This window comes from Pseudomonas sp. AU11447, assembly GCF_001672555.2.
Lineage (GTDB): Bacteria > Pseudomonadota > Gammaproteobacteria > Pseudomonadales > Pseudomonadaceae > Pseudomonas > Pseudomonas nitroreducens.
Map to the genome: position 1 here is coordinate 1 of NZ_LZDG02000042.1, position 57,671 is coordinate 57,671.

General features: G+C 59.4%; 47 protein-coding genes, 2 tRNA genes and 1 pseudogene (1 of these 50 running past the window's edge). 21 read left to right on the forward strand and 29 right to left on the reverse strand.

From position 1 onward, the window contains the following. Positions 1 to 87: 87 nt before the first annotated feature. Positions 88 to 300, reverse strand: a pseudogene (locus A6723_RS12925) (hypothetical protein); the annotation flags it as partial. Between the two features lie 172 nt (positions 301 to 472). Then, on the reverse strand, positions 473 to 1,345 hold the full coding sequence (locus A6723_RS12930; RefSeq protein ID WP_054910784.1) for a WYL domain-containing protein: 873 nt from the start codon (positions 1,343 to 1,345) through the stop codon (positions 473 to 475). Between the two features lie 323 nt (positions 1,346 to 1,668). Here A6723_RS12930 and A6723_RS12935 point away from each other — a divergent pair, with 323 nt between their 5' ends. From A6723_RS12935 to A6723_RS12960, 7 genes are all read left to right on the forward strand, one after another. Continuing rightward, positions 1,669 to 2,730 carry an ADP-ribosylglycohydrolase family protein gene (locus A6723_RS12935; RefSeq protein WP_054910785.1) on the forward strand — a complete coding sequence of 354 codons (1,062 nt, stop codon included), beginning with the start codon at positions 1,669 to 1,671 and terminating at the stop codon, positions 2,728 to 2,730. A 349-nt stretch (positions 2,731 to 3,079) separates the two neighbouring features. Next, positions 3,080 to 3,208 (forward strand): hypothetical protein, encoded by a 129-nt coding sequence (locus tag A6723_RS32410; RefSeq protein ID WP_256235602.1) that lies wholly within the window; start codon positions 3,080 to 3,082, stop codon positions 3,206 to 3,208. 342 nt (positions 3,209 to 3,550) lie between these two features. Continuing rightward, the gene (locus A6723_RS12940; protein ID WP_054910786.1) at positions 3,551 to 4,168 is read left to right on the forward strand and encodes a hypothetical protein; all 618 of its coding nucleotides are present in this window, start codon (positions 3,551 to 3,553) and stop codon (positions 4,166 to 4,168) included. Positions 4,169 to 4,277: 109 nt separating this feature from the next. Then, on the forward strand, positions 4,278 to 4,955 hold the full coding sequence (locus A6723_RS31745; RefSeq protein WP_139092972.1) for a hypothetical protein: 678 nt from the start codon (positions 4,278 to 4,280) through the stop codon (positions 4,953 to 4,955). A gap of 111 nt (positions 4,956 to 5,066) precedes the next feature. Continuing rightward, positions 5,067 to 6,245 (forward strand): DUF6361 family protein, encoded by a 1,179-nt coding sequence (locus A6723_RS12950; protein ID WP_054910788.1) that lies wholly within the window; start codon positions 5,067 to 5,069, stop codon positions 6,243 to 6,245. Beyond that, the gene (locus A6723_RS12955) at positions 6,235 to 8,094 is read left to right on the forward strand and encodes a phospholipase D family protein (protein WP_054910789.1); all 1,860 of its coding nucleotides are present in this window, start codon (positions 6,235 to 6,237) and stop codon (positions 8,092 to 8,094) included. Before A6723_RS12950 ends, A6723_RS12955 begins: the two co-directional genes overlap by 11 nt. Continuing rightward, on the forward strand, positions 8,084 to 11,215 hold the full coding sequence (locus tag A6723_RS12960) for a helicase-related protein (RefSeq protein WP_054910790.1): 3,132 nt from the start codon (positions 8,084 to 8,086) through the stop codon (positions 11,213 to 11,215). The genes A6723_RS12955 and A6723_RS12960 overlap by 11 nt, the downstream gene beginning before the upstream one ends. Before the next feature lie 52 nt (positions 11,216 to 11,267). On the opposite strand, the gene A6723_RS12965 is transcribed toward A6723_RS12960, so the two are convergent. Next, complete coding sequence (locus tag A6723_RS12965; protein WP_064979696.1) at positions 11,268 to 11,978, reverse strand: hypothetical protein; 711 nt, start codon at positions 11,976 to 11,978, stop codon at positions 11,268 to 11,270. A gap of 416 nt (positions 11,979 to 12,394) precedes the next feature. On the opposite strand from A6723_RS12965, the gene A6723_RS12970 reads away from it, so the two are divergent. The 3 genes from A6723_RS12970 to A6723_RS12980 all read left to right on the forward strand — a co-directional run bounded on the left by A6723_RS12970 (position 12,395) and on the right by A6723_RS12980 (position 17,295). Further along, positions 12,395 to 13,036: a hypothetical protein gene (locus A6723_RS12970; protein WP_054911298.1), complete on the forward strand. Its 642-nt coding sequence runs from the start codon at positions 12,395 to 12,397 to the stop codon at positions 13,034 to 13,036. Beyond that, on the forward strand, positions 13,033 to 14,235 hold the full coding sequence (locus A6723_RS12975; RefSeq protein ID WP_054911299.1) for an ImmA/IrrE family metallo-endopeptidase: 1,203 nt from the start codon (positions 13,033 to 13,035) through the stop codon (positions 14,233 to 14,235). The genes A6723_RS12970 and A6723_RS12975 overlap by 4 nt, the downstream gene beginning before the upstream one ends. 306 nt (positions 14,236 to 14,541) lie before the next feature. Further along, positions 14,542 to 17,295, forward strand: a complete 2,754-nt coding sequence (locus A6723_RS12980; protein WP_256546899.1) for a UvrD-helicase domain-containing protein — start codon at positions 14,542 to 14,544, stop codon at positions 17,293 to 17,295. A gap of 66 nt (positions 17,296 to 17,361) precedes the next feature. Here A6723_RS12980 and A6723_RS31250 read toward each other — a convergent pair whose 3' ends face one another. From A6723_RS31250 to A6723_RS13065, 18 genes are all read right to left on the reverse strand, one after another. After that, complete coding sequence (locus A6723_RS31250) at positions 17,362 to 17,598, reverse strand: AlpA family transcriptional regulator (protein WP_082450940.1); 237 nt, start codon at positions 17,596 to 17,598, stop codon at positions 17,362 to 17,364. Positions 17,599 to 17,696: 98 nt separating this feature from the next. Beyond that, positions 17,697 to 19,520, reverse strand: a complete 1,824-nt coding sequence (locus A6723_RS12985) for an Hsp70 family protein (RefSeq protein WP_054911263.1) — start codon at positions 19,518 to 19,520, stop codon at positions 17,697 to 17,699. A gap of 2 nt (positions 19,521 to 19,522) precedes the next feature. Then, on the reverse strand, positions 19,523 to 20,773 hold the full coding sequence (locus A6723_RS12990) for a hypothetical protein (RefSeq protein ID WP_054911264.1): 1,251 nt from the start codon (positions 20,771 to 20,773) through the stop codon (positions 19,523 to 19,525). Further along, complete coding sequence (locus tag A6723_RS12995) at positions 20,770 to 21,873, reverse strand: hypothetical protein (RefSeq protein WP_054911265.1); 1,104 nt, start codon at positions 21,871 to 21,873, stop codon at positions 20,770 to 20,772. The genes A6723_RS12990 and A6723_RS12995 overlap by 4 nt, the downstream gene beginning before the upstream one ends. A 28-nt stretch (positions 21,874 to 21,901) precedes the next feature. Further along, positions 21,902 to 24,973 (reverse strand): type III restriction-modification system endonuclease, encoded by a 3,072-nt coding sequence (locus A6723_RS13000; RefSeq protein WP_054911266.1) that lies wholly within the window; start codon positions 24,971 to 24,973, stop codon positions 21,902 to 21,904. A gap of 10 nt (positions 24,974 to 24,983) precedes the next feature. Next, positions 24,984 to 26,855: a site-specific DNA-methyltransferase gene (locus tag A6723_RS13005; protein ID WP_054911267.1), complete on the reverse strand. Its 1,872-nt coding sequence runs from the start codon at positions 26,853 to 26,855 to the stop codon at positions 24,984 to 24,986. Positions 26,856 to 26,898: 43 nt separating this feature from the next. Then, positions 26,899 to 27,573: a DUF4391 domain-containing protein gene (locus A6723_RS13010; RefSeq protein WP_054911268.1), complete on the reverse strand. Its 675-nt coding sequence runs from the start codon at positions 27,571 to 27,573 to the stop codon at positions 26,899 to 26,901. Beyond that, positions 27,570 to 30,860: a helicase-related protein gene (locus A6723_RS13015; RefSeq protein ID WP_064979700.1), complete on the reverse strand. Its 3,291-nt coding sequence runs from the start codon at positions 30,858 to 30,860 to the stop codon at positions 27,570 to 27,572. Before A6723_RS13015 ends, A6723_RS13010 begins: the two co-directional genes overlap by 4 nt. Before the next feature lie 225 nt (positions 30,861 to 31,085). Beyond that, positions 31,086 to 31,162, reverse strand: a tRNA-Pro gene (locus tag A6723_RS13020). Positions 31,163 to 31,247: 85 nt separating this feature from the next. After that, the gene (locus A6723_RS13025) at positions 31,248 to 31,604 is read right to left on the reverse strand and encodes a MerR family transcriptional regulator (protein ID WP_015476661.1); all 357 of its coding nucleotides are present in this window, start codon (positions 31,602 to 31,604) and stop codon (positions 31,248 to 31,250) included. Further along, on the reverse strand, positions 31,585 to 31,887 hold the full coding sequence (gene ihfA, locus A6723_RS13030) for an integration host factor subunit alpha (RefSeq protein WP_003090661.1): 303 nt from the start codon (positions 31,885 to 31,887) through the stop codon (positions 31,585 to 31,587). The genes A6723_RS13025 and ihfA overlap by 20 nt, the downstream gene beginning before the upstream one ends. Positions 31,888 to 31,890: 3 nt before the next feature. Continuing rightward, positions 31,891 to 34,269 (reverse strand): phenylalanine--tRNA ligase subunit beta, encoded by a 2,379-nt coding sequence (gene pheT / locus A6723_RS13035; RefSeq protein WP_054911296.1) that lies wholly within the window; start codon positions 34,267 to 34,269, stop codon positions 31,891 to 31,893. Positions 34,270 to 34,303: 34 nt separating this feature from the next. Beyond that, a complete protein-coding gene (gene pheS, locus A6723_RS13040; RefSeq protein ID WP_024763164.1) occupies positions 34,304 to 35,320 on the reverse strand; it encodes a phenylalanine--tRNA ligase subunit alpha in 1,017 nt (338 codons plus the stop codon). Positions 35,321 to 35,417: 97 nt separating this feature from the next. Then, positions 35,418 to 35,774 carry a 50S ribosomal protein L20 gene (gene rplT / locus A6723_RS13045; RefSeq protein ID WP_003099086.1) on the reverse strand — a complete coding sequence of 119 codons (357 nt, stop codon included), beginning with the start codon at positions 35,772 to 35,774 and terminating at the stop codon, positions 35,418 to 35,420. 21 nt (positions 35,775 to 35,795) lie between these two features. After that, complete coding sequence (rpmI, locus tag A6723_RS13050) at positions 35,796 to 35,990, reverse strand: 50S ribosomal protein L35 (protein ID WP_017516491.1); 195 nt, start codon at positions 35,988 to 35,990, stop codon at positions 35,796 to 35,798. A 60-nt stretch (positions 35,991 to 36,050) separates the two neighbouring features. After that, a complete protein-coding gene (gene infC / locus A6723_RS13055; RefSeq protein ID WP_169887484.1) occupies positions 36,051 to 36,602 on the reverse strand; it encodes a translation initiation factor IF-3 in 552 nt (183 codons plus the stop codon). Continuing rightward, positions 36,602 to 38,524, reverse strand: coding sequence for a threonine--tRNA ligase (gene thrS, locus A6723_RS13060; protein WP_037015433.1), 1,923 nt, complete (start codon positions 38,522 to 38,524; stop codon positions 36,602 to 36,604). The genes infC and thrS overlap by 1 nt, the downstream gene beginning before the upstream one ends. Before the next feature lie 241 nt (positions 38,525 to 38,765). Continuing rightward, complete coding sequence (locus A6723_RS13065) at positions 38,766 to 39,599, reverse strand: alpha/beta fold hydrolase (protein ID WP_054911128.1); 834 nt, start codon at positions 39,597 to 39,599, stop codon at positions 38,766 to 38,768. Positions 39,600 to 39,855: 256 nt separating this feature from the next. On the opposite strand from A6723_RS13065, the gene A6723_RS13070 reads away from it, so the two are divergent. Both A6723_RS13070 and A6723_RS13075 read left to right on the forward strand, forming a co-directional pair. Continuing rightward, positions 39,856 to 40,209 (forward strand): histone-like nucleoid-structuring protein, MvaT/MvaU family, encoded by a 354-nt coding sequence (locus tag A6723_RS13070; RefSeq protein WP_024763161.1) that lies wholly within the window; start codon positions 39,856 to 39,858, stop codon positions 40,207 to 40,209. A 443-nt stretch (positions 40,210 to 40,652) separates the two neighbouring features. Next, positions 40,653 to 40,877, forward strand: coding sequence for a hypothetical protein (locus tag A6723_RS13075; RefSeq protein ID WP_017516486.1), 225 nt, complete (start codon positions 40,653 to 40,655; stop codon positions 40,875 to 40,877). A 68-nt stretch (positions 40,878 to 40,945) separates the two neighbouring features. Here the strand turns inward: A6723_RS13075 and A6723_RS13080 are convergent, their stop codons facing one another. Next, positions 40,946 to 41,467, reverse strand: coding sequence for a DUF4946 domain-containing protein (locus A6723_RS13080; protein ID WP_054911129.1), 522 nt, complete (start codon positions 41,465 to 41,467; stop codon positions 40,946 to 40,948). 137 nt (positions 41,468 to 41,604) lie between these two features. Next, positions 41,605 to 41,681: transfer RNA gene (locus tag A6723_RS13085), tRNA-Val, on the reverse strand. Positions 41,682 to 41,867: 186 nt separating this feature from the next. On the opposite strand from A6723_RS13085, the gene A6723_RS13090 reads away from it, so the two are divergent. Beyond that, positions 41,868 to 43,151 (forward strand): FAD-binding oxidoreductase, encoded by a 1,284-nt coding sequence (locus A6723_RS13090; protein WP_054911130.1) that lies wholly within the window; start codon positions 41,868 to 41,870, stop codon positions 43,149 to 43,151. 34 nt (positions 43,152 to 43,185) lie between these two features. On the opposite strand, the gene A6723_RS13095 is transcribed toward A6723_RS13090, so the two are convergent. The 5 genes from A6723_RS13095 to moaA all read right to left on the reverse strand — a co-directional run bounded on the left by A6723_RS13095 (position 43,186) and on the right by moaA (position 47,008). Next, positions 43,186 to 44,160, reverse strand: coding sequence for a formate/nitrite transporter family protein (locus A6723_RS13095; RefSeq protein WP_054911131.1), 975 nt, complete (start codon positions 44,158 to 44,160; stop codon positions 43,186 to 43,188). Positions 44,161 to 44,241: 81 nt separating this feature from the next. Next, positions 44,242 to 44,727 (reverse strand): hypothetical protein, encoded by a 486-nt coding sequence (locus A6723_RS13100; RefSeq protein WP_054911132.1) that lies wholly within the window; start codon positions 44,725 to 44,727, stop codon positions 44,242 to 44,244. Continuing rightward, complete coding sequence (locus A6723_RS13105; RefSeq protein WP_054911133.1) at positions 44,724 to 45,059, reverse strand: low molecular weight protein tyrosine phosphatase family protein; 336 nt, start codon at positions 45,057 to 45,059, stop codon at positions 44,724 to 44,726. The genes A6723_RS13100 and A6723_RS13105 overlap by 4 nt, the downstream gene beginning before the upstream one ends. A 59-nt stretch (positions 45,060 to 45,118) precedes the next feature. Then, entirely contained in the window at positions 45,119 to 45,949 is an 831-nt protein-coding gene (locus A6723_RS13110; protein WP_054911134.1) for an ABC transporter substrate-binding protein, read from the reverse strand. A 63-nt stretch (positions 45,950 to 46,012) separates the two neighbouring features. After that, positions 46,013 to 47,008 carry a GTP 3',8-cyclase MoaA gene (gene moaA / locus A6723_RS13115; protein WP_054911135.1) on the reverse strand — a complete coding sequence of 332 codons (996 nt, stop codon included), beginning with the start codon at positions 47,006 to 47,008 and terminating at the stop codon, positions 46,013 to 46,015. Between the two features lie 193 nt (positions 47,009 to 47,201). Between moaA and A6723_RS13120 the strand changes: the two genes are divergently transcribed. Beyond that, positions 47,202 to 47,855 (forward strand): TetR/AcrR family transcriptional regulator, encoded by a 654-nt coding sequence (locus tag A6723_RS13120; protein WP_054911136.1) that lies wholly within the window; start codon positions 47,202 to 47,204, stop codon positions 47,853 to 47,855. A 196-nt stretch (positions 47,856 to 48,051) separates the two neighbouring features. On the opposite strand, the gene A6723_RS13125 is transcribed toward A6723_RS13120, so the two are convergent. Next, complete coding sequence (locus A6723_RS13125) at positions 48,052 to 48,483, reverse strand: heme-binding protein (protein WP_024763153.1); 432 nt, start codon at positions 48,481 to 48,483, stop codon at positions 48,052 to 48,054. A 338-nt stretch (positions 48,484 to 48,821) separates the two neighbouring features. Between A6723_RS13125 and gcl the strand changes: the two genes are divergently transcribed. The 7 genes from gcl to dapF form a co-directional block, all read left to right on the forward strand. Next, positions 48,822 to 50,597 (forward strand): glyoxylate carboligase, encoded by a 1,776-nt coding sequence (gcl, locus tag A6723_RS13130; protein ID WP_054911137.1) that lies wholly within the window; start codon positions 48,822 to 48,824, stop codon positions 50,595 to 50,597. A gap of 130 nt (positions 50,598 to 50,727) precedes the next feature. Continuing rightward, positions 50,728 to 51,510: a hydroxypyruvate isomerase gene (gene hyi, locus A6723_RS13135; protein WP_054911138.1), complete on the forward strand. Its 783-nt coding sequence runs from the start codon at positions 50,728 to 50,730 to the stop codon at positions 51,508 to 51,510. Between the two features lie 164 nt (positions 51,511 to 51,674). Next, positions 51,675 to 52,565 (forward strand): 2-hydroxy-3-oxopropionate reductase, encoded by an 891-nt coding sequence (locus A6723_RS13140; RefSeq protein ID WP_024763150.1) that lies wholly within the window; start codon positions 51,675 to 51,677, stop codon positions 52,563 to 52,565. 271 nt (positions 52,566 to 52,836) lie between these two features. After that, the gene (locus tag A6723_RS13145) at positions 52,837 to 54,108 is read left to right on the forward strand and encodes a glycerate kinase (protein ID WP_054911139.1); all 1,272 of its coding nucleotides are present in this window, start codon (positions 52,837 to 52,839) and stop codon (positions 54,106 to 54,108) included. After that, positions 54,105 to 55,535: a pyruvate kinase gene (gene pyk / locus A6723_RS13150; RefSeq protein WP_054911140.1), complete on the forward strand. Its 1,431-nt coding sequence runs from the start codon at positions 54,105 to 54,107 to the stop codon at positions 55,533 to 55,535. The genes A6723_RS13145 and pyk overlap by 4 nt, the downstream gene beginning before the upstream one ends. A 513-nt stretch (positions 55,536 to 56,048) precedes the next feature. Continuing rightward, a complete protein-coding gene (locus A6723_RS13155) occupies positions 56,049 to 56,963 on the forward strand; it encodes an urea transporter (protein ID WP_054911141.1) in 915 nt (304 codons plus the stop codon). Between the two features lie 32 nt (positions 56,964 to 56,995). Next, positions 56,996 to 57,671 carry the 5' portion of a diaminopimelate epimerase gene (dapF, locus tag A6723_RS13160; protein WP_064979702.1) on the forward strand. It continues 161 nt past the right edge of the window, so the window shows 676 of its 837 coding nt (coding positions 1-676); it begins with the start codon at positions 56,996 to 56,998; its stop codon lies off the right edge, out of view.

Here is a 57,671-nt window from a genome sequence, read left to right on the forward strand (position 1 = left end):
GGCGTTGTGGCTGCATGAAAGACCCTCTTAAAAGGCTAGAAGTGGTGTCCACTTAAATAGGTGGACACCATCGCCTTTGGCGGTGGGGTCAGAAAGGTGTGTTTGCTGGCCGGTTACGTCGATCTCGCAGGCGTAGGCAGCGTTGAAGGCGATCCACAGGAAGATGAAGCGACCATCGAGGTCGTCCGCCTGCTCAGCGCGGTCGAGCCAACTCAAGGCCCGATGCACACGCAGGCGCAAGTTCAGGTGTTCGCCATCGCGCTCCCGGCGATGGCGTTCTTTCAAGGTCTGATACTGCATACAACGGCTCCCTGCCGTGATAGCACAACGATAGCGGCGCGGTTGGGGCGCTAGAACCATGGTGATGCGTTGCAACATCGCCTAACAGAGACGTGGGTACTGTAGATTGACGGCGCAGATCAACTCTCTGGGTTCGGCTAAACGATTCGCTCCATAGCACTGAATTGCCCCGTCACTGATAGATCCACTGCCGAAGCTCTTCCAGGTTCGCCACCACGATCTGCTGCGCAGCAGCCTTAGCCTGGATCTTGTTCGGATCAATCTGATAACGCTGCAGCACGTACTGCACCAGAGCACCGCGGCTGGGGATCAGCAGTTGCTCCTGCTGCATGCCATAGTCCTGTGCGACGATAGCTTTCTGATCTGACTTCAAGCGTGGGTCGGGCTCAATGATCACAGTCACTTCGGAGGACCAACCTAGGTCCTCTTCTCGTCCATTTTCAGAGACATCCAGTACGTCCGGTTCACCGCGGAAACGGCTAAGAACGAAGTCACGATAGTCTCGATTCTTCTCGCAGAAGGCACGGACATGCCAGCGCATGCCGGTGTAGATGAGGGTGTGCGGGGCAATGAGGCGTGTCTCTGGCACCGGATTGGCCAGAGAGACATATTCGCACTCCAGACGCAGCCCTTCACGGCAAGCTCTTACCAAAGGGCGCAACACCTCCGGACGTACAGAGCGATCAGGCACCTTCAGCACTTCGGTATGCGCATAAGCCAGCGCCAGGCCCTCGATGTGTGGCGCTCGCTCTTTGTTCTGGCTCAACAGGTGAAGGTAGGCGCTAGCGCTATTGTCGATGAACTTTGGCGAGAACTTTAGACTTGGGACATAGCCCTTCAGGTGCTTGTCATATGTCAAGTTTTTAGGCGCATGCTCGGCGATGTAGGTGTTGATGTCCTTCGACGCCTGCTGCCGACTGATACCGAAGCTCTGCATCAGATGTCCCGTAGTCAGTCGGCCTTCCCACCAGGCAACAGTTTCGATCAGGCGATAGCGCAGCGCCAGATCCCAGCGGACAGATTCGATCGACTGCTTCCGTTTCATTGAGCCTCCTTGTGTTTGAAAACTTTACCTGTACAGGTAAACACCATGGATATGTCGCTCAAAGCTACATAATCTGACGCCGTCATTCAACTGATTCAACAGGGATGCCCTGGCGGTACTGCTGATGTGGGGTTCGTGGAAACTCCCACGGCCAACGCAGCCACGCCAGGAACTTAACGCACAGTTCAAAGCAGTGCTCGCTGTACATAACGCAATAGTGATGCGTGATCGGAGTTAAGCGCAGCCGTGCGCGCCTACGACTAGCAGTTGCAGCGCCAGCTTGAACTTTGTCAGCGCGGCTAAAGAAATCTAAGGAGCGGAACATGAATCGTCTGGACAGGATCAAGGGCTGCCTGCTCGGTGGAGCAGTCGGAGATGCCTTGGGGGCTCCAGTGGAGTTTCTCGATTGGGCGACTATTGAGCGAAAGTTTGGCTCGTCAGGCATCCGGAATTTCGCTCAGGCCTATGGCGTCACAGGGGCGATTACCGACGACACGCAGATGATGCTGTTCACAGCGGAGGGACTGTTGCGCGCCAAAGTTAGGCAGGCATCGCGCGGTCTTTGCCATCCGCCGTCAGTGATCCATCACGCCCTGTTGCGCTGGTATCTCACGCAGGGCGGAGAGCCTGCAACCGAGGTGGCGAAAGACGGATGGCTGATTCAGCAGCAAGCGCTCTGGTCTCGTCGCGCCCCCGGTATGACATGTTTATCGGCACTGCGTGAATGCAAGTCTTTTGGCGAGCTAGCGCGTAACGACAGCAAGGGCTGCGGTGGAGTCATGAGGGTAGCGCCCCATGCATTCTTCCCTGAACCCTTCGAACTGGCGGCTGAGTCTGCTCGCCTCACTCACGGGCATCCAACCGGATATCTTGCGGCCGGGCTGTTTGCAGACATCCTCTCCCGCCTCCTACCGAAGTCCTGCTCGCTGGAGGAGGCCGTCCTGGGTAGCCTCCAACAATACGGAGACCGAGAGGGCATGAGCGAGACACGCGAGTTAATCGAACTCGTATTGGCATTTCATGAGAAGCGCGTTCGGCCCACCCCCAAAGTAATTGCACTATTGGGAGGTGGATGGACAGCCGAGGAAGCACTGGCTATCGGGCTATGGTGTGCATTGATGGCCGACAGCTTCGAGCAAGGCATCACCTGGGCCGTCAATCACAGTGGCGACAGCGTTAGTACCGGAATGATTGCCGGAAATCTGCTCGGTATCCAGCTCAGCTGCGCCAGCATTCCCGCGCGTTGGCTAGCATCGCTGGAGTTGCGCGAAGTGATCGAACAGGTAGCCGTCGATATTGATAGGGTGCCGCGTGTCTACGCTGGCGAGTGCGGTGAGGATCGCACTCATGACGAGCAGATCTGCCAGCGATATCCAGGATGGTGATTAGTGCACCCTGCTAGACAGCATGATTCATAAAGAAACTAGCGCCAGCGACACACGCTGTCGCGTAGCGCGCCTAAATTACTGAACAACCAGGCCTGAAGGTCCCCCTATGCCGATACCACCGCCACCGCTCACTTTTATCTGTCCGCATTGTTCGTGGCAGAAAACGACCGTGCCGAAGAGCGATGCACTTTTAATCGGTCACGACTGCTATACCTCCTGCCCGAAATGCGGATCGGCAGTAGTAGTTCGGCGCATGGCAACACCTATCGAAACGATGAAGGCCCGCCTCGAACACGCGCTTCGGCTTGATCGACACTGAGCACTTCTGAACCTGGAGCACAGGCACATGAAAAATCTTTTTGCGGTTATCGGCGTCATTGTTGTCGCCAAGAAGGGCTACGAGCTGTATCGCGAGTACAGCGAGATGAAGCGCGAGCGGGAAGCTCGGACAACGAATCAGGACGTTGATGGCTAGGAAGTCAAACAAGCCAGCCCATGGACCAAACTGGCCAGTTGCCACATACCCGCAGCTTCCGCCACTCTATGGGTATCTCTGGCTAGTCAAGGGCGACGGCATTGCCCGCTACATCTACGTGCAAACACGTGCAATCTGCTGATGCCAGCACTCGATGAGCAACATTCAACGTAGGCGATTGATGCCCGGCTGCTTCCTCCGCCCTCCCCGGCATCCACCGGGGCGGCGCATGAAGTCAGCACGTCGAATCCAACTGACAGTCGAGCGAGGGAACACGAACCCTGGCGCCAACTGACACTTGCAACAACATCACCATTGGCACGCAATCACAAGGAACGGACTATGAGCATGGATCGCGCGAACGAAATTCTCCGCAACTACAACCAATGCTACGAGCAGTTCGACACGCTTCGTGAGTCGTTGTCACGCCTCTTTGCCGGCACGCCGCTGGCGGAAGAAATGAGAACTATCTCGGCCTGTATAGAGCAGGCTTATGAATGCAATGTCGATGCGGGTTGGTTACCGGAAGAAGAAAACGTCTTCAACGAACTCGAACTGCTAGTTGCGAACATCAAGCACGATGGCCGTGGCCGTCACTACAAGGGACTGAACGATGTGCCTGAACACCTCAGGCAAGGGTTCGATCAGGATGAGCAGGACTTTCGCGATTACCTTGAGCAGCTACGGGAAAATTGTCGAGAAGCCTACAACCTAATCTCTGAGCAGCAGGAAATCCTAGCCGAGGCACTGGAGCAGGACCTGCTTGAAGAGACTTGGAACCAAATCGACGAAGAATTCATGACCAAAAACGCAAAGTCGATAGTCAACCAAGTATTTGAACATCTCCTTGCAGATTGGCGGCAATACGCAGCACTCGCGTCCGAGTTGGTGAAAATGGCCAATGAACTGGACAATCCCGACCCCGACCGCAGCCTGACGAAAGCTCTGCTATTCGACTGAGCCACTAACAGCGTCAAGGATTGCACGATCTAGTCCGTCGGTGCCCCTGCACTAAAAATGATAGGCCTTAACCTATCTCCGCTATGCGTTCTGAGGAAGTAGCCTTTCCATGAACATAATGAATGTCATGCCGCAATTGTCCCTGTCCGAATCCGGTCCAGTGAACGAACGCGGAGAAGCTGTCCATTTTCGTCAAGGCGACCTTGATGGTGCCTGTGGTCCTTACAGCCTACTAATGGCGCTAGTCACCAACGGTATCATCCGCCGCGAGGAGGCCTCCTATATGGGGCTGCGCGACGGACGCACTAGGCTAGGAAAGTTTCACAATCGCCTCACCGAATTCGGTGGACTGATCAGCAACGGCACCAATGAGTTCGAGTTGGACTGGCTTGGTGAGTGTTTTAGTCGCCAGATCGAAATCAAAGTCCTGGAAGGCAATACTCGCGCCATGGTGGAGCAACTGGTAGACGCGATTCGTCAGGGTCACTCGAGCATCGTCGGTGTCGACTGGCCTGGCGGTGAAGGACATTGGCTGTTAGTAGTTGGTTACCAAGGCAAGCTTGTCGACCAAGGCAGCGATGGATCAAAGATTGAATGTACCCACCTGCTCTGCTTGGACCCTTTATGCGAGGCGCCCAAGGTTTCCCTCTGGAACGCAGTGCTCGAAGTTCAGACCGCAGATGGCTTGGTACCCAACGCTGGCCGTTTCCCGTCGAACCACTGGAGTGGTTCCACTCCCAGCAAATGCAAGATCACCAACGCCCTAGCGATTGTGAAACGTAGATAGGGGGTCAGGAACGAAAGGCTTCCCAATTTCCACGTGGTGTGTTGGTGCGGTCTTCGGGGTAATTTTTTTGCCGCGCGTAAGAAATTTGCGCGTTGGCCATCGGGAGTGGTGATGTCGTCTTTGGCATGGATTGATTTTGATGAAGCGGAGCGTCAACGCGCGCAACGCATCATGGCTCTATTCCAGGAGCGCGAGAGCCGTGACGAACTGGGCTTGGGCGCGATCCGCGACTCCATCGCCGACCACCTGTTCCCGGGCACCAGCACAATCCAGACCCGGCTTCGCTACATGCTGTTCATTCCTTGGATCCTGAGCCGGCTTGAAAGACGCGACGGCTCGGCCAGCCAACTCAGTGCAGAAGGTCGAAGCATGGAGATCCGCCTCTCCCAAGCGCTGAAAGCCGGCGGCGAGACGAGTGGTATCATTGGTCGAGACGCCGGGGCGCGACTTCATCGACTTCCAAGTTCCGTCTATTGGGCAGGCCTAGGTGCCTGGGGCATCCGCCAGTTCCCCGGATCTCGCGCGACTTACTACGGGGCTCTGCCAACGGTCCGTCGCCGCCAACAGCTTTCTGACGTCGAGGCAGAAGGCCTCGAAGATATCCAGAGCGGTAACTGGCATCCAAGCCTGCCACCCGCCCCTGCCGATCTTCTCGAGACCGCCTCTTTTAGGCTCACTGGCGACGAAGCCCAGTTCATTCGCGACCGCTTAGTCGCCTCCGCGCGAACCTCACTCCTGACCTGGCTCTCCGGCCAGTCGCACAACGGTCAATGCGCCTACATCTGGCAGCACCCCGCGCTCGGCGACTTCCCGGCTGAGGCGCGATGTCTAGTTCAGCATGCGGAGATCTTTTCCGGTGTCATCCACGGTGCGGCGCTGCTCTACAACCTTCAGCTTGCGGAGCTGCGGGCCCGAGAAGACTGGATCGAACTCTATCGCGGCCGACTGGCCCAATGGGCAACTGAGTTGGACGACCAACGCCTCGCAGCCTGGTCGCTAGAAGACTTTTGGCGGGAGGTCTCGCACCACACCCACACCATCCGTCCAGCGCTTACTCGCTTCGTCCAGGACTGGGTGGCGTTAGCTAGAATGGGGGCCTCCAGTCTGCCGGATTCCCAGGCGGCCAGGGCACTGGTCCGCGAGAGGGAGCGGAAACTGAAGACTTCGCAGTCGCGCTTCGCCAATCACACCGCTCTGGACCGCTGGGGCGGGGCCTCTGGGGCATACCCGTTGTCGTTCCGATGGGGGCAGGCCCAGTCTCATTTGGAGGACCTGCTAAATGCCAAATAGAGCTAGCCTGGATCCCGAAGTACGCGTCCTTTACGGCGAAAGCCTATCGGCGCCGTCCGGCTATGTGTTTGACGCAGCGGTCGCCACTACCTACTCCCTCGACTTCGAGACGGCCCTGGCCGCGCCGGTGAGCCTAGCGCTATTCGCCGCCGAGAATCGCGATGAGATTCTCAGCCAGCCCTTGGCTCTCCTTGAGGGCGCTGAACGTATCACTGATCGGCTCGCCGTCTATTACGACGCAGGCCATATCCAAGCTCAGACCCAGCCGCAGTCCCGGCTCTGCAGTCTGTTGGAGAAGATGATCATTGCCGTAGCAGCTCCGCAGGGCGGCGCCTTCCACCCGAAAATCTGGGTTCTGCGCTTCAAACCACAGTCGGGTAGTGGGGCTGCAAAAATGCGGCTCTTGGTGCTGTCGCGGAATCTGACTCAAGACCGCTCTTGGGACATTTCCCTTTGTCTGGATGGCGACGTTACCCGTCGAGTGGTGCCGGACAATAAGCCAATCGTCGACCTTCTCAAGCGCCTGCCACGGATCACCGTGCAGCCAGTATCCGAGGACGTCAGGGCACTGACCCTCGATGTCGCCGGCGATCTCAATCGAGCTGCATGGGTGCTGCCCGAGCATTTTGATACCCTGAGCCTGGCAGTCAACGGCATAGAGTCAGAGGCTTGGTCACCGTCAGCTTGCACTCGAATGGGCGTCATTTCTCCGTTCTGTGACGACACTACCCTTATTCAACTGGCAAGGCTAAGCCGCGAGAAGCCAGTACTGGTGGGACGGAGCGACGAACTGGCCGCTTGCTCGGCCGACACCCTAGCTCTTTACGAGCGAGTCAGTGTGCTCGATGACATGGCCGCCAGCGAGGACGGTGAAGAGGCAGCACCGGAAAGCCTGCAAGGCCTCCATGCCAAGGCATTTATACAGGAGGTCGGCTGGGACACCGTCCTGACAGTTGGCTCCGGCAACGCCACCCAAGCGGCGCTTGCCAACCGCAAGTCGGCCAACAACGTCGAGGTGTTTGCGACCATCACAGGCAAGTCCTCCAAAGTAGGCAGCGTTGAGAACATCCTGGGCGCTCAAGGCTTCGGGCGGCTGCTGTGCCCCTTCGTTGCCAGCGATGTCTCGGCGGACGCCGCTGCGGATAAGGCGGCAGAACGGCGCCTGGAGGATGTACGTCGCTTAATCTGCAAGGCTGGCTTGGCGCTGTGCTGCGAACGCGCCCCTGCTGAAGGTGAGGACGCCGCTGGGTGGCGGGTCTGGCTGATCTGCGTACAACCGCTAGCTGTCACCAGCCTTGCCAGCGCCTTTGTTTGGCCGATCACCCGCGGCGAGGGGCATCATCGTGATGTCCTGGCTGCGCTGGCCGCAGGGGAGGACGTCGATCTGGGAGTCATGCCTCTGGCGGACGTCACCCGGTTCATCGCCTTTCAACTGGCTGACTCCGACAGTGACGCCCGCCTGCTGTTCAGTATTGGCTTACCAATGGACGGCCTTCCGGTTGAGCGTCATTCCGCGATCTTCCGCGCGATCATCACCAACCGTGACGCTTTCTTCCGCTATCTGCGGCTACTGCTTTCTGAGCTTGGTGACCCGTTCGCCGCGGCCTTGGCCGCGCAGCCCGGCGGCAGTGAAGGCGCATGGGGCCGCGGGCGGGCGGACGAAGTGCCCCTACTCGAAGACCTGGTACGTGCGCTCTGCGCCGGTGATGGCCGCCTATCCGCAGTCGAGCGCTTGATCAGGCGCCTGACCGCCGAAGACTCCACTACCGATCCGGTCCCGACAGAGTTTCGCGTACTTTGGGAGGCCTTCCGGTTGGCGATGCCCGAGGAGGCAAGCCATGTCCACTGATCCGTTCAAGGCTGGATCGGCACTTCAGTCATTGAAAGCCTTCCAGCGCCGCACGGTCGACTACGTCTTTGAGCGCTTCTACAACTCCGAAAATCCCGCCTTCCAATTCCTCGTCGCCGACGAGGTGGGCCTTGGCAAGACGCTGGTCGCGCGCGGCGTTATCGCCCGTGCCATTGAGCATCTGTGGGACAAAACCGACCGGATCGACATCCTCTACATCTGCTCGAACCAGGCTATCGCCGCTCAGAACCTCAATCGGCTGAACGTCCTTGGACGCCAAGCGCTGGCTCTACCGACCCGTATGACGCTGGTGCCGCTGCAGATGCGGGGCGAAAGTTCGCTCAACGCCAACAAGGTCAACTTCATCAGCCTGACTCCAGGCACGACGTTCGACCTTCGATCGTCGACTGGCGTCGCTGAGGAGCGCGCCCTGTTGTTCCATTTGCTTCGGCCCGAGGTCAGTTCGCCACGCGGACTGCAGAACCTGTTGCAGTGCGATGTCGGCGCCGAGCGTTGGGAATATTGGATCAAGCACTACGTTTCGCTCAACGGGGTCGATACAGCCCTGATCAACCGCTTCCGAAAGGATGTCAGCCAGGACGCAGCTCTGGCCGGCGAATTAGAGAAAACCATCGAGCTCTTCCGACGGCGGCGGGCTCGATACCCCTCCGTCATGACCCGCACTCGAAACGCGGTGATCGCCCGTCTGCGGGGCAAACTCAGCCACGCCTGCGTGGATGCGCTGCAGCCTGACCTCATCATCATGGACGAGTTTCAGCGCTTCCCGGATCTACTGCACGGTGAAAGCGACGCCGCCTACTTAGCGCGAGAGCTATTCAACTACCGAGACCATAAAGGCAATGCCGCGCGCACCCTGCTGCTCTCGGCCACACCGTACCGAATGCTCACACTTCAAGGAGACCAAACCGAAGACGGCGAGCATTATGACGACTTCCTGGAGACCTTGACCTTCCTCTTTGGACAGGCCCGAGGTCGGGAAATGGTGAGCGCATTGGACCAAGAAATGCGCGCCTTCCGGACCGCCCTTCATGGGCTGCCCGCCGCCAGGGGCAAGGCCATGGTTCAGAAGGCTAAGGTGGAAACCACTCTGAAGCAGGTCATGTGCCGTACCGAACGGGTCTCCAGCACCATCGACCGCGACTCCATGGTCTGTGAGCCGCAAATGGATCTTACCGTCCACGTTGACGACCTGCGCCAAGCGATGGCGGTCTCCGGCGTAGCTCGAGCCCTCGAAGCACCTGACGTCATCGAATATTGGAAGTCGGCGCCCTACCTGCTCAACTTCATGCGCGATTACGCGCTGAAGCGGGCCATGAAGGGGAAGGAGGGAACCAAGCCTTCCGCTGCCCTAGTCAACGCCTTGGCGACAGCCAAGAATGCCTGCCTCGACCATGATCAGCTCAACGCTTACGCGCCGATAGAACCAGCCAACGGGCGGATGCGCGCGGTGATGGAAGACGTCTTCAAGGACAGCCTCGAGCAGAGCCTCTGGATCCCTCCAGCGCTCCCCTACTACGGTTATAGGACTCCAGACACCCGACCAACCAAAGCGCTGATTTTTTCGTCTTGGACAATGGTGCCGGACGCCATTGCCGCGGTACTTTCCTACGAAGCCGAGCGGCGTATGGGCGCTGGCCAAACCGGCCGTGGATATTTTGACCTAAAGCGGCCACGCCCCCTTCAGTTCCGGTTGGCGAACGGCCGCCTGGCAGGTCTGCGTGCCCTGCTGTTGATCTATCCGTCTCCGGTTTTGGCCGAACTCGGCGACCCCCTAGCGGTGGTCGCTGGATCTTCCGAGCGCCTGTCCTACGCCGACATGCGATCGCACGTTGCCGAACAGCTGAAGGGGAAATTGACCGATATGGTCGCGCGCGGGTCGGCCGAGTCAGAAGGTAGTTTTGCCGAATGGGCGCTGCCCGCGGCCATCGACGTCATGGCGGGGAATGGCGCCCTGAAGTGGATCGATGCGTCGGAAGGGATGGGTAATTTGGCCAGCGAGGACGCCTTTAAGGATCACGTCGAAGCCATGAAAGTGGCAGCAGTCGGCGATCTTGGCTCAGTGAGCACCGACGCCCTGGACCTACTGGTTGATGTGGCCTTGGGAAGCCCTGCGATCTGCGCGCTTCGCGCGCTGCGACGCGTGGCGCCCGATTTGGCATGGGACGATCCGAGCCTCCTGAGCGCGGCAGCCAGCGTCGCCTGGGGCTTCCGGACGCTGTTCAATCAGCACGAGGCAGTCGCCTTGTTGCGGCGAGGCGAAGAAGATCGCTATTGGCACCGGGTCCTCACCTTCTCGGCGGAGCAGAACCTCCAGGCAGTTCTCGATGAGTATGCACACTACCTCGTAGATGCTCTGGGCCTAAGCGCAATATCACCTGGAGAACGAGTAATCGGACTCGGTAAAGTCATGGCCGACGCGCTCTCGATCCGTCCCTCGCAGATTGATGTCGACAATCCCTCGATCGTCGAGGGGCGCCTGAAAGTAGACAAATTCCAAATGCGTGGCCGTTTCGCCATGCGCCTGGCAGACTACCGTGACGAAGAAGGGGCCGTCGCGCGGCTGGGCGGCGTGCGCGACGCATTCAATTCGCCGTTCCGTCCCTTTGTGCTAGCCACGACCTCCGTCGGTCAAGAGGGACTCGATTTCCACCCCTACTGCTACCGTGTGTACCACTGGAACCTACCCGGCAATCCGGTCGACCTGGAGCAGCGGGAAGGTCGAGTCCATCGCTTTAAGGGGCACGCCGTCCGTCTGAACGTGGCTCACAATCATGGTCACGAGCTTTGGGCACACGGTGCTGTTTCGTCTGACCCCTGGGCGCAGATGTTCACTGCAGCAAGGGCATCCACTGACTCCGACACGGACCTCGCTCCTTATTGGCTATGCGAGGGGCCGGTGAAGGTGGAGCGACGCGTACCGGCCCTTCCCTTCAGCCGCGAAACCCAGCGCCTCGAATGGCTAAAGCGCAGCCTAACTGTCTACCGACTAGCGTTCGGCCAGCCCCGACAAGATGACCTGCTGAACTATCTCGGCGGCCTTCTAGAGGGCGATATGACGATGGATGAGCTTGAGGCGTTGCAGATCAGACTTCAGCCCTAACGAGCAAGCCCGCGTGGACTGCTGTCTCCGAAGGCAAAGGGTGACGGCCGCCTCAGATATTGTTTTGCTCACCTAGCCTTCGCCAGCTCTTGGCCCACTTGAGCACTTTGCCCTCACCATTCTTTTCAGCGGGGTGGAAAATCCTAATGTAACGCACACCACTCAGTTCGACCTCGTCCCGGCTACGAGCGAAAGGGAAATTTTTGTCCAGCTCCTGCCAAACTTTTTCTTCTTCCGTTAGTGGCAGTAAGCCAAGCGCTTTCAATCTTTCCTCGATTAGTAACACTCTATCCTGGCGCCTTTTCAGTTCGTTCTGAACGCTTTTCTCGGACAACCTCCCCGTAGAGGCCTTTAGGTATTCGAGAAGGTCTTCTCTGGCCCACCCCAGGTCAAACTCGGAGAACTCGCTCGCATAGTTCTCGCGTTCCAGGATATCCAGCCCTTCCCGCTCCGAGAGCACATTCCTGTTGATCAGCGCATAGGCGTAAGCCCCCGCGGGGCATGCTCCGCCCTCGTTAGTGGCGATGCAACTCAAATTGATGGTGTTCAACCGGCCGGGATAAAAGAAGGCGAAGAGTGCGTCGAACTCTTCCTGGCCAAACATTTCCATGTGGCTAGAACACAATCCTGCTCCCTCGGGAAAGTCGACTTCGGTGATGTAGCCTTTCTCGCTCAGCACCTCCACCAGGGCAGAGAAATCGATATCTCCCGTCAGGACCCTGAACTTGAGATAACCGGAAAAATTGAAATCGTCAGGATACATCCATCCTCCTAGGCTCCACGGTTGAGTACGCCATGTCGCACCAACGAATACACCAGCAACGCATATCGACTGCGCATTCGGCACCGCTGCAGTTTCGACAGGAATGGCACATGCCAAGGCTCCGGCGCAACAGATCGCCCACAACGGGTACACCCGGCCGGCCATTGCCGGTCTTAGGGATATAGAACAGCTCACTCAGCACCAGCAACCCTATCCACGACATCACCTGTTCCATCTCCGCTAGAAAGCGCTTGCACCGGATCTGATTGCATTCCTGTGTCTCGAGCGTCACTACGCTGATCGTAGCAACCGTAGCCCACAACACCGCCACTAAAGCGCAGAAAACTCACAATCTAGTATTCACACGAAATTTTTTAGGGATATAATCCCGACAACCGAAACAAGAGAGCCACCCCATGCCCCATCGCCACGCCACTTCCATCCCTGACCTTCTCATCGCCAACGTACCGCGCGACCTTGTTATGGGCGTCGAAGATGCATTCGATGCAGGAGCAATGCGTGCCTACCTTGCGACCAAAGATCTCAGCAAAAAGCACCGCAAGAATGCCTTGGGGCAAATGCGTCACTTTCATATGAACGAGCTCTTCAGCGAAGCGCTATTGGCCGCAGGCGCAGAGCATGCTCCGCTCCAAGGCAATGGTGTTGTGGTGGGGCAAGCGGGTATGTTCAAGTTCAGCCGGGTGAACATGTCTTCAACAGTTTGGAACAACGCTAAGCGCAGCTCCATCCGCCGCAAGCTCTCTGAAGCGAACCAGGCCATGACGCATTTGGTTCAGCCGTCACTGTTCACGCCTGAAACAATTACAACTGGCACATTCTTCTTCGTCGCATGCTTCAGTGGCTCGCTGCACCACCAGCCTGAGCAGCCTATCCAAGTTTTTATTGCCGTGCCCGATGCAAAAATGGAGGGCTGGCTGTTTCGTGAGCCCCTCAAACAGTTCCTGGCCCGATACGATGAAGTACCGCCGCAGGTCGACCGCGTGACGCCGACACTCAAAAGCGGTGCGCTCAAAACAGGGCAACAGGCTGCATCATGAGTCGTGGAATTACAGATTTCGAGCCCGAGCGCCTAATTCAGGTGCTCGCTGCTCGAGGGCTCTCTCAAGTTGAGTTGGCAGGCTTGGTAGGGGTCTCCCCTGCCACGATCAGTAAGTGGAAAAACGGACAACAGGCTCCGGAAGCAGAGGCACTTGCCAGTTTATCTAAAGCGACGGATGTAAGCCCCGAGTGGTTCACGAGGCCGCTTCCAGAAAGATGCTCACTGCCGCTTTATCGTAGCAACGCCTCAGCTCTTGCAACTGCCCGAGCAAAACTGGGGGCTCGCCTTGAATGGGCTCAAGACATTGCTTTGGCGCTTAGCGAGTTCGTCGACTTTCCAGACGTCAACCTGCCTATCCGATCTTTTACCGACCCCGAACAAATCACCAACGCTGATATCGAGCAAGCCGCTTGCGAATGCCGAGACCTCTGGGGGCTGGGACGCCGTGCTATTCCGGACCTTGCCATGGCGGTCGAGGGTGCAGGCGTGATCCTGGTTCGAGAGGAGACAGGAATTGCCACTATCGAGGGCCTCTCTGCCTGGAGCTCTGCCTTGCAGCGACCTATTGTTCTGCTATCGGCAGACAAGAGTAATGCCTTCCGGAGCAGGTTCGATCTTGCTCATGAGTTAGGTCACCTCATTCTTCACAAAGGCATAGAACGATCTACAGACCCTGATCGCTACAACCTGATGGAGAATCAGGCCCACCGTTTTGCCGGGGCGTTCTTGCTGCCCGCAGACAGCTTTGCTGCTGATGTAAAAACCCCAGTCACGCTCGACAGCCTGCTCCTTCTGAAACAACGCTGGGGGGTATCAGTTGGCGCCATGATCATGCGTCTGTTTGCGCTGAGAGTCATCGATAACAATGCGAAAGCCCAGCTCTTCAAACGCCGCTCAGCCCGTTGGGGTGCAAAAGCAGAACCTGGTGATGACGGACGTACTCCAGAGCAGGTTCGCCTGCTCAAACGTACGGTTGAACTGCTTGCCTCTTCTGGCGTCATGCCGCTCGAATCAGTTGTGGGCTATGTCGGCCTGGGAGCCAAGGATGTCGAGATGCTAGCGGGGCTGCCCAAGCACTATCTTTCTGGACAATCTGCCGTAGCACACCTGGCAAAATTGAAAAGCGCGGTAAGCAGAGCGCCGGCCGGTGATACCCACGAAACGGCGGTAGTGCTGCCTTTCAACAGAACAAAATAATCGCCTGCTCGGGCCACCAGCTCGTGGCCCGAGTCAGAGACCATGAACGCCTATGGCTTCAGAAAAAGCAGGCGCACTGAGCAGATGACGATTGCTCAACAACCTGGCTGAAGCATCGGCAAATCGACTCCCCCAGATTGCAAAAAGGAATTGCCCCTCCCGGTCATGGGGCGAGAGCGAATGATTAGGAACCTCCGTTTTCCCTGGTGGGCCAGATGGCTTCCTGTCGACGTTCAATCAGCCAACATTTCAAATCAAGGCATTGAACTCGTCAGCCGAAAAGGCCCTCAGACAATCGACTGGGTAATGATTGAATCCATGCCTGACAAAGGGCATGCCTGGTTTACTCATCATGTGTCTGTCCACCTCCCTAGTGGGGCTGTGCGTCTCTATTTTGGCAGCAAAGCGCATCGTGATGAGGCCTGGGTACAGATCGTAAGGGCCTGGTACACCCCACGAATCATCGGCATCAAGAATCACATGGCGCGATTCGCCCACTCGCTTCCCAGGGAAGGCTATGTACGCTCATCCCAGTGGCAACCTATCGCTCAACAGATCCATTCCTTGCGCCCGCAACTGCCACCAGCGCCTCCTGAAGGTATTCTTGAATCTGAGCAGAGTAACTTCCTACGTGCCACGATTGACTTCGTTCAGACACCGGATGCATGGCTCAAGAACTCTCGCGAGCGATACATCCAGCAGACTCTGTCGCGTCACCAGAAACTCTTCGATACCGTAGAAAGCAAACCGCTCTCGCCAAAACAACGAGAGGCATGCGTTATCGATGAGGATAACAATCTGATCCTTGCGGGAGCGGGTACCGGCAAGACCAGCACGGTGATCGGCCGGGTCGCATTTCTTGTGCAAAGCGGCCAAGCGCGGCCGGAAGAGATCCTGCTGCTAGCCTACGGAAGCACAGCCGCTGCTGAAATGAGGGAACGGCTTGAAAAGCGCCTTGGCGTAAAAGGTGTCACTGCCGAGACCTTCCACGCTCTTGGCCGCTACATCGTTGAATACGTTGAAGACAAAGAAGCATCTGTTAGCGCAATGGCGAATGACGCCGTACTCAAAACAAAGTTCGTCGACCAGACGTTCGAGCGCCTTCAGCAAGAAGACCCTCAGTATCGACAACTGCTGCTCACATACTTTGAACACTGGCTATTCCCCGCCAAAAACCCATTCGATTTCAAGACGCTCGGCGACTACTACCAGTTCCTCAACGACAATAACGTTCGCACCCTCAAAAGCGAGAAGGTAAAAGGTTTTGGTGAATGCGACATCGCCAATTTTCTATTCAAAAATGGGGTCGAGTACCAGTACGAAGCGCTCTATAAAACCCCTGAACAGTCGAGAGAGCGAGGCCCCTACAAGCCAGACTTTTTCCTACCTGACTATGGGATCTATATTGAGCATTTCGGCATCGATGAGCAGGGCAAGACGGCGCCCTATATCGACTGCAAAAAGTACCACGATGACATGGCGTGGAAGCGGAAGGTTCATGGGCTTGCAGGCACACCTCTGATCGAGACCTATCATCACCAGAAGCAGAAAGGTACCTTGCTAACGGTCCTTGAAGAGAGTTTGCTCAAGGCTGGTGTAACCCTCAACCCGCTGCCTCCTGAAGCTGTCCTAGAGACGCTCCGGGAATTCGGGGTAATCACTGAATTCTCGAAGATACTGACGGAAATGCTCGGCCTGCTTAAAGCGGCCAACTTGTCTGAGCAGGAACGAACAAACCTGGCTCGAAGCTCGCCCCAAGTCAGCGCAGCATTGGATCTGCTGACTCCAATTTCTGAGGCCTATGAGCGGAAGCTTCGCGAAGACAATCAGGTCGATTTCGACGACATGATCAACAGAGCTACAGCCTACCTTCTTAGCGGGAAATTCGATGTACCTTGGAGATACATCGTCGTTGACGAGTTCCAAGACATCGCCAAATCCCGAGCACAACTGGTTCAGATGCTTCGCGAAAAGCGCGGAGACGTCTCACTCTTTTGTGTTGGGGATGACTGGCAATCTATCTATCGTTTCACGGGCAGCGATATCAGCTTCACCTCACGGTTCAGAGAGCGCTTCGGTCCTACCTCAATCAGCGATCTGGATAAAACATTTCGATTCAACAGCAAAATTGGTGATGTCGCCAGCCGCTTTGTCATGCAGAACAGCAGTCAGCTGACCAAGCAGATCACGTCACACGAAGCCGCAACGGATCCAACAGTATCATTACTGAGAACGGAGAAGAGCACCGAGGACGCTAGGTACCAGGTCGTTGATCGAATCCATCAAATAGCGCCCCCAAACTCATCAGTCTATTTCCTTGCCAGGTTCACACACGACCTACCCGAAAATGATGAGCTGCGTCGGTTCAAAAACCTCTTTCCCAATCTGAACTTTAAAACCGACACAATTCATCGGTCGAAGGGCAAGGAAGCCGATTATGTCGTGGTGCTCGGCCTCACCAAAGGCAAATATGGACTGCCCTCTGAAATCGTTACGCACCCTCTAATTGAGGCATTGCTCCCTGAGCGTGAGGCTTACCCTCACGCGGAAGAACGACGACTCTTCTACGTGGCGCTGACCCGAGCAAAGCACAGGGTTTATCTGCCGTGTGATATGCGCAAATGTTCGCCATTCGTACAGGAGCTCGTCAAGGGTGAGTACCCGCTAGATCTCGATGAGTTTGCGGTCAGCGACGAACAGCTTCATGCGCTAGAGGCTAATTGTCCGGTATGCAAACTAGGTTACCTCGTGGCTCGCACGAATAAAAACTCCGGTACAGTCTTCATGGGCTGCACAAACTATCCACGCTGCGAGCACACGGAGAATAGCTGTCAAAGGTGCAATTCCCCAATGGAGACGGTTGGACGATTTAGACAATGTGTCAAAGCATCCTGCGGCTGGTGGATACCCATCTGCCCCTTAAGCGGCGGTGAAATGTCTTACAAGCAAGCATTTAAATTCTGGGGATGCTCTGATTACCGCAGTAATGACCCTAAATCTTGCCGGCATAAGGAATATGGGCAAATAGGCGCGCCTCCAGCGCGACCTCAGAAAATGTGACGGTAATGCTTATATCGAAACGTGAGGACGTTGGAGCTTGGCTCGAACGTACTTGGCTAAGGAATCTCATGTTTGAGACCACGCTGAACTCGAGTCAAAAGCTGAAGTACTCGATGTTTCGCGAAGATCCCGCAGCGCAATCTTAGCCTTAATCCATTCCTGCACCTCAGGTTCAACCCAACCGACGCTACGGCCAACTAGCGGAACAGGTTTTGGGAATTCGCCTGTGCCAATAAGTTGGTATATTGTGGACCGAGCAAGGCCTGTCATACTGATGACTTCTCTCAGGCGCATTATTCTCATAAAAACTCACCTACACCATGGGGCTCCAAACAAGCTTCTGGCCTGTACCTGCCAGTGCAAACCAGATCGAGCACTCAAAAAGATTGAATTTGCCCCAATTAGAAATCGAATACCACACGACGGATATTGTCAGTCGCGCCAGACGCACACTGGCACAAGGGATCATTGCTCCGCCGCCCACAGCCGCTACAGGGGGTATAATAGAGTTGCTCCCGTACCTGCAATGGCGTGAGCTCATCCCGGGTATAGGGTGTCATCTTCTGCACTTCATGCAGATATTCACCGGGAACTAGGGATTTGTCCTCACGCAGAGCCAGATTCGACCGAAGCAACAGCGCCCCCTTAAGGTCGCAGAATCTCCGGCCTTCAGGCTTTTTTAGTGCCGGGTCCCCCGGCTGCCCAATACCCTTCAGTCCTCCAAGACTCAATCCGAACTCCAGGTTATGGATTTCGGTTGCATCCTGATCATTAACAACAGTCGAGCACGCCTCGACCTGCAGAATCAGGTTCTCATCCACCCGCATATCCAGCTCAACACGCTCGAATAAACGACCGCTCCGTTCATCCACCTTGACGCTGAGACTGGCCAGATTGTTGCGCGGATCACTGGCCTGTACATGCCGTCCATGCCGGCGGGCAGGCACCTCCAACTGGATCTTCGCCACGCCATCACGAGGATCGGTGCAGTAGAGATTGAGTCGTTCGGCTTGCTGAATCGCACCTTCGCGGGGCATCACCGAGCCCGCCTTGATCGCAACATGGCGGGTATCGCGCGCCAGAGCCAGCTCGATGTTCTTGGCCAGCAGCAGATCAGCCCGGTCATGGGCAATCCAGGCGGCGCCTTTGGAAATGATCAGTTGCCCTTCTTCCGATACACACAGCCGCTGCGGCCCGAACATTTCCAGCAGACGAGTCTTGATCAGCGGCATATTTACCATACCGCCAGTGGCCAGACACAGGCTGATATCTGAGACCTCGAACCCAACCGACCTCAGCAAGCTGCCAATTATTTCTAGCCCCTCGACCAGCTTGCCGCTGACGATGTCCTCCAGCACTTCGCGAGACAGCTGATAGACAAGGTCGGGATCGAGGCCAGCCTGGTTGATACGGAAGTAATCAGGCACGTAGATCTGCGCCTGGCTCAGGCTCGAAAGATCGATCTTGGCTCTCTCTGCACGCGTCAGCAGCTTTTTCTGGGCATCTGCCGCAACATCTACACCTTCAAGAGCCGCATGCTGGGCACAGTGACGGCGCACCACCTCATGCATAATCGACTCATCGATCACATCACCGCCCAAGTGACTGCAGCCATGGTTGGCGATCTGCACCAGATAGCCATCGACCAGTTGGCACAGGGTCAGATCGAGCGTACCGCCCCCCCAGTCGAACACCAGCATGTACTGGCGATCCAGGCGACGGATCTCGCTGGCAAAGTCGGGCAGACCGCGCAGATGTCCGTAGAGTGCTGCCAGTGGCTCATGGACGAACTGATCGATGGTGACACCCGCCAGGCGAAACGCCTCGCGCAAGTCACGACGGCGTTCACCACTCATGTCGACTGGAATAGTCACCACCGCGCGACTGTAATCCCCCGGCCGCTCATCCCGGGCATGCCCGGTTACATAGCGGACGATGTCGGCCACCATCTGCCGCGGGCTACGACTCACACCATCCACATGCACCGAATGCTTCCCGAGCAAAGTTTTCGGTGAGCGCACCACGTTGCCGATCACCCCAAGTCCGGAGCTAGACAGTCGACCTTTGGCATCGTGCCCGACGACCACTTCGTCGCCGTCATAGCACACCACCGATGGATGAGGTGAGCCACCATTATCCTCATCCACGTAAGCGATGCAGCGGTCACCCTCGACCACAGAGATCAGACTGTTGGTCGTGCCAAAATCAAATCCATAGATGGCCATGTTTACCTGTCCTTGATCCGACCGATTTCCTTGTTCAACTTCTCGACCACGCTCCCCAGGTACTCACGGGCGACAGTCACTTTGGGCGGGTCCCGATCCAGCGCAATCAGGACATCCTGAAGGATTGGCATCTCGCTATTCAGCACACGCAGAACCTGCCCACGCAAACGCGACAGATCATCATTGGAGTGCACTTCCTGGATACGCGACTGCTCCTGAGCAGCCCCCAGTTGCGCCTGGAGCTCGTTCAACCGAGCAGTCTTGTCGGCAAGCTCAGCCTCGCATGCTTTCAGCTGTTCTTCAGCCAGGCTCTTGGCTGCGGCCAACTGGCGCATTTCGCGCTCAAGCTGATCAGCTCGACCATCGGCCTGCTGAACCATGCGCGCCTGATCATCCAGCAGCCAAGCCAGACCCGGCACTTCCGCGAACGGCTGGCTGGCGAGAAGGCGAACCAACCCATCACTTTGCTCACGCTGCAGCGGATTGGGGGCAAGTATCGATCGGCGCAGCATGCCTATCAGTTCGCGGGGAGCGATGCCTTGATAAAGGCGCCACTGGCAGGCGAGATAAAAGCCGCACTCCAGGCGTCTCTGCGCCTTTTTCTTGTCCGGAGCCGGCACTTCGGAGGCAGCCACCTTCTGCATGGCCTCCCGAACATCGTTGGCCATGGCCTCAAGGCTCAACCCATCATCCGAAGTTCGGGGCAACCAAGACTCCAGGGAATATTTGCCCTGCCCATTTACCCGCCGCCCAATGTCGGCGGCAAAGTAGCGCAATTGCTCCTCGACTCCCCGATACCCATTCAGGTCTGCAGCCAGCAGCATAAGGTTGAGGCTTTTCTCCAGGGTCGGATCGTTCTCTACTGCAAGTGCCAGCAGCTCGTAGCGCCGAACCTCTTCGATTCTTGCGTTTTTCGCTAGCTTGCGCAGCGTTGCATCTGCCAATGACGACTTGGTCTTGCCAACATAAAAGTACTCAAGGAAATCAGCCAGGCTCTCAATCTTCTGCTGCTCCTTGTCTTTCGGCTTGGATATGGTGGCTGCTTCCGGAGCGGCCTCGGCTACTGCTTCACGGGGCTCAGCTACGGGCACTTCCGGCACAACCCCGGTGGCAACTGGCGCGGCCTGGGTAGCTTCTGCTGAAACCTCCTGAGCCGACACTTCCTGGCGTCTGGCAGGCTGAAGCATCTCCTTCGCCCCTGTTTTCCGGCTCATTACAGGTACGCTACCAAGCTTGCTCATCTTGTCATTCATTGGTTCATTCTCTCTAACACCTGCTCGGCATAGCCGGCAAAGATCGCATCATTCAGCAAGCGGCGCGCCATCTGCCTGAGCTCATCTGTCGACCGGCAAGTGCGTCCCCACTCCAACCAAAGCACCAAGGTCTTAGTACGATCTTCTGCAGTCCAGAGTGAACTGGCACTGATCTGCTGCAGTTCATCCAGCTCCCTCTCCTGTCGCTTGCCCGACAAGGCCATCCAACTCAAGATTCGATCGGTAGCATGATCAATCGGCAAGCGCGCCTGAGCCTCCTGCCGCGCCACCACACAGCCTCTCCCAGGTTTTCCGGCCCAGCCTGCAAAACGGCCGGCTGCATCCGCCAGCGCTGGCGCATCAGCTTGGCTAGCAGGCTGTACGAATCCATTGAACGAAAAGTTGATGATGCCGCGCATCGTGCGGGCCAGCGGCCTGTCCACATGGCGCAGGGCCTCCAGCGCACGATTGAAGCGCTCCTTGTATTGAGCGTGACTGAGCTGCGTGCCACCCCGCTGGTCCTTGGCCAGCACACCGTAGAGATATTGGCAAACCCCTTCCAAATACTCATTGGCTGTCTTGAGTGGCTTGCAAGCTTCGGCAAAACGCCGGACATCATCGACACTCAGTTCGTTATCCAGAAAAAGCGTATTGAAAATGTCTTCGAGGCGCTGCAGCTCCGCAAGCTCCGGAATAGAGAAACGCAGTTCAAATCGCTCAATGGCGTCTTGATTGCTGAGCTCCAGGACATGAAACCCCTGCCGACACTCAGCCAGTGTCTGAAATAGCTCATCCGAATCCATCATCCGCCCATTCAGAGAGATCCTGTGGCAACTGCCCAGCAACCAATCCTTGGCCTGGACAGGTGTATGGATAACGGTTTCGCTGTTGCCCAGCGGCTGCCCACGCAGCAGGAGTTCCGGCTTACGGTACGGGTGCGCCGTGAAAAAGTGGTCACGGCGCGCCTGAACACTGTCAAAGTGCGCCGAGCAGCGCGGGCACTCGTAGACTATCGGCAGCAACACCACCGGTGGCGACTCCGGAATGCTGACGCTGCCGCCAGCGTTACCAGGGTCGATAAAGCTCAGATACCAGGCCATCCATTTCCCCCATCTAAGTCACGCTGTTCTACTTCACCAATTCCATCAGCTTTCCATACCCATCCACCACGTCGTACCTCACCTGCTCCGACGTGATCTTGGCGAAGAACTTCCGCGCGCAGGCTATTTTCGAAGCCTCAATGGCGCGCAAATCCAGGGTGGACATGGAGCCTTTAGTCTCGGCAATGAAGTAGATGTGCTTCACCTTGCCCTCGTTGAAGGCGATGGCCCAGTCCGGGTTGTAGTTACCAACCGGGGTCGGGATGAAGAAGCTCTTCGGCAGCTTGGCGTACACCACCACTTCGGCACTGGCATCCAGTTGCTCGACGAACTTGCGCTCGTTGGTCGAGTCGGTGAACACGTAGTCGTAGATGTGGCGCTTGGCCTCGAATGCGTTGCTGAAGTCGTCTTTCAGTTTATCGGCCGTGAAGATGTCCGAGCTGTGAGTCTCAGCCACCGGGTCGTAAGCAATATGTTCGACGATGGCCGTGGCCTTCTGCTCATTGATCAGCGTGGCGGCCCTGGCGATGAAGTCTTCAGGGTTGGTTCTGTACTGGCTGAACACAGCAGCATTCAGGCCCTGCAGGATGCGTGCGATGGTACGGCGCGTCAGCTGGGTGGCCTCGGCCAGGTTGCCAAGTAGGTCGTATTTCACCGCCGAATACACAGAGTTGGTGTAAGTCTCGGTGGCCGTTTGCGCCAGCTTGAAAGCCTCACCCCGCTTCAGTTCGTCGAAGCTGGCGTGCTCCTTCTGCGTGCCGCGCTCGATGATGTACTGCATGGGTTTTACCCGCAGTCCCTCATCCTTATCGTTGAGAGCGGCAATGCATTTGTCGACCAGCTCGTCGGCCTCGAAGTTGACGGTGTACGCGGCCTTGCGATTGATCTTGCTCCACAGTGCCTGGAACTCCTGGCGCTCGAAGTTGGCGTTGAGGGGATTTACCTTGGTCTTGCGGCCGTCGCCAATGTGCGGCAGCTGCGCCTCGCTGAACACACTGTCGATCAGCTGAAACACCTGCTGGGCATAGGGCTTCAGCTCATCAGGCAGCTCGGCCAGCTGCTCATCCTTCTTCGCGGCGTGGTAGGCAAGCGTGATCTGATCGTTGTCGTCGGTGTAATCGTTCTTCAGCAGATATTTGTAGATCTGCTTGGCCATTTGCGGCGTGACTTCCACGTCGCCGCTCAGGGTCTGCAGAACCTTGCCGGTGAAGTATTTCTCGTTGGCTTCGCGCGGCCTGGCCGATAGCGAGTCACTGATGTCCTTCTGCAATGCACCGACGAACTCCCTGTAGCTCTCGCTGGCCACCACGGTCAGTTCGTTGATGTCGTGAACGGTCGCCGGGTAGTCCATTCGGTCGCCGTTTTGGTTGACCGAAAGGCGTAGCCCCCGACCGACTTCCTGGCGGCGGGAAATGGTGTTGTCGCTGTGCTTGAGCGTACAAATGACGAAGACGTTGGGGTTATCCCAACCTTCGCGCAGGGCCGAGTGGGAGAAGATGAAACGCACAGGCTCGTCGAAGGACAACAGACGCTCCTTGTCCTTGAGAATCAGGTCGTAGGCATCCACGTCGTCGGTTTCGGTCGACTTCTTGCTGGTGGCCGGGTCGACCAGGCGCTTGCTCTTCTTGTCGATGGAGAAGTAGCCGTTGTGGGTCTGGCTAGCCTGAATCCCCTTCAAGTAACGGTTGTACGGCGTGTCCTCCAGACTCAGCACTTCATTGAGGTAAGCGTTGTACTCCTCCTCAAAGACCTTCGCGTACTCCCCCGGCTGCTCACCGTTTTCGTCGTACTGACGGTACTTGGCTACCTCATCGATGAAGAACAGCGTTAGCACCTTGATGCCCTTGCTGAACAGCATCATCTCCTTCTCGAAGTGAGCCTTTACCGCCTCGCGGATCTGGATGCGACGCATGGCTGGCTCGTCCAGGTTGCCCACGGCTTCACCGGCGACCAGTTCCACACCATTGGTAAAGCTCAGGGTGTCGATCCGAGCATCGATCTCGGCGACCACATAACCCTTGTACTGATCCAGGCCACCGGAGAGGTCGTACAGGTTGTCGTTGCGACCGAGCTTGCGCATGACACGCTTGATGCCGCTGCTCTGCTTGATCTCCATCTCCACCCGCGCCACAGGGGCCTTGCTGGTGGAAACATCGATGCCCTGCAGGAACAGATAGGCATTGGTGCCGGGCAGGTTTTTCACCGTGATGCCTCGCACGTCGATCTTCTTCACCAGTTTCTGGTTGTAGGCGTCGAGCGCATCCAGGCGGTGGATCTTGTTGTACTCGGTCTTGTGGGTGGCCGAGTAGCGTACGATAAACAGCGGATTGAACTCGCTGAACGATTCGAGGGTCTTGGTGCCCTCCATTTTCTGCGGCTCATCGAGGAACAGGATCGGGCGGTTGGCCTTGATCACATCGATGGGACGGCGCGACTGGAAGTCATCCAGCTCCTCGTAGATCCGCCGCTGATCCGCACCGCGCGCGGCAAATGCCTGGACGTTGATCACCATGACGTTGATGCCGGCGTCCGAGGAAAAGCTCTCCAGATTGTGCAGCTGCTTGGAGTTGTAGATGAAGAAGCGCGCCTTCTTGCCGTAACGCTCCAGGAAGTGCTCGGCAGTGATCTGCAGCGACTTGTAGACCCCCTCACGGATGGCGATGCTCGGCACCACGACGATGAACTTGCTCCAGCCGTAGCGCTTGTTCAGCTCGAACATGCTGCGGATGTAGCAGTAGGTCTTCCCGGTACCGGTCTCCATCTCGATATCGAGGTTGATCGGGCAACCGGTTTTCTTGTCGTTTACCAACGCAGCCGACTGCGGCAGGTTCTGCCGACGTTGCACCGCCTGTACATTGGCCAGGAGTTGATCTTGTGCCAGAGCCAGCTCCGCATTGCGAAAACCAGCATCTACAGGCGCGATGGCCGGCTGCTGCTCCATACCAGCCAGGGAGCCCTGCTGCGGCGCCAACGGCACGCCTCCGACACCTGGATCGATGCGGTAGCTCACGCCCGACGATTTGGGCTGGCCGGCAAAGCAGTCGGCGAGTGACTCCACGGCATGGAGCTGGTAGGCCTGCTCCTTGAATTTCAGCTTCATGGCAGGCCCCTTACAGCGTCTTGATTTCGGTCATCGGCGACAGCAGCTTGAACAGTTGCTCGACGTTGATCTTCACGCTGTCGCTGGCAAAACCGTTGTCGCGGAATACCACGCGCAGCGGCTTACGCTCGGCAATCTGTTTCACGAATGCCTCGTCGATGCCCTTGTCAAAACAGGCCACCAGAGCGTTATCGTCTACGAAGAACACCTGCTTTCCGGAGATGGCCTCCTGGCTGATCGGCAGCGCCAAATCCACCCCCCAGTCCAACAGCACTTGGAACAGCAGGTCTTCAGGAGTGCGGTCTCCGCGAATATTGTCGACCTGATCAGAAAGCAAATCTTGGCTGACGGTATCAGGGGTGTAATACACATCCTGCATATTGGAGGTGTCGATTTTCAGGACTCGGAAGCCGAGATCAAGCTCTGCAGCCTCGTCCTGTTTGTGCAGTTCAGCAATGACATTACGAACCCGAGTGAGCCCCATCTCGAAGATTGAGCCGAGGCCCGGCTCCGGCTGGGGTAAAGGTTCGGCAATCTGCACACCGATGAAGCGGCGATTTCCACCGTCTTCGGCGTTCTGTTTTAGCACGGCATGCGCTGTGCTCGCGCTACCACTGAAGAAGTCGAGCACGATACTGTGGTCGTCATGTTTGCCGGCGAGCTGGAGGATGCGCTGCAGCAACTCCACGGGCTTGACCGAGTTGAGGACATTCTCCGTGTGCTGAAAGGAGACGTATTTGAGCAGGGTTTTCTTGGCGTCTTGGGTATGGCCTACTTCTTTATAGAACCAGAGAGTCTGAGGCGTACGGCCTTGTTGAACTTCAGATAGGAACCTTTTGAGTCGCGGCATGTTGTCGCCGCGCTCTCCCCACCAAATTCTATTGTCCTGATCAAGCCGCTTGAAGTTTTCTTCGCTAATCCCCCAATATCGGCCTTTTGGAGGCCCATCAATTATGCGACCAGATGGGCATCTAAGAGAATAGAGTCCAGCGTCATAGCGGTTTCTGGCGGCAAGGTCACTAGATGTCCACGGTCCGCGTGGATCGTTATCTGGATTCTTGTAGCGAGCCACCATCTCCTCTGTCTGAGGTAAAAGATTCGGCGTCCACTGATCTCCTGACTTAGCGTATACAAGCACATAGTCATGGTCCTCTGAAAACCACCGGGCCGAGTTTTTGGGGGAGAAGACTTTCTGCCAGATGATCTGCGCCACGAAGTTCTCTTCACCAAAGATCTCAGCACAAACCTTACGCAGGTTGTCAACCTCATTGTCGTCGATCGAGATAAAGACTACTCCGTCGTCGCGTAGCAGGTTACGGGCAAGCCGCAGGCGCGAGTAGATCATGCTCATCCAGTCGGAGTGAAAGCGCCCATTGGCCTCGGTATTTGCCACCAGGCGGGAACCGCTCGCATCGGTCTGACTGGAACGCGCTAGATAGCTCTCCAAGTCATCTTTGTAGTCATCGTCATAGATGAAGTCACGCCCAGTGTTATACGGCGGGTCAATGTAGATCAGCTTGACCTTTCCTAGATAGCTTTCCTGAAGCAACTTGAGAGCTTCCAGATTATCGCCCTCAATAAACAGATTTTGAGTCTTCTCGAAATTGACGCTTTCTTCACGCGCAGGCCGCAATGTCTTGGCAATCGGCGCATTAGCAGCCAGCAGCGCCTCACGCTTGCCTGGCCAGCTCAGTTGATAACGCTCCTGCACCCCCTCGACAATATGCAAGGAAAGCTCCTGACGCAGCAGGTCGAAATCGATAGCTCTTTTCAGCCCACCCTGGCCATCAGCCGCTTCGGTCACACAACCGGGAAAAAGCTGAGCCAGCTTTTCGATATTCATCTCGGTCAGATTCGGCGAATGCATCTTTAGTTTGTCCACGGGACGTCCTGTTATATCTAGTCGTTGTTCATCAAATGGTGGCTTATGCACTCAGTTGATCGATTTCATTTTTCAGCACCCGCAACTGAGCATTGAGCGCTACCTTGCGGTTGAACTGTTTTTCCTTGTGCAGGCGAGTCACCAGCTTGTTGTACTCGTTCTGCTGGCTGCGCAGCCGGGCCAGCCGCTCCAGCTGTTCAGGCAGGCTTTCACCAACACGGGCAGTTTGAGGCAGCAGGCTGCGTAGCAGCTGTTCATAAAGGCCCTGTAGATCCAGCGCTAAAGGGAGGGGCAGTCGCTCGCCATCATCAGGTAGCCAGGGACCTGCGAGGTAGTCATCGAGCACCCACTTGCCAGCCTCGACCTGGCTGGGTCGCTTGAAAGCGGCCACCATGTAGGTCTGCCGGTCTCGGTGCAGCTGAAAAATGATCGGCAGCGGAATGGCTCGATCGATGGCACGCAGGACATCATCGTCCAGCTCAGTGCCTTTCAGCTCGATATCGAAAATCTGAATCTCCGGCACCTCCGATCGTGCCGGCAGGTTCAGGGTCTCCGGCGCCAGCTTGTAAGCCCAGGTGATTTGCTCAACCTGAGCGACAAACTTGTCGCGCAGCGCGCTGCCGATCTTGCCGTGCTCGTAGATCTTAGTTTTCGGCACTGGCCGACCGACCCTGGCTTGGCCGGGAAACGCGAACAAGGCAGGCTTAGGCCGAGTCATGCCACATCCTGAATGACGATGAAGGTGATCAGCTCGAAGTCGTCCAGGCCGGCAATGGTATCCACCAAAGCGGTGGTCTTGCCGCCACTGAACAGACTATCGATGTCCTTCTCTTCCTTTACTTCGATCATCGAGTGAATGGCCTGATCGAGTAGATTGGAATAGGCCTGCATGTTACGGCCATCGTCGGTGATTTGATTGAAGCGCTGATAGGCCTCTCTGATCGGCTGGCCCCACCCTTTGCAGGCAGTGCGGGCCAAGTCCAGCAGGCGCTTGGCTTCGCTGTAGTCGCTAATAACTCGCCCCTGGTTGTCGATGTAGATCAGATAGTGGGGATAGAGACGGTTCTGCTGGTTGATGTCCATGCCATGATTGCGGTTACGCAGGGTGAAGATCACGCCTGGCAGCAAACCCAGCTCCGGCTGTGCCGGCACCACTGCATGCATGCCGTTGGGCAGATGACTCAATTCGCCGTGCTGCTTGATGTAGTTGAGCAGATCCATGCGAAAATCATTGAGGCCGAGGTCGGTGATGGAGACGCCGGTCTTGAGGTCTTCCATCTCGATTACTTCATCCTGCAAGCGGCGCAGCTGTTCCTTGCGGTAGGCCACGTCGTTGGCTTGGGCATTGAGCACGTTGTCGTCGCCAGTCGCAGTGACATCGGCGATTATCATGCGGTTTTCCACCCGCTCCTTAAGATTGATGTACTCGTCCAAGCTGATATCCGGCCAGTAGTTGACCAGCTGAATGCTGCTGTTCTGCGAGCCGATCCGATCCACCCGGCCAAAGCGCTGAATGATGCGTACCGGGTTCCAGTGGATGTCGTAGTTGATCAGGTAGTCGCAGTCCTGCAGGTTCTGGCCCTCGGAAATGCAATCAGTGCCGACCAGGATGTCGATCTCGCGCGGCTCGTCCGGATATATCGCCGCCTTCTCCTTGGAGCGTGGCGAGAACAGGGTCAGCAACCCCTGAAAGTCATAGGTCTGCCGACTGCCGGGCATCGTGCCCAAGGTGGATTTCGGCGCGTCACTGCCAGTGACCTTAGCCGTGTGCACCTGGTAGTTGCGCTGCAGGTAATCGGCCAGGTTCTCGTACAGGTAGTTGGCGGTATCGGCGAAGGCAGTGAAGATCAGCACCTTCTTGTTGCCCGGGTTAATCGGCGAGGTGATCTTGCTGGCGATCTGGGTTTTCAAGTGTTGCAGCTTGGCATCGTCGGCCGGGGTGACCTTGGACATTTCACCCAACAGCTCGTCGATGAACAGCAAATCTGCCTGCAGATCCTGCTCCCATGAGGGCAGGTCCATATCCTCCAGGCTGATCTGAATTTTTTTGCCAATGCTGATGTCGCCTGGCATCGGCCAGCTGTCCTCATCGAAGTCAGCCTCTTCAAAAGCAGCAGTGACGTCGGTAAACCCTGTTGACTGGCCAGTTTTGTGGAACTGGGCAATCTTATCCAGGGCGCTGCGATGGCTGGCCTGCAGACTTTGCAGGGTCAGGCGGAAAGCCTCCACCGAGCTCTCCAGACGCTTGAGCAAATTGGTGGTCATCAACGCCTGCAGGCTCTTCTCCCGGTCAACCTGCTTGAGCTTGCCTCGCCCACCTTCGACCTGGGTGTCGTACTGCTCCTCGTACTTCTTCAGACGGCTGGGCAGGATGTAGCTCACCGGCGCATACACGGCAAGCTTGAGCAACGAAAGGTGATTGAAGATCTCGTTGAAGCCAATGACATCGTCGCGCTGAGTCAGCGGACAATGGAATGACATCGGCTTGCGGCGCTCCGGGAAACGGCCAATGTCGGCAGTGTTGTAGAAGGTTTCGATGTGCCGACGAGAGCGAGCAATGGTCACGCTGTCCAGCAGTTCGAAGAAGTCAAAATCCAGGCTGTTGAGAATGGCCGCTGCCGTGCGCTTCTCCGGCGGCAGATTGGCCCACGCATTGAACGCCGCCTGAGCGCGGCGAAATATGCTGTCGATGTCTTTCTCGGTACGCAGCTTGTCATTGAGGTTGTCGCTGTCCCCCTCGTAGGCCAAGGCCAGCTGGTTACGCAAATCGCTGAAACGGTTGTTGACCGGAGTCGCCGAGAGCATCAGCACCTTAGTCTTCACGCCCTGACGGATGACCTGGTTCATCAGGCGCTGATAACGGGTTTCCTTGTCCTTGTAGACGTCATTGTTGCGGAAGTTGTGCGACTCGTCGATCACCACCAGGTCGTAGTTACCCCAGTTGACCCTATCCAGCGGCATACCCAGTGAGGTGCCTCGGGTGCGACTCAGGTCGGTGTGACACAGCACGTCGTAGGCAAAGCGATCCTTGGCGAGAATATTGGTCTTCAGGTTCTGATTGTAGATGAGCCAGTTGTCGGCCAGCTTCTTCGGGCAGAGTACCAGGACAGATTTGTTGCGCAGCTCGTAGTATTTGATCACCGCCAACGCGGTGAACGTCTTACCCAATCCTACGCTATCAGCAAGGATGCAACCGCTGTAGGTTTCCAGCTTGTTGATCAGGCCGGTTGCTGCGTCGCGCTGGAAGTTGAAGAGCTTGTTCCAGATCACCGTATCCTGATAGCCGGTACGGTCGTTGGGTAGCACATCCTCGCTCACATCCTCCAAAAACTCTCGGAAGATGTTGTAGAGCATCAGGAAGTAAATGCGCTCGGGTGCGTTCTCCTGATACACCGAAGCAATGTGATCGCAGAGGCGCACGGTGACGTCTTCCAGCTTTTCCTGGTCGTTCCAGATCTGCTCGAACAGGTTGAGGAACATGCCGGTATGGGCTGGCTCATCGAAGCGGGTGACAATATTGGAAAGCGCGTTACCCTTCTGGTAGCCCAAGTCGACCGCAGTAAAGCCCTGCACGGGCATATAGACGGCCTCGGAGCTTGGCGCACGTACACCAATGAATGGTTGCATGGGCGCTTGGCCACGATTGGAGCGGAAGGTAGCCTTGCGCCGTATCCAGTCTGCACACTCCCTGGCGATGGCCTTCTGCGTGAGCTTATTCTTCAGCTGGATCTCGAACTCGCTGCCGGTCAGGCTACGCTCGCGCTCAGCCTTGGGAATGTGGAACTCGCGCTGTTCCTTCTTAAGCTTGTCCGTCGCCTCGTTGGGCACAAAGGTCGGCGAGGTAAAGATGAACTCCAGGGAGTCGATGCTCTCAAGCTCCCGCCTGAGCGCCACGTAGGCGTATATAGAGAAGCAGGATGCGGCGATCTTCAATTTAGCACCTGGCTTGAGCGCCCCCTTGAGACTCTCGCCAAGCAGCGAATTGATGTTGTCGATCAGCTCCATGAGACACTCCCCTACCCTTGTTGATCCGCGCCATCCTCCGCGCATCGCGTAGGACGCTGATAGCACTCCGCCGTCTTGACCGATCCTAATCCCCCATCGCTTTCAAGCCAATCTCAATTGGCAACCAATTGGCAACCAGAACGGGCACTTTTGGATCAGCCACGAAAAATTTCAGGCATAAAAAAATCCAGCCACCGCTAAGTGGCTGGATTTTCTAGGATTTTTTGGTCGGGACGGAGTGATTCGAACACTCGACCCCTTGCACCCCATGCAAGTGCGCTACCAGGCTGCGCTACGCCCCGACGTTGCTTTCGAGTTCCCTCAGAAGCGGATCGCACTATACCCCAAGCATTTGCTTTGGAGAAGTGCTTTTTTCATTTTTTTCAGTTACTTGCGCAACACATGCAGTACATCTTCCAATTCGGCGATCATCTGCCGGATCAGTTGCTTGTACTGGGTGGCGTCCTCGCGGGCTTCGTCGCCGGTAAGGCGCTGGCGGGCGCCACCGATGGTGAAGCCCTGGTCGTAGAGCAGCGCGCGGATCTGGCGAATCATGAGCACGTCCTGGCGCTGATAGTAGCGCCGGTTGCCCCTTCGCTTGACCGGGTTGAGTTGCGGGAACTCCTGTTCCCAGTACCGCAGCACGTGCGGCTTCACCGCGCAAAGGTCGCTCACCTCACCGATGGTGAAGTAGCGCTTGCCCGGAATGGGGGGCAGCTCGTCGTTATGACTTGGTTCCAGCATAAGCCTCAACCCTGGCCTTCAGTTTCTGCCCTGGACGAAAGGTGACGACGCGCCGGGCTGTGATCGGGATTTCCTCTCCCGTCTTTGGGTTGCGTCCGGGACGCTGGCGCTTGTCGCGCAGATCGAAGTTGCCGAAACCCGACAACTTCACCTGTTCGTTATGCTCCAGCGCCTGGCGGATCTCTTCAAAGAAGAGCTCCACCAGTTCCTTGGCTTCCCGCTTATTCAGGCCCAGCTCTTCGTACAGACGTTCAGCAATTTCAGCTTTCGTCAGAGCCCCCATACGCTACTTCCTTAACGTGGCGTTGAACCTTTGTTCCAGCGAGGCGACGATATTCTGCGTAGTCGCGTTCACCTCGTCATCATTAAGAGTGCGTGATGGATGCTGCCAGGTCAAGCCAACGGCCAAGCTTTTTCTAAGCGGATCAATGCCTTTACCGTGGTAGACGTCAAACAACCTGAGATCCGTCAGCCATTCGCCCGCCGTTTCACGGATATTTGCCAGCACGAACTCGGCCGGAGTATCCAGATCGACGATCAGGGCCAGGTCACGGCGCACTTCGGGGAAGCGCGACAGTTCGCTGAATTTCGGCAAGCGACCCTTGGCCACCTCGGCCAGTACCAGCTCGAAGAGGTAGACAGGGCGATCCAGGTCCAGCGCCTTGGCCAGCTCCGGATGCAAGGCACCTAGATAGCCGACCAGCACGCCGTCCCGTTCGATCTTGGCGGTCTGGCCCGGGTGAAGCGCCGGGTGTTCCGCCGGGGAGAAAGTGAAAGCCTCAATGTTGCCAGCATTGCCCAGCAATGCTTCGACATCAGCTTTCACGTCGAAGAAGTCGACATTCTCACGGCCGTTGGCCCAGCCCTCCGGCTGACGTGCACCGCAGACGACGCCGGCGAGCATGTTTTCCTGTACAAGACCTTCCAGCTGGCCAACGAAGCGCAGGCCGCTTTCGAACAGGCGCACACGGGTCTGCTGACGATTGAGGTTGTGCTGCAGGGACTTGACCAGCCCCGGCCAGAGCGAGGCGCGCATGGCGGCCATGTCGGCGGAGATCGGGTTAGCCAGCATCAGCGGCTCGACACCGGGATGGAACAGCTGGAACACCTTGGGATCGATGAAGCTGTAGGTGATGGCTTCCTGATAGTCGCGAGCGACCAGCAGGCGGCGCAGCGCCGGCAGTTCAGCCTGGGACTCGGACTTGGTGTTCGGCGCCAGGCGTGCCTGCGGGTAGCGCACCGGCAGGCGGTTGTAGCCGTAAAGGCGACCCAGCTCTTCGATCAGGTCGACTTCGATGGAGACGTCGAAGCGATGGCTCGGAACGCCAACGGTCCAGGAATCGGCACCGACTTTCTGGACATCGAACTCCAAGGCAGTGAGCAGACGCTCGATCTCGGTGTTTTCCAAGGTCATGCCCAGCATCTGGGTAACGCGCTCGGCACGCAGGGTGACCGGAGCGACCTTGGGCAGGTCAGCTTCCCTGACTGCTTCCACGATCGGGCCAGCTTCGCCACCGACGATCTGCAACAGCAACTCGGTAGCACGCTCCATGGCGCGACGGGCCAGTTGCGAGTCCACGCCACGCTCGAAGCGGTGGGAGGCATCGGTGTGCAGGCCGTAGGAACGAGCCTTGCCAGCAACGGCAATGTTGTCGAAGAAGGCGCTTTCGAGGAACAGGTCGCGTGTCTTGGCGCTGACGCCGCTGTGCTCGCCACCCATCACGCCGGCGATGGCCAGGGCGCGTTCGTGATCAGCAATCACCAGGGTGTCAGCACGCAGGGTGACTTCCTGGCCGTCGAGCAGGACGAGCTTCTCGCCCTCCTCCGCCATGCGTACGCGTACGCCGCCTTTGATCTCGTCGAGATCGAAGGCATGCATTGGCTGGCCCAGCTCGATCATCACGTAGTTGGTGATGTCGACGGCGGCGTCGATGCTGCGAATGTCGGAACGGCGCAGGCGCTCGACCATCCACAGAGGGGTCGGCTTGCTCAGGTCGACGTTGCGGACGACGCGACCGAGGTAGCGCGGGCAGGCCTTGGGAGCCAGCAGCTCAACGCTGCGCACTTCATCGATCTGCGGAGCGACTGCGCTGACCACTACCGGCTTGACCTCAGCGCTGTACAGCGCGCCGACTTCGCGAGCGAGACCGGCCAGGGACAGGCAGTCACCACGGTTCGGGGTCAGGCCGATCTCGATGGAAGCGTCGTCCAGTTCGAGGTAGTCGCGGATGTTAGCGCCCACCGGCGCATCCGCGGCGAGCTCCATCAAGCCGGCGTTCTCTTCGCTGATTTCCAGTTCTTTGGCCGAGCAGAGCATGCCGTTGGATTCAACGCCGCGCAGCTTGGCTTTCTTAATCTTGAAGTCGCCCGGCAGTTCGGCACCGATCATGGCGAAGGGGATCTTCAGGCCCGGGCGCACATTGGGCGCGCCGCAGACGACCTGGAAGGTCTCCGAACCGTTGCTGACCTGGCAGACGCGCAGCTTGTCGGCGTCCGGATGCTGTTCGGTCGACAGCACTTCGCCCACGACCACACCGTTGAACTGACCGGCGACTGGGATCACGGCGTCGACCTCGAGGCCCGCCATGGACAGACGAGCTACCAGCTCATCACGGGATACCTGCGGGTTTACCCAGCTCCGCAGCCACTGTTCACTGAATTTCATCCTGTTCTCCTAAATGCGTTGACGGTCGTGCGGGCTAGCGGAACTGGCCGAGGAACCGCAGATCGTTGTCGAAGAACAGGCGCAAGTCATTCACGCCATAGCGCAGCATGGCCAGACGCTCGATACCCATGCCGAAGGCGAAGCCCTGGTACTTCTCGGGATCGATGCCGGACATGCGCAGCACGTCGGGGTGGACCATGCCGCAACCCATGACTTCCAGCCAGCCAGTCTGCTTGCAGACACGGCAGCCTTTGCCGCTGCAAAGCACACACTGAATGTCGACTTCCGCCGAAGGCTCGGTGAAGGGGAAGAAGGACGGACGGAAGCGGACGGAGAATTCTTTCTCGAAGAATGCGCGGAGAAACTCTTCGATGGTGCCCTTGAGGTCGGCGAAGCTGACGTCTTCATCGACCAGCAGACCTTCGACCTGGTGGAACATGGGCGAGTGAGTCAGGTCGGAGTCGCAGCGGTACACGCGGCCCGGGCAGACAATGCGAATCGGCGGCTTCTGGTTTTCCATGGTGCGTACCTGTACCGGCGAGGTATGGGTGCGCAGCAGCATGTTCGCATTGAAGTAGAAGGTGTCGTGCATGGCACGAGCCGGGTGGTGACCCGGAATGTTGAGCGCTTCGAAGTTGTGGTAGTCGTCTTCGACTTCCGGCCCCTCGGCCACTTCATAGCCGATGCGGGTGAAGCACTGCTCGATGCGTTCCTTGGTGCGGGTGACCGGATGCAGGCCACCGGAAGACTGGCCACGGCCCGGCAGGGTCACGTCGATGCGTTCGGCTGCCAGCTTGGCGGCGAGGGCGGCGCCCTCCAGCTCAGCCTTGCGGGCGTTCAGCACATCCTGAACCTTTTCCTTGGCAACGTTGATCAGCGCACCGACCTTGGGGCGCTCTTCGGCCGGCAGGTCGCCCAGGGTCTTCATGACCTGGGTCAGCTCGCCTTTCTTGCCGAGGTAGTGAACCCGGATCTGCTCCAGGGCGTTGACGTCTTCGGTGTTTCGCACGGCGTCCAGGGCCTGCGAAACCAGCGCGTCCAGGTTTTCCATGTACCAACTCCAGATACAAAATAGGGGAAGAGCGGTAAGGCTCTTCCCCTATCGGTGACGTTACGTCCGGACCGAGATCCGGTAACTGTCGTGGGGCTTAAGCCAGGCTGGCCTTCGCTTTCTCGACAATCGCGGTAAACGCCGCTTTTTCGTTCACAGCCAGATCGGCCAGTACCTTACGGTCGATCTCGATGGCCGCCTTTTTCAGGCCAGCAATCAGACGGCTGTAGGACAGACCGTTCTGACGAGCACCAGCGTTGATACGGGCGATCCACAGGGCGCGGAACTGACGCTTGCGCTGACGACGGTCGCGGTAGGCGTATTGGCCTGCTTTGATTACCGCCTGCTTGGCAACACGGAACACGCGCGAGCGCGCGCCGTAGTAGCCTTTTGCGAGCTTCAGAATCTTTTTGTGACGACGACGGGCAATTACGCCACGCTTAACACGAGCCATTTATTTATCCTCTACCAGAAATCAACGCAGACGCAGGGAGCGCGCTACACGGCGAACGTCGGAAGCAGCGAGCATCGAAGTGCCGCGCAGCTGACGCTTACGCTTGGTGGTCATTTTGGTCAGGATGTGGCTCTTGAAAGCGTGCTTGTGCTTGATGCCACCAGCAGTCACTTTGAAGCGCTTTTTGGCGCCACTCTTGGTTTTCATCTTTGGCATGTTTAGTACTCCGCATTCGTTAACAACTGATAACCATCAGGCCTGCCAGTGCCCGGGAGGTTATTTACGCTTCTTGGGAGCGATGACCATCATCAGCTGGCGTCCTTCCAGCTTAGGATGCTGTTCCACGGTGCCGACTTCGGCGAGGTCGTTTTCGACTCGCTTCAGCAACTCCATGCCCAGCTCCTGGTGGGCCATCTCACGACCACGGAATCGAAGCGATACCTTGGCCTTGTCCCCTTCATTAAGGAAACGTACCAGGTTGCGTAGTTTTACCTGGTAATCCCCTTCTTCCGTCCCTGGACGAAACTTGATTTCTTTGATCTGTTGCTGGTGCTGGTTTTTCTTCGCAGCAGCGGCTTGCTTCTTCTTCTCGAAGAGATGCTTGCCGTAGTCCATGATGCGGCAGACAGGAGGCACCGCATCAGCAGAAATTTCCACCAGGTCCAGCTTGGCCTCGTCGGCTAGACGGAGGGCCTCGTCGAGGGAGACCACGCCAATCTGTTGACCGTCGGCACCAATCAGACGCACCTCACGGGCGGTGATGTTTTCGTTGATCGGTGGTTTCGGGAGAGCCCGCTTATCCTGTCTCATTTCACGCTTAATAATGATTACTCCGAGTCTTGGCGACCACGCCGGGAAACCGCCTGAGCGAGAAGCTCCGCGAACTGGGCGACCGGCATCGAGCCGAGGTCTGCCCCTTCGCGCGTACGTACGGCGACGGCCTGCGATTCAACTTCCCTATCACCGATAACCAGCAGATAGGGAACCTTGAGCAAAGTATGCTCGCGGATTTTAAAGCCAATTTTCTCGTTTCTCAAGTCAGACTTGGCACGGAATCCGCTTTGCTCGAGCTGACGCACCACTTCTTCGGCCCATTCGCCCTGCTTGTCAGTGATATTCATCACCACCGCCTGGGTCGGTGCGAGCCAGGCCGGGAACAGGCCGGCGTAGTGCTCGATCAGCATGCCGATGAAGCGCTCGAACGAGCCGAGGATCGCGCGGTGCAGCATGACCGGACGGGTACGGCTGTTATCTTCGGCGATATAGCTGGCATCCAGACGTTCCGGCAGGTTCGGATCGTACTGAAGGGTGCCGCACTGCCAGTTACGGCCAAGGCAGTCCTTCAGGGTGAACTCGATCTTCGGACCGTAGAAGGCACCTTCGCCCGGCTGGTATTCCCACTCTAGGCCGGATTCGTTCAGAGCGTCGGCCAGAGCACTTTCGGCCCGATCCCACAGCTCTTCGGAACCGACGCGCTTGGCCGGACGGGTAGACAGCTTCATGGAGACATCGCTGAAGCCGAAGTCCGAATAGACCTGCAGGGTCAGCTTGATGAAGTCGGCCGCTTCCTTCTTTACCTGCTCTTCGGTGCAGAAGATGTGCGCATCGTCCTGGGTGAAGCCACGTACACGCATGATGCCGTGCAGCGCGCCGGACGGTTCGTTGCGGTGGCACGCGCCAAACTCGGCGAGACGCAGCGGCAGGTCGCGGTAGGACTTCAGGCCCTGGTTGAAGATCTGCACGTGGCACGGGCAGTTCATCGGCTTGACCGCGAAGTCGCGGCTTTCCGACGAAGTGGTGAACATGTTCTCGGCGTAGTTGGTCCAGTGGCCGGAGCGCTCCCAGAGGATGCGGTCGACGACTTGCGGGGTGCGCACTTCCACGTAACCGTGGTCGCGCTGCACCTTGCGCATGTACTGCTCGAGCACCTGATAGACGGTCCAGCCGTTCGGGTGCCAGAAGACCATGCCTGGCGCCTCTTCCTGGAGATGGAAGAGATCGAGTTGCTTGCCGATGCGACGATGATCGCGTTTTTCGGCTTCCTCGATGCGCTGGATGTAGGCAGCCAGCTGCTTCTTGTCCGCCCAGGCGGTGCCATAGACGCGCTGTAGCTGCTCGTTCTTCGAGTCGCCACGCCAGTAGGCGCCGGAAATCTTGGTCAGCTTGAAGGCTTTCAGGAAGCGGGTGTTCGGCACGTGCGGGCCGCGGCACATGTCCACGTACTCCTCGTGGAAGTACAGGCCCATGGCTTTTTCGTCCGGCATGTCGTCAATGAGGCGCAGCTTGTACTCCTCACCACGAGCCTTGAAGGTCTCGATGACTTCCGCACGCGGGGTCATCTTCTTGATGACGTCGTAGTCCTTCTCGATCAGCTCAGCCATGCGCTTTTCGATGGCAGCCATGTCTTCCGGCGTGAAGGGACGCTCGAAGGCGATGTCGTAATAGAAGCCTTCGTCGATCACCGGGCCGATGACCATCTTGGCGGTCGGATACAGCTGCTTGACCGCATGGCCCACCAGATGGGCGCAGGAGTGGCGGATGATTTCCAGCCCGTCCTCATCCTTCGGGGTAATGATTTGCAGGGTCGCGTCGCTGTCGATGATGTCGCAGGCATCGACCAGGCGGCCGTTGACCTTGCCGGCCAGGGTGGCTTTCGCCAGGCCTGCGCCAATGGATTGCGCCACCTCGGTCACGCTGACCGGATGATCGAAGGAACGCTGACTACCGTCGGGAAGAGTAATGATGGGCATGGCGCCTCCTCTCCTAGTGGTGACCCCTACGAAAGGCCACATGGGTTGGGATGTGCCAGTAAGCGTCGCCCGCCGGGCAGGCCTGCCTCACAGTGGCAGGCGCCTTGTCGGCACCCTGCGCTTTCGCGCGCGGACGTAGATCACTGGAAGAAATCGAAAACCTGATCGCAAACAATAGCGGACAGGGCGCTGGATGTTACTGCAAGTTGCGCAAGCTGACGAGCGCAGAGCCTGACTTCGCTCAGTACTGATCGACAAATTCCAGCACAGCGCGATTGAAGGACGCCGGACGGATCACATTCATGCCATGGGAGGCGCCAGGAATCATCACCAAGCGCGCATCCGCAAGACTCAGTTGCAGCGCCTGGAGGATTCGCGGAAACGGCTCCGGACTTCTGGCTCCGCCGATCAGCAATACTGGCAACTGCAACTGCAATATCGACCCCCGATTAATAGGCGCAGGATGATCGGCAACCTGCCCAACCAAGGTCATGGCATTGGCCGTCGCCATTTCACGAAACTGTGCAGACGACCTCGACCAGACTCCCGCCCCGCTGACAGTATCGACAAAGAGCTGCAACCCTCCTTCAACATCCCCCTCGCGAATCATTCCAAGCGCCTGCTGGCGAAACTGATTACGCTCGACAGGAGATACCGGCGCTTCAATATTTGCTCCAGTGAAGACATTGTCCGCAAAGTCTCCGCCAGGATCAGCCAGCGCCAAAGAGAGCAATTTATGCGGAGCCACCAGCGCCACTCGCAAACAGATGTTGCCGCCCCGCGAATGCCCCAGCAGATGGACCGGCGCAGGTAACTGGTCGATCAAGGCGAGAAGATCATCAACATGCTGTTCCGTCGAAAAGCCAATCCCCTGGCCGCCCCATTGCTCCGGGAAATAATGGCGCAGGCTGGGCACGATCACACGGTAACGGGCAGACAACGCTTCGACCTGTGCCTGCCAATAGCGGTAGTCGCAAAGCGACCCGTGTACCAGCAGCAGGGGCACGCCCTGCCCGGCAACCTGGCACGTCAGTTCATAGTCATTGACCCGATATTTCACAATCTCGAAATTCATCCAGCACTCACAGGCAACGCACCACAATAAAGCACACAGGATTTGCAGGGATTACTCAGCCCGAACGAAACCCAACCACACCCTTTAGCCCGCGCATTATCCCCAATCACTCAATTAATCCACCAACCCTTCATCCCCTGATTACATTTAAAGTGTGTTTTCCCAATCGCAACAATTCATATATTCAGTTGACGCGAACAATCACCAGAACACAGAATCGCCCCGTACAAATCACCCTACATACGGGAGCACCCAGATGTCCAAACTTGCGGAATTCCGCGAAGCCGAGCGCAAACTCCAGGAACAACTCGCCCTGCTCGAGAAACTCAAGAGCGATGGCGGCCTGAAAAAGGAACTGGAGTTCAAGGATCAACTGCAAGCCTTGATGGACCAGTACGGCATGAACCTGCGCAACGTTATCGAGATTCTCGACCCGCAGACTTCCACCGAGCCCGCAGCCGCACAGCCGGCGCGCCGCACTCGCCAACTGAAGATCTACAAGAACCCGCACAATGGCGAGACCATCGAGACCAAGGGCGGCAACCACAAGACCCTGAAGGCCTGGAAACAACAGTACGGTGGCGACACCGTGGAATCCTGGCTGCAGTGAGCCCGATTGTTCCGCGGAGCGCTCCCGCTCCGCGGAATTTCTCACCTTCCCAGAGGGAACTGACCGGCGGCTGTATAAAAACTAGCCATCGTTAGCAGAAATCCTTATAATCCCCTCAGCGAAAACCAAACCCAAGGTCGCCCCTCCCAGCACTCCCTACCTGATTCAGGGCAGAAGCTGGGGTCCACAGGGCCACGGCCAGCGCATCCTCCGCATCGATTCCAGAGCACGCCAACCGTGCCAGGAAAGCTTGCCCGAGCGACCAGCGCCCCACGTCAAATCACCTGCAATTACCCAACACCGCAGACTGACGCGAACCGACCCCCAAGTTTCCAATCGCTGCCATATTCCGGTCATACGTTTTCTGCATTCTCAGATCGCAACCGGAGCTTTTGACGATTTCGACGGTCATAGGACCGTTACCTATTTGGAAAGACAAGACAATGAAAACCTCCCCGCAAATCCTGGAGGCGATTGGCACCCTCTCGGCGGCCTTCGCCCCTCTGAACTGCGTCATCCAGGCCAAGCGCAAGCATGGCTTCAGCTTCACCCTGGTCAACGAGCATGGCATCGCCAAGCACACCGAACGCCTCTACCCCCAGCAATACCAGGGCGAGGCGCCGCTGAACGCGGTGATCCAGCGAGTGCAAGCCACCATCGCTGCCTGAGCCCGGAATCGAAAAAGCCCCGCATGAGCGGGGCTTTTGCTTTTCTGCCATCCATATAAAGGAAGAAGTCAGCGCAGACTGATGCCCGCCTTCACCATCTCAATCTCCTGCAGCAATTCCGCATAGCGCTGCGCAGGTGCCGCATAGGTCAATGAATAGGCCGCGCCATCACCCAGCGCCACCTGCACGGTCTGCTTGAGCACTTCAGTGCCGTTCTGGCTGATCCCGCAATGCACCTCCAGACCTTCCAAACCGCCAAGCCGGGTATCCAACGGCTTGCTGCAAGCCGCCTGGAAACCCTGGCGCATGAAGTCCTTCTGCAACGCCTTGCGCATCTCGACGATGACATTCTCGGCACTGACCGTGACGCCGGAGCCGAGCCGACTGCGCGTGACCTCCATGACCAGGTCCTGAGAACCATCTTCAGCCAAGCGCACGCCGCGTTGACGAACCACTGGCGCGTCCGCTGCTGCATCAACCGGCGAGCGCGAGACTTCCCAACCCTGCGGCCAGATAACCTGCATTTCCGCCAGTGCCGGCAACGGCACCAAGAACGCACCGAACAACAACCAGGTTCGCAGACCGAGCATCACCACCTCCGACCATCAGCCAGGAGAAACATAGCAGGCGCGCCATCACCCCTGCAGAGAAGCCACTTTCCTGAAGACAAACAAAAAGGGCGATCCTCTCGGATCGCCCTTTCTGAAATCGCCTAAGCGATTATGTTTGGTAGGCACAATTGGACTCGAACCAACGACCCCCACCATGTCAAGGTGGTGCTCTAACCAACTGAGCTATGTGCCTGTCGTGTGGGGCGCATTCTACGCGATCGTTTTCACCGGTCAAGCACTTTTTTCAGCTAAGCCACTGAAAAAGTGAATTTTTTTATGTTCGACCGTCCGTAAATTATTTTGCACGGGCACTAGCCGGCCAGATTCGACTCAGGTAGCATCCTCACATCTCGTAAAAAATAACAAACACAGGTGCATTATGCCGCACACTTCCTACCCCTCTTCCTATTACGCAGCTTCGGCCAACCCGGTCCCGGCCCGTCCTGAACTGCAGGGCGAGGTGGAAACCGATGTCTGCGTGATCGGCGCTGGCTACACCGGCCTGTCGACCGCCCTGTTCCTGCTGGAAAACGGTTTCAAGGTCACCGTACTGGAAGCCGCCAAGGTTGGCTTCGGTGCGTCGGGCCGTAACGGCGGCCAGATCGTCAATAGCTATAGCCGCGACATCGACGTCATCGAGCGCTCCGTTGGCGCCAAGCAGGCCAAGCTGCTCGGCGACATGGCATTCGAAGGCGGCCGCATCATTCGCGAGCGTATCGCCAAGTACAACATTCAGTGCGACCTGAAGGACGGCGGCGTGTTCGCAGCCCTCAGCGCCAAGCAGATGGGCCACCTGGAGTCGCAGAAAAAGCTGTGGGAGCGCTTCGGCCACACCCAGCTGGAACTGATGGACGCCAAGCGCATCCGCGAAGTCGTGGGCACCGACAGCTATGTCGGCGGCATGCTCGACATGAGCGGCGGCCACATTCACCCGCTGAACCTCGCCCTGGGCGAAGCCGCAGCCGTGGAATCCCTGGGCGGCGTGATCCACGAGCAGTCCCCTGCCGTGAAGATTGACCGTGGCGCCAACCCGGTCGTGCACACCCCGAAGGGTCGCGTGAAAGCCAAGTTCATCGTGGTAGCCGGTAACGCCTACCTCGGCGGCCTGGTACCGGAGCTGGCTTCCAAGTCCATGCCGTGCGGCACCCAAGTGATCACCACCGAGCCGCTGAGCGCCGACCTGGCCAAGTCCCTGCTGCCGACCGACTACTGCGTCGAGGACTGCAACTACCTGCTCGACTACTACCGCCTGACCGGCGACAACCGCCTGATCTTCGGTGGCGGCGTGGTCTACGGCGCGCGCGATCCGTCGAACATCGAGGCGATCATTCGTCCGAAGATGCTGAAGGTCTTCCCGCAGTTGAAAGACGTGAAGATCGACTTCGCCTGGACCGGCAACTTCCTGCTGACTCTCTCGCGTCTGCCGCAGGTTGGTCGCATCGGCGACAACATCTATTACTCCCAGGGCTGCTCGGGTCACGGCGTGACCTACACCCACCTGGCAGGCAAGCTGCTGGCCGAAGTCCTGCGTGGCCAGGCCGAGCGCTTCGACGCCTTCGCCACCCTGCCGCACTACCCCTTCCCGGGCGGCCGCATGTTCCAGGTACCGTTCTCCGCGATCGGTGCCTGGTACTACACCATGCGCGACAAGCTGGGCATCTGACGCCTCGCTTCACACCGCACGAAAAAACGGCGCCTCAGGGCGCCGTTTTTCTTTTCGGGGGCTTCTCCGGCGGCGACGTATCGCTGCGCACCTGGGCGTGGCTCATCAGGGCGAAGATCAGGCTGCCGCCCACAATGTTGCCCAACAGCGTCGGCAAGGCGAAATCGATGACGAACGCCGCCAGCCCCACTTCCCCGGCGAACATCAGGTAACCCACCTCGCAGGTGCCGACCACGATATGGCTGAAGCTGCCCAGCGCCATCAGGTAGGTGACCAGGAAGATGATCCACACCTTGGCGTTCTCCGCTGCCGGCACCAGCCAGACCATGGTGGCGATCATCCAGCCGGAAACGATGCCCTTGGAAAACATCTGCCAATGGTCGTTCTCCATGACCTCGCGGCCGATCTCCAGGAAAGCCTGATCCGCCTTGGTGTCGAAAATCGGCAGGTGCAGCATGCCGTAGGCGAACAGCAGCGCGCCGACGATGTTGCCCAGCAGCACCACCGACCATAGGCGCAGCAACTGGCCGAACTTCTCCAGGGTCGGTTCGCTCATCACCGGCAGTACCGCCGTCAGGGTGTTCTCGGTGAACAGTTGCTGGCGCGCGAGGATGATTGCCAGGAAGCCGACCGGATACCCGAGGCTGGTGGTGATCACCGCCATGTCGTGGTCCGGCAGACGCGCGCGGAACAGCCCCATCGCCATCAGCGACAGGCCGATGGTCAGCCCGGCGGCCAGCGCCGACCACCAGAGCGCCGCCAGGGTGCGCTCCAGTTCATGATTGCCCTGCAGGCGGATGACTTCGTGCAGCACCAGTGCGCGGGGCGGCTGGCTTTTCTCGACCTTGCGACGCTCTTCGGCAGAGAGATCGTCCGCGGTATCACCGCCCGCCTTCGACTCCCTGGCCTGGGTGCGTGGTGCGGTCTTGCGCTTTGCGGCAGAGTCGCTGCCTTTGCTACGCGGCCGCGACTGGGCTGCGCCGCGAGCGGGCGGTTTTTCGGTGGCCATGCGGAGCACCTCGCTGGGACAGTGCAGATTTAGGCTGCGACCGCCGCGCTTCGGTTCCGGAAATATTGGGGTGCGCCGAGCTCAGGAAATCGGCTCGATCCGCAGTTGGCGCCAGTCCGTGTCCAGATGACCGAGGTAGACGCAGCCGTGACCACGGGGAAAGAGAATGTGCTCGGGGCCGATCCCCGGCCCCTCAAGACGCAGCAGGCGCCCCCAGGGATGATGACTGACGCGCCCGCGCACGTCCTCGACCGCCCCGCCGCGCCACCAATGGATGGCGGCCTCGGCATCCTCGACACCTTCGGGCTGCACGATGCGCACAGGCTCATCACGCCAGCCGATCACCCGCTGCGGATCGAACCCCGCCTGCTGCGCGAGCGGGACCGGCACAATCCACAACACGCCATCGCGCTCTTCCAGCGACACGGCCAGCTCGCACCATTGCGGCTGCTCCAGCGCCCAGAGCAGGTCGCCATCGATCTCCAGCGAAGGCTCAGTCTGGGCCTGGATGCGGAACCCCGGGCAGACCAGCACTGCATCCCGGAGCGCAATGCGAACTTCGCTCACGCCTGAGCCTGCAGCAGGAATGGCCCGACCTTGTGCTCGAGAATCCGCACCAGCTCCGGTTGCAGGTAGTCGTAGTCATCGGGGATATCCAGGCATACCAGGCGCTTGCCGCGCATCGCCATGGGGAATCGGCGCAGCAGTGCCTGTCGCTGCCTGCGCTCCATGACGAACACCAGATCAGCCCACTCCAACTGCTCGACGCCCACTAGAACCTCCGCGTCCGGCGCCAGCCCGGCGGAGTCGGTCTCGACCTCCGGCCAGTTGGCGAAGACAGCTTCGGCAGTGGGACTGCGCAAGCGGTTGCGGCTACAGATGAACAAAGCGCGGCGCACTTCATCCTCCCTACGGCTGGCGCGCAAACGACAGCGGCGATTCTAGGGAAGATGGCAACTTACGGCGACTTCTGTTTCGCTTTCTGTCGCTCGAGGAAATCGACCTTCCACTGCTCGACGCCCAGGTGCTCGGAGTCCAGGCTCGCCTCGACGCCGTACTTGGCCTTGAGCGCGGCGACTTCCTTGGCATGGTCAACTAGGAAGCGGTCGAAGCGCTGGATCAGTTCGCCCTGCTTCACCGTGGACAGGTGGAACGTGCTGCGGGTGTGCGGCAGCGAAGGATCGAACACCAGCGCGCCGGGCTTGGCGCGAATGTTGTCCAGGTAGTAAGTGGCGACCACCACGTTGAAGTAGGCGCCGTCGGCCTGTTTCTTCAGCGCGGTATGAACCATCTGCCGCAGGTCAGCACTGGGCGCCAGGCTGATCTGCCCGGCCTGGATCGGCGCCTCGTAGCCCCGCGGCGTCCAACCCTCCACCAGCGCCAGCCGCTTCAGTGCGCCGATGCCCTGCCCCAGTCGCTCCGGCGCCACCAGCACGCCATCGACGTACTGCGTCACCGGCTGGCTATAGCGCAGGGTCTTGCCGGCCTTCTGCTCCGGAGCCCAGTCGGGGTTATCGGGATACTTGAGATCGACCTCGCCGGAAAGCAGCGCCGGCAACAGCGCATCCACTGGCAGCGGGCGGTATTCCAGGCTGATGCCGCTGCTGCTGGCGAACAGGTCTAGCACATCGCGGGCGAAGCCCTGGTAATTGCCCTGGGCATCGGTGCTGTAGTGCGGAGCGAAGGGAAGGTTCTCGACGCCGACCACGTAGGTCTGCGCCACGACAGGAGCAGAAATGACGGGGGACAGGATGCTGGCGAGCGCCCAGCAGAAGGCCTTGAGCTTCAAACGACTCTCCTTGTGACGTGTTGTTGTTCTATCGGGCAGGTCAGGCAACCCGCCGTGGCGGACTCAGCCGCCGGTCATGCTCATGAAGCGCAGCACCTGTACTTGCTGATCCGCTTCGAAATGGTGGCGCTCAGGCTTGAGTTGCAGCGCGCGCATCAGCGCCTCGCGCAGGCGCACGCTGTCGCCGGGGTGTTCGCGCAGCAGTTGGCGCAGGTCCAGCGCGCCCTCATGGCCAAGGCAAAGCACCAGCTTGCCTTCGGCGGTCACCCGTACCCGATTGCAGTCGCCACAGAAGTTATGGCTGTGCGGGGAGATGAAGCCGATGCGGCTGGCGTAACCGTCGATGCGGTAGTAGCGCGAAGGCCCGCCGCTGCGCTCGGGCGAGGGCAGCAACTGCCAGCGCTCGGCAAGTTGCGCGCGGACTTCATCGCTGCTGCACAGCGTCTGCTTGCGCTCGTGGCTGCTGACAGTGCCCAGCGGCATCTCTTCGATGAAGCTGATGTCGATGCCCTTGCCCAGGGCAAACTCCACCAGGTCGCAAACCTCGTCGTCGTTGCGGCCCTTCTGCACCACGGCATTGAGCTTGATGCGCTCGAAGCCGGCCTCTCTCGCAGCGTCGATACCATCGAGCACCTGCTCCAGCTTGTCGGAACGGGTGAAGGCGGCGAAGCGCTCGCGGCGCAGGGAGTCGAGGCTGATGTTCAGGCGGCGCACACCCGCCGCCCGCAGTTCGGCGGCGCGCTCGCGCAGTTGCGAGCCATTGGTGGTGATGGAGAGGTCTTCCAGCTCCGGCCGCGCGCCCAGCCTGGCCAGCAGCCCGGTCAGCCCCTTGCGCACCAGCGGCTCGCCGCCGGTGATGCGAATGCGCTTCACACCCAAGCCGATGAAGGCGTCGGCGACGGCTTCGAGCTCTTCCAGGCTCAATACCTGGTCGCGCGGCAAAAACTGCATGTCTTCGCTCATGCAGTAGGTGCAGCGGAAATCGCAGCGGTCGGTGACCGACAGGCGCAGGTAGGTGATACGTCGACCAAAGGGGTCGACCAACTGGGAATCGGACATGGAAGTTCCGGATGGCAGGTGCCGAACGAAAGTGCGCTAGAAATACCGCAGAACCTTGCCGCTGTACACAGAAAACCGACCCGCGAGTCAGGAAAATGCGTACAAGCGCCTGAGTTGAGGGCTTCCGGAGCCCGGTGCTACCATGCCCGGCTTATATTTGGTGACCACGCAATACAAGAAAGAAGACCAGCCAATGACCAGCATTCGCGAGCGTAACCGGCGCCTGATCCTGCGCGCAGCCAGCGAGGAGTTCGCCGAGAAGGGGTTCGCGGCGACCAAGACCAGCGACATCGCCGCTCGCGCCGGGCTGCCCAAGCCCAACGTCTACTACTACTTCCAGTCCAAGGAAAACCTCTACCGCAGCGTGCTGGAAAGCGTGGTGGAACCCTTGCTGCAGGCGTCTGCGCCGTTCCGCGAGGACGACGAGCCGAGCGAAGCGCTGCGCGCCTATATCCGCTCCAAGGTGAAGATTTCCCAGGAGCTGCCGCACGCGTCCAAGGTGTTCGCCAGCGAGCTGATGCACGGTGCGCCGCACCTGCCCAAGGAATACCTGGATGAACTGAACGCGCAGGCCCAACGCAACATCGCCTGCCTGCAGAGCTGGATCGACCGCGGCCTGCTGGCACCGGTGGACCCGCACCACCTGCTGTTCACCATCTGGGCGGCAACGCAGACCTATGCCGATTTCGACTGGCAGATCTCCATGGTCACCGGCAAGACCAGCCTGAGCGATGCGGATTTCGAAGCGGCCACCGAGACCATCACTCGTCTGGTGCTGCGCGGCACCGCGCCGGACAACGGCAGCGAGCCGAAGGCGCAGGGGCGTTTGCGGCCGCTCTCGATCTAAGCGTTTTCAACTGTTGCAGCATGGGTATCGCTTCGCTCCACCCATCCTACTGGCACCCCGGAAACGCGTAGGAGCGAGCTTGCTCGCGAACCCGCTTCACACCTGAAACGTCCGGTGTTAATGGAGGCTCGCGAGCAGGCTCGCTCCTACAAGTTCGTCCAGGCGCACGACGAACGCGCGCCCTTCCCGTCTTCGATCAGCCCGCGTCCGCGACCAGGCCCAGCGCCTGAACGCCGCGGATAGCGCACTGCTCATCGATATCCGACACATCGCCGCTGATGCCGATGGCGCCGATCACTTCATTGGCCGAATTGCGGATCAGCACGCCACCCGGCGCCGGCACCACGTTGCCCTGCGCCAGCGTATTCACTGCCGCAATGAACGAGGGGCGCTGCTGAGCGTCCGCCGCCAGCACGCGCGACGACTTGCCCAGCGCCACCGCGCCCCACGCCTTGCCGATGGCGATCTGCGGGCGAAGCATGCTCGCGCCATCCTCGCGCTGCAGGCTCAACAGATGCCCGCCAGCGTCCAGCACAGCGATGGTCAGCGGCGCAGTGGACAGCTCGCGGCTGGCGACCAGGGCGTGACGGGTGATGTCCAGTGCGGTTTCCAGGCTCAGGGTGGTCATGAGGTTTTCCTCTTCAAGGGTGATAAGCCGGGTCACGCTGTGCGCACCGATGAATGCTGCACACACGCGTATCAGAAATCTGTACGCAATCTAGTAGCCGAAGGTCTCACCCAAAGCAACTTAAAAGGACAATCTTCATCAATTTTTGTATACATTTTTTCAAACGATAGTTTGACCCTTCGTTCAGGTTTTCTCCGAAAGCAGCGCAGCAGAAGGCTTTCAGCTAAAAATGACCGCTCAGTCCATCGTATACAACCCGTCTTGACCTTCGTCGAATTGCCTGCCTAGAATCGCCTCAACTTTTGTACACAATCAGTATAAGAACCGAGGAACAAAATATGGCCAGAATGAGAGCAATCGAGGCTGCCGTACTCGTCATGCGTCGCGAAGGTGTCGATACCGCCTTCGGCGTACCGGGCGCCGCCATCAACCCCATGTACGCGGCCATGAAGAAACTCGGTGGCATCGATCACGTCCTGGCCCGCCACGTGGAAGGCGCCTCGCACATGGCCGAGGGCTACACCCGCACCAACGCCGGCAACATCGGCGTGTGCATCGGCACCTCCGGCCCCGCCGGCACCGACATGGTCACCGGCCTGTACTCGGCTTCCGCCGACTCCATCCCGATTCTCTGCATCACCGGCCAGGCTCCCCGTGCGCGCATGCACAAGGAAGACTTCCAGGCCGTGGACATCACCAGCATCGTCAAGCCGGTCACCAAGTGGGCGACCACCGTGCTGGAGCCGGGCCAGGTGCCCTACGCCTTCCAGAAGGCCTTCTTCGAAATGCGCAGTGGCCGTCCCGGCCCGGTGCTGATCGACCTGCCGTTCGACGTGCAGATGGCCGAGATCGAATTCGATATCGACGCCTACGAGCCGCTGGCGGTCAACAAGCCCAAGGCCACCCGCGCCCAGGCCGAAAAAGCCCTGGCCCTGCTGAACGACGCCGAGCGTCCGCTGATCTGCGCCGGCGGCGGCATCATCAACGCCGACGCATCCGACAAGCTGGTGGAATTCGCCGAGCTGACCGGCGTGCCGGTAGTCCCGACCCTGATGGGCTGGGGCACCATCCCCGACGATCACCCGCTGATGGCCGGCATGTGCGGCCTGCAGACCTCGCACCGCTACGGCAACGCCACCGTGCTGGAATCGGACATGGTGTTCGGCATCGGCAACCGCTGGGCCAACCGCCACACCGGCTCGGTCGACGTCTATACCGCTGGCCGCAAGTTCGTCCACGTGGACATCGAGCCGACCCAGATCGGCCGCGTATTCACCCCGGACCTGGGCATCGTCTCCGACGCCGGCTCCGCCCTGGACGTGTTCCTGGAAGTGGCCCGCGAATGGAAAGCTGCCGGCAAGCTCAAGGACCGCAGCGCCTGGGTCGAATCCTGCCGCGAGCGCAAGCGCACGATGCAGCGCAAGACCCACTTCGACAACGTGCCGGTCAAGCCGCAGCGCGTCTACGAAGAGATGAACGAGTTCTTCGGCAAGGACACCTGCTACGTCAGCACCATCGGTCTGTCGCAGATCGCCGGCGCGCAATTCCTGCACGTGTACAAGCCGCGTCACTGGATCAACTGCGGCCAGGCCGGCCCGCTGGGCTGGACCATTCCGGCAGCGCTGGGCGTGGTCAAGGCCGACCCGAGCCGCCAGGTCGTCGCACTGTCGGGCGACTATGACTTCCAGTTCATGATCGAAGAGCTGGCCGCCGGTGCACAGTTCAACCTGCCGTACATCCACGTGCTGGTGAACAACTCCTACCTGGGCCTGATCCGCCAGGCACAGCGCGGTTTCGAGATCGACTACTGCGTTCAGCTGGCGTTCGAGAACGTCAACGCGCCGGAGCTCAACGGTTATGGCGTCGACCACGTCGCCGTGGTGGAAGGTCTGGGTTGCAAGGCGATCCGTGTATCCGACCCGAACCAGATCGGCGCGGCCTTCGCCCAGGCCCGCGAGCTGATGCAGCAGCACCGTGTACCGGTGGTGGTCGAGGTCATCCTGGAGCGTGTCACCAACATCTCCATGGGCACCGAGATCAACGCGGTCAACGAGTTCGAAGAGCTGGCTCTGAAAGGCGTCGACGCGCCGACTGCCATCTCGCTGCTCGACTGATAGAACCGAACGACTCCTCCCTGCGGGGAGGAGCTGGGGGTGGACATTTCCTGGCGGGGAGTCCCCCACCCCCTGCTCTCTTTAGAAGAAGCCGAGCACCACGCACCACCCGTTCAACAGGAGTGACCCCATGCCCCGTTTCTGCGCCAACCTGTCCATGCTGTTCACCGAGGTGGACTTCCTCGACCGCTTCGACGCCGCCGCACGCGCCGGTTTCAGCGGTGTCGAGTACCTTTTCCCGTATGACGTCGAGGCCGAGGTGATCAAGGCCCGCCTGGACGCCAACAAGCTCGAGCAAGTGCTGTTCAACCTTCCGGCGGGCGATTGGTCGAAAGGCGAGCGCGGCATCGCCTGCCACCCGGACCGCGTCGAGGAATTCCGCGCCGGTGTCGACAAGGCCATCGCCTACGCCAAGGTCCTGGGCAACACCCAGGTCAACTGCCTGGCCGGTATCCGTCCGCAGGGCTACGACTGCGCGACCATCGAGAACACCTTCCTGAACAACCTGGAGTACGCAGCCGGCAAGCTCGAAGCCGCGGGCATCAAGCTGGTCATGGAAATGATCAACACGATCGACATTCCCGGCTTCTACCTGCAAACCACCCGGCAGGCCCAGGACATCCGCGAGAAGGTCGGCAGCGCCAACCTGTTCCTGCAGTACGACATCTACCACATGCAGATCATGGAAGGTGACCTGGCGCGGACCATCGAGAAGAACCTCGCCTCGATCAACCACGTGCAACTGGCCGACAACCCCGGCCGCCACGAGCCGGGCACCGGCGAGATCAACTACCGCTTCCTGTTCGACCACCTGGACCGCGTCGGTTACCGCGGCTGGGTCGGCTGCGAATACAAGCCCAAGACCACCACCGAAGCTGGCCTCGGCTGGCTGAAGAGCCACAACGTCGTGTGACCTGACTCACTTCGTAGGATGGCGTGGAGCGAAGCGATACCCATCAATCCCGGCACCGCTTGGTGATGGGTATCGCAAGCTCCACCCATCCTACGGCCTGCACATCGACTCTCTGGGTACGCAGGAAGTCGAAAGCCCAACAAGAACAACCAGGAGATTTCCTCATGGCCAAAATCGGATTCATCGGCACCGGCATCATGGGCCTGCCCATGGCGCAGAACCTGCAGAAAGCCGGTCACCAGATCTTCGTTTCCACCCACCACGATGCAGCGCCTGCCGCTCTGGTCGAAGCCGGCGCCATCGGCCTGGCCAACCCCAAGGAAGTCGCCCAGGAAGCCGAGTTCATCATCGTGATGGTCCCGGACACCCCGCAGGTCGAAGACGTGCTGTTCCGCAAGGACGGCATCGCCGAGGGTGTGGGCCCGAACAAGGTGGTGATCGACATGAGTTCGATCTCCCCCACCGCCACCAAGACCTTCGCCGAGAAGATCAAGGCCACTGGCGCGCAGTACCTGGACGCCCCGGTTTCCGGCGGTGAAGTCGGTGCCAAGGCCGCGTCCCTGAGCATCATGGTCGGCGGCTGCCCGAACACCTTCGAACGCGCCCTGCCGCTGTTCCAGGCCATGGGCAAGAACATCACCCGCGTCGGCGGCAATGGCGATGGCCAGACCGCCAAGGTGGCCAACCAGATCATCGTCGCCCTGAACATCCAGGCCGTCGCCGAAGCCCTGCTGTTCGCCGCCAAGAATGGCGCGGACCCGGCCAAGGTGCGTGAAGCGCTGATGGGCGGCTTCGCCTCCTCGCGCATCCTCGAAGTGCACGGCGACCGCATGGTCAAGGGCACCTTCGATCCGGGCTTCCGCATCAGCCTGCACCAGAAGGACCTCAACCTGGCCCTGGCCGGCGCGCGCGAACTGGGCCTGAACCTGCCCAACACCGCCAACGCCCAGCAAGTGTTCAGCACCTGCGCGGCCATCGGCGGCAGCAACTGGGACCACTCCGGCCTGATCAAGGGCCTGGAGCACATGGCCAACTTCTCCATCCGCAAGGATTGAGAGGCGGCGGATAAAGCGTTCCGCTTTATGCGCCCTACGAGGAACTCCAACGTAGGGCGCATAACGCCAACGGCGTTATCCGCCAGCAAGAGCAAGGTGACGGGCGAGGTTATGGGAGTGGCGTCGCCCGCCATGCTGCAAAGCGACTCGAACACCCGGCCGGTGGGAATCACGGCCTTGCCGGCCGGGGCGTTCGAATCCATCGCTGAGTCTCCTTTGCCAAGGAGATTGAGCCATGGATACACCACAACAAGAATCACGGGAGCCTGTCATGAGCCTGGACCCACGCGCCTTCCTGCGCGAGCTGTTCGACACCGCTATTGCCGCCGCGCATCCGGCCCAGGTACTGGCGCAGCACCTGCCCACCGATAAAGGTGGCCGCACCATCGTCATCGGCGCCGGCAAGGCCGCCGGGGCCATGGCCGAAGTCGCCGAGCAACACTGGAACGGTCAGGTCGAAGGCCTGGTCGTCGCGCCCTACGGCTACGGCGCGCAGTGCCGCAGCATCGAAGTGGTGGAGGCCTCGCACCCGGTACCGGACGACGCTGGCGAGCGCGTTGCGCGTCGAGTGCTGGAGCTGATCAGTGGCCTGACCGAAAGCGACCGGGTGATCTTCCTGCTCTCCGGCGGCGGCTCTGCCCTGCTCGCCCTGCCGGCCGAAGGCATCAGCCTCGACGACAAGCGCAGCGTGAACAAGGCGCTGCTGAAATCCGGCGCCGCGATCAACGAAATGAACTGCGTGCGCAAGCACCTCTCGGCCATCAAGGGCGGCCGCCTGGCCCGCGCCTGCTGGCCGGCCAGCGTATACACCTACGCGATTTCCGACGTGCCCGGCGACGAGGCCACGGTGATCGCCTCCGGCCCCACGGTGGGCGACCCGACTACCTCGGCCGACGCGCTGGCGATCCTCAAGCGCTACGCCATCGAAGTCCCGGCAAACGTGCGCGCCTGGCTGGAAGACCCGCGTTCGGAAACGGTAAAGCCCGGTGACGAGTGCCTGTCGCGCAGCCACTTCAAGCTGATCGCCACGCCCCAGCATGCCATCGACGCCGTGGCGGCCAAGGCCGAAGCCGCAGGCATCCCCACGCTGATCCTGGGCGACCTGGAAGGTGAGTCCCGCGAAGTGGCCAAGGTCCACGCCGGCATCGCCCGGCAGGTTCGCAAGTACGGCCAGCCGCTGAAGGCGCCGTGCCTGATCCTCTCCGGTGGCGAGACCACCGTGACCGTGCGCGGCAATGGCCGCGGCGGGCGCAACGCCGAGTTTCTCCTCAGCCTCACCGCCGACCTGAAGGGTGAACCGAACATCTGGGCCCTGGCGGGGGACACCGACGGCATCGACGGCATGGAAAGCAACGCCGGTGCCCTGATGAGTCCGTGCAGCTACAGCCGCGCCCTCAAGGCAGGCCTGAATCCGCTGCACGAGCTCGACAACAACAACGGCTACGGCTTCTTCGCCGAACTGGGCGACCTGGTGATCACCAGACCGACCCGCACCAACGTCAACGACTTCCGCGCCATCCTGGTCCTCGAGAACGACAAATGACTCCTGACAAGAAAGTAAAAATCCTCGCGACCCTGGGCCCGGCGATCAAAAGCCGCGACGACATCCGCGCATTGGTGGAAGCCGGCGCCAACCTGTTCCGCCTGAACTTCAGCCACGGCGAGTACAGCGACCACGCCCAGCGTTTCGCCTGGGTTCGTGAAGTGGAAAGTGAGCTGAACTACCCCATCGGCATCCTCATGGACCTGCAAGGGCCGAAGCTGCGCGTGGGCCGTTTCGCTGAGGGCGCGGTGCAGTTGGAGAAGGGCCAGACCTTCACCCTCGACCTCAACGACGCACCGGGCGATGCCCAGCGCGTCATGCTGCCCCACCCGGAAATCATCCAGGCGCTGGAACCGGGCATGAGCCTGCTGCTGGACGATGGCAAGATTCGCCTGCAGGTGCTCAACGCCCACAGCGATGCCATCGAGACCCGCGTGATGAACAGCGGCGAGCTGTCCGACCGCAAGGGCGTCAACGTCCCCGAGGCTGTGCTCAAGCTCAGCCCGCTGACCGCCAAGGACCGCCGAGATCTTACGTTCGGCCTGGAGCTGGGCGTGGACTGGGTGGCGCTGTCCTTCGTGCAGCGTCCCGAAGACATCGAGGAAGCCCGTGCGCTGATCGGCGACAAGGCCTTCCTCATGGCCAAGATCGAGAAGCCTTCGGCGGTGCAGTCCATCGAAGCCATCGCACGCCTGTCCGACGCGATCATGGTCGCCCGTGGCGACCTCGGCGTGGAGATGCCGGCCGAAAGCGTGCCGGGTATCCAGAAGCGCATCATCCAGGTCTGCCGCCAGCTCGGCCGCCCGGTGGTGGTGGCGACGCAGATGCTCGAATCCATGCGCTTCTCTCCGGCGCCGACCCGCGCCGAAGTGACCGACGTCGCCAACGCCGTGAGCGAAGGCGCCGACTGCGTGATGCTCAGTGCCGAGAGCGCCTCGGGCCAGTACCCGCGTGAAGCGGTGGAGATGATGGCGAAGATCATCCGCCAGGTCGAAGCCGAGCCGGACTACCAGGCGACGCTGGAGATCAACCGCCCGGAACCGGATGCCACCGTGTCCGACGCCATCAGCTGCGCGATCCGCCGGATCAGCCGCATCCTGCCGGTAGCGGTGCTGGTGAACTACACCGAGTCCGGTGCCTCGACCCTGCGCGCCTCCCGCGAGCGGCCCAAGGCACCGATTCTCAGCCTCACGCCGCAACTGAAATCCGCCCGCCGCCTGACCGTGGCCTGGGGCGTCCATTCGGTGGTCAACGCGCAACTCGCCCACGTCGACGAGATCTGCTCCACCGCCCTCGACATCGCCCTGGCCCAGCGCATGGCGCGCCGTGGCGACACCGTGGTGATCACCGCCGGCGTGCCCTTCGGCCAGCCGGGCAGCACCAATATGCTGCGGATCGAGACGGTGGCGCCGGCGCTGGAAGTTTGATGCAAGCCTGATAGCCCCTCTCCCCAACCCTCTCCCTGAAGGGAGAGGGGGCAGTTCGGCGCCGCCGGTGACTCCGGTGTTCCGCCTTCTGCCGCTCAAGCCCCCTCTCCCGCTTGCGGGAGAGGGCTGGGGAGAGGGCAACCGAGTTCAGGAGCCACGCCAACGCGCGTGCCTCCGCACCGAGTCACTCCCGGACGGACGGGGCCGGGAATACGGGGCCGCGTCCCCGTCCGTCCGGGTTTGACCTTGCTACTGAGTGCTTCAGCAGCAGAAACATGAGCACCGAATGCTTGTCGGTCCATGGCCCCCACGCAGCAACTCCCAATGCTGGCCATGGAACTTTGAGGCTGTTGGCGGCGATCCCGCCGGCAGCCTCTTTTCTTTTTCCAACCCCGTGGCGCAGCCCCGTATGGCGGCGTCACAGAATGCTCACGCACTGCTCGTCGATGGGGCCTCGATGCCCCACACCTAGCGAAGCGCTGCGGAGCCCCATTTAACCTGCCCTGTACCCACATGCACCTGAATCCCCTCTCCAGGAAACATCCGCTCCGCACCCGGCTGATCGGCTTTGGCCAGATCTACCTGCAGGCTGACGCACGCTTCGGCCTGATCCTGCTGCTGACCATCGCCTGGTCCGCACCGCAGCTGCTGCCCGGCGCCGTGCTGGGCGCCCTGCTCGGCCCGCTCACCGCGCGCTTCGTGCGCGAACCCCAGGCGGACATCGACGCCGGCCTGCACGACTACAACCCGATCCTCATCGGCCTGCTGCTGCCCTTCGTGTTCCAGTGGTCGCTGGGGCTGGTGATGCTGACCATCGCCGCCATCCTCACCTCGGTGGCGGTGCAGGCCGTCCTGTTGCGGCAGTCACGCCAGCGCTTCGGCCTGCCGGCCTATACCTCGGCCTTCGTGCTGCTGGGCTGGGTGTCGGTCGCCTTGGGCAAGGCCCTTGGCTTCGCGCCGGCGGCCGCGACCGCCTGCCTGTCCTGCGGCACGGTGAACGCGTTGCTGGACTCGACGACGCTGGGCTTCGGCGAGGTGATCTTCCTCGGTGAACCGCTCGCCGGCCTGACCATCGCCCTCGGCCTGCTGCTGGCGGATCGTCGTGCCGCGTTCTGGGCGCTGCTCGGCGCCGCGGGCGCCTTGGCCATCGCGCCGCTGTTCGGCCTACCGGCCGCCTCCGCTCAAGCCGGACTGCTTGGGCTGAACGGCGCGCTGGCCGGGATCGCCCTGTCGCTGCGCTTTCGCAGCCCCCTGGCGCCACTGTGCGGCATCCTCCTGGCGGTGCTGCTGCAACCCTGCTTCGCGCTGGTCGGCCTGCCCGCCTTCACCGCGCCCTTCATCCTCGCCTGCTGGCTGGTGATCCTCGGCCAGCGCCTGCTGGATGTGCTGCTGAGCCAGGGAACGGAACGCACTGGGCCGCGTGTATAGTCGGAGCTCTCCACTGGCGACGGACCGCGACCATGCACTTCGTGAAATACCAGGCTCTGGGCAATGACTATCTGGTGTACGCCGGCAAGGCACCCTTTGCCCTGACGCCAGCGCAGATCGGCCGAGTCTGCGACCGCCACCATGGCATCGGCTCTGACGGCATCCTGCTGGCGAATCACAGCGACAGCGCCTTCGGTCTGCGCATCCTCAACCCGGACGGCTCGGAAGCAGAAAAGAGCGGCAATGGCCTGCGCATCTTCTCCCGCTATTTATGGGATTGCGGATTGGTCGCAGACCAGCCGTTCAACATCGTCACCACCGGCGGTACGGTCACCAGCCAGGTATTCGACGAGGGTCGCACCATCGAGGTATCCATGGGCCGCGCCGAGTTCGCCTGTGCAAGGATTCCGGTGCTGATCGATGCCCCCGAGGCGCTGGGCTATCCGCTGGTAATAGACGGCGTCGCTCTGAAGATCAACGCCGTCTCCATGGGCAATCCCCACTGCGTGGTCTTCGTCGAACAGACCAGCCCCGAACTGGCCCGCCGTCTCGGCCCATTGCTGGAGAACCACCCGCTGTTCCCCCGCCGTACCAACGTCCAGTTCGTCCAGTGGCTCGCCCGCGATGCGCTGCGCGTGGAAATCTGGGAGCGCGGTGCCGGCTACACGCTGTCCTCCGGCACCAGCAGTTGTGCGGCGGCTTCGGTGG

What these genes read in the sequence shown, in the direction of transcription:
- A6723_RS12930 (WP_054910784.1), bottom strand. Translation starts at nt 1,345, where the DNA reads ATGAAACGGAAGCAGTCGATCGAATCTGTCCGCTGGGATCTGGCGCTG.
- A6723_RS12935 (WP_054910785.1), top strand. Translation starts at nt 1,669, where the DNA reads ATGAATCGTCTGGACAGGATCAAGGGCTGCCTGCTCGGTGGAGCAGTC.
- A6723_RS32410 (WP_256235602.1), top strand. Translation starts at nt 3,080, where the DNA reads ATGAAAAATCTTTTTGCGGTTATCGGCGTCATTGTTGTCGCCAAGAAG.
- A6723_RS12940 (WP_054910786.1), top strand. Translation starts at nt 3,551, where the DNA reads ATGAGCATGGATCGCGCGAACGAAATTCTCCGCAACTACAACCAATGC.
- A6723_RS31745 (WP_139092972.1), top strand. Translation starts at nt 4,278, where the DNA reads ATGAACATAATGAATGTCATGCCGCAATTGTCCCTGTCCGAATCCGGT.
- A6723_RS12950 (WP_054910788.1), top strand. Translation starts at nt 5,067, where the DNA reads ATGTCGTCTTTGGCATGGATTGATTTTGATGAAGCGGAGCGTCAACGC.
- A6723_RS12955 (WP_054910789.1), top strand. Translation starts at nt 6,235, where the DNA reads ATGCCAAATAGAGCTAGCCTGGATCCCGAAGTACGCGTCCTTTACGGC.
- A6723_RS12960 (WP_054910790.1), top strand. Translation starts at nt 8,084, where the DNA reads ATGTCCACTGATCCGTTCAAGGCTGGATCGGCACTTCAGTCATTGAAA.
- A6723_RS12965 (WP_064979696.1), bottom strand. Translation starts at nt 11,978, where the DNA reads ATGTATCCTGACGATTTCAATTTTTCCGGTTATCTCAAGTTCAGGGTC.
- A6723_RS12970 (WP_054911298.1), top strand. Translation starts at nt 12,395, where the DNA reads ATGCCCCATCGCCACGCCACTTCCATCCCTGACCTTCTCATCGCCAAC.
- A6723_RS12975 (WP_054911299.1), top strand. Translation starts at nt 13,033, where the DNA reads ATGAGTCGTGGAATTACAGATTTCGAGCCCGAGCGCCTAATTCAGGTG.
- A6723_RS12980 (WP_256546899.1), top strand. Translation starts at nt 14,542, where the DNA reads ATGATTGAATCCATGCCTGACAAAGGGCATGCCTGGTTTACTCATCAT.
- A6723_RS31250 (WP_082450940.1), bottom strand. Translation starts at nt 17,598, where the DNA reads ATGAGAATAATGCGCCTGAGAGAAGTCATCAGTATGACAGGCCTTGCT.
- A6723_RS12985 (WP_054911263.1), bottom strand. Translation starts at nt 19,520, where the DNA reads ATGGCCATCTATGGATTTGATTTTGGCACGACCAACAGTCTGATCTCT.
- A6723_RS12990 (WP_054911264.1), bottom strand. Translation starts at nt 20,773, where the DNA reads ATGAATGACAAGATGAGCAAGCTTGGTAGCGTACCTGTAATGAGCCGG.
- A6723_RS12995 (WP_054911265.1), bottom strand. Translation starts at nt 21,873, where the DNA reads ATGGCCTGGTATCTGAGCTTTATCGACCCTGGTAACGCTGGCGGCAGC.
- A6723_RS13000 (WP_054911266.1), bottom strand. Translation starts at nt 24,973, where the DNA reads ATGAAGCTGAAATTCAAGGAGCAGGCCTACCAGCTCCATGCCGTGGAG.
- A6723_RS13010 (WP_054911268.1), bottom strand. Translation starts at nt 27,573, where the DNA reads ATGACTCGGCCTAAGCCTGCCTTGTTCGCGTTTCCCGGCCAAGCCAGG.
- A6723_RS13015 (WP_064979700.1), bottom strand. Translation starts at nt 30,860, where the DNA reads ATGGAGCTGATCGACAACATCAATTCGCTGCTTGGCGAGAGTCTCAAG.
- A6723_RS13025 (WP_015476661.1), bottom strand. Translation starts at nt 31,604, where the DNA reads ATGCTGGAACCAAGTCATAACGACGAGCTGCCCCCCATTCCGGGCAAG.
- ihfA (WP_003090661.1), bottom strand. Translation starts at nt 31,887, where the DNA reads ATGGGGGCTCTGACGAAAGCTGAAATTGCTGAACGTCTGTACGAAGAG.
- pheT (WP_054911296.1), bottom strand. Translation starts at nt 34,269, where the DNA reads ATGAAATTCAGTGAACAGTGGCTGCGGAGCTGGGTAAACCCGCAGGTA.
- pheS (WP_024763164.1), bottom strand. Translation starts at nt 35,320, where the DNA reads ATGGAAAACCTGGACGCGCTGGTTTCGCAGGCCCTGGACGCCGTGCGA.
- rplT (WP_003099086.1), bottom strand. Translation starts at nt 35,774, where the DNA reads ATGGCTCGTGTTAAGCGTGGCGTAATTGCCCGTCGTCGTCACAAAAAG.
- rpmI (WP_017516491.1), bottom strand. Translation starts at nt 35,990, where the DNA reads ATGCCAAAGATGAAAACCAAGAGTGGCGCCAAAAAGCGCTTCAAAGTG.
- thrS (WP_037015433.1), bottom strand. Translation starts at nt 38,524, where the DNA reads ATGCCCATCATTACTCTTCCCGACGGTAGTCAGCGTTCCTTCGATCAT.
- A6723_RS13065 (WP_054911128.1), bottom strand. Translation starts at nt 39,599, where the DNA reads ATGAATTTCGAGATTGTGAAATATCGGGTCAATGACTATGAACTGACG.
- A6723_RS13070 (WP_024763161.1), top strand. Translation starts at nt 39,856, where the DNA reads ATGTCCAAACTTGCGGAATTCCGCGAAGCCGAGCGCAAACTCCAGGAA.
- A6723_RS13075 (WP_017516486.1), top strand. Translation starts at nt 40,653, where the DNA reads ATGAAAACCTCCCCGCAAATCCTGGAGGCGATTGGCACCCTCTCGGCG.
- A6723_RS13080 (WP_054911129.1), bottom strand. Translation starts at nt 41,467, where the DNA reads ATGCTCGGTCTGCGAACCTGGTTGTTGTTCGGTGCGTTCTTGGTGCCG.
- A6723_RS13090 (WP_054911130.1), top strand. Translation starts at nt 41,868, where the DNA reads ATGCCGCACACTTCCTACCCCTCTTCCTATTACGCAGCTTCGGCCAAC.
- A6723_RS13095 (WP_054911131.1), bottom strand. Translation starts at nt 44,160, where the DNA reads ATGGCCACCGAAAAACCGCCCGCTCGCGGCGCAGCCCAGTCGCGGCCG.
- moaA (WP_054911135.1), bottom strand. Translation starts at nt 47,008, where the DNA reads ATGTCCGATTCCCAGTTGGTCGACCCCTTTGGTCGACGTATCACCTAC.
- A6723_RS13120 (WP_054911136.1), top strand. Translation starts at nt 47,202, where the DNA reads ATGACCAGCATTCGCGAGCGTAACCGGCGCCTGATCCTGCGCGCAGCC.
- A6723_RS13125 (WP_024763153.1), bottom strand. Translation starts at nt 48,483, where the DNA reads ATGACCACCCTGAGCCTGGAAACCGCACTGGACATCACCCGTCACGCC.
- gcl (WP_054911137.1), top strand. Translation starts at nt 48,822, where the DNA reads ATGGCCAGAATGAGAGCAATCGAGGCTGCCGTACTCGTCATGCGTCGC.
- hyi (WP_054911138.1), top strand. Translation starts at nt 50,728, where the DNA reads ATGCCCCGTTTCTGCGCCAACCTGTCCATGCTGTTCACCGAGGTGGAC.
- A6723_RS13140 (WP_024763150.1), top strand. Translation starts at nt 51,675, where the DNA reads ATGGCCAAAATCGGATTCATCGGCACCGGCATCATGGGCCTGCCCATG.
- A6723_RS13145 (WP_054911139.1), top strand. Translation starts at nt 52,837, where the DNA reads ATGAGCCTGGACCCACGCGCCTTCCTGCGCGAGCTGTTCGACACCGCT.
- pyk (WP_054911140.1), top strand. Translation starts at nt 54,105, where the DNA reads ATGACTCCTGACAAGAAAGTAAAAATCCTCGCGACCCTGGGCCCGGCG.
- A6723_RS13155 (WP_054911141.1), top strand. Translation starts at nt 56,049, where the DNA reads ATGCACCTGAATCCCCTCTCCAGGAAACATCCGCTCCGCACCCGGCTG.